Source organism: Comamonas sp. w2-DMI (assembly GCF_040187735.1).
In the GTDB taxonomy this organism is placed as follows: Bacteria; Pseudomonadota; Gammaproteobacteria; order Burkholderiales; family Burkholderiaceae_C; genus Comamonas; species Comamonas terrae.
Map to the genome: position 1 here is coordinate 1 of NZ_JBANEL010000007.1, position 54052 is coordinate 54052.

62 protein-coding genes, 1 tRNA gene and 1 pseudogene (1 of these 64 cut by a window edge) are annotated in these 54052 nt (G+C 64.7%); 26 read left to right on the forward strand and 38 right to left on the reverse strand.

Annotation, left to right across the window (positions count from 1 at the left end):
- Positions 1 to 73: 73 nt before the first annotated feature.
- The 26 genes from V8Z74_RS09090 to V8Z74_RS09215 form a co-directional block, all read right to left on the reverse strand.
- Positions 74 to 394 (reverse strand): hypothetical protein, encoded by a 321-nt coding sequence (locus tag V8Z74_RS09090; RefSeq protein ID WP_349708991.1) that lies wholly within the window; start codon positions 392 to 394, stop codon positions 74 to 76.
- A 117-nt stretch (positions 395 to 511) separates the two neighbouring features.
- Positions 512 to 588: transfer RNA gene (locus V8Z74_RS09095), tRNA-Met, on the reverse strand.
- Between the two features lie 39 nt (positions 589 to 627).
- Positions 628 to 1014 carry a 50S ribosomal protein L17 gene (gene rplQ / locus V8Z74_RS09100; protein WP_066475653.1) on the reverse strand — a complete coding sequence of 129 codons (387 nt, stop codon included), beginning with the start codon at positions 1012 to 1014 and terminating at the stop codon, positions 628 to 630.
- A 125-nt stretch (positions 1015 to 1139) separates the two neighbouring features.
- Positions 1140 to 2138, reverse strand: coding sequence for a DNA-directed RNA polymerase subunit alpha (locus V8Z74_RS09105; protein ID WP_066475651.1), 999 nt, complete (start codon positions 2136 to 2138; stop codon positions 1140 to 1142).
- 112 nt (positions 2139 to 2250) lie between these two features.
- On the reverse strand, positions 2251 to 2874 hold the full coding sequence (rpsD, locus tag V8Z74_RS09110; RefSeq protein ID WP_066475649.1) for a 30S ribosomal protein S4: 624 nt from the start codon (positions 2872 to 2874) through the stop codon (positions 2251 to 2253).
- A gap of 88 nt (positions 2875 to 2962) precedes the next feature.
- On the reverse strand, positions 2963 to 3367 hold the full coding sequence (gene rpsK, locus V8Z74_RS09115; RefSeq protein WP_066475647.1) for a 30S ribosomal protein S11: 405 nt from the start codon (positions 3365 to 3367) through the stop codon (positions 2963 to 2965).
- A 20-nt stretch (positions 3368 to 3387) separates the two neighbouring features.
- Positions 3388 to 3753, reverse strand: a complete 366-nt coding sequence (rpsM, locus tag V8Z74_RS09120) for a 30S ribosomal protein S13 (protein WP_066475646.1) — start codon at positions 3751 to 3753, stop codon at positions 3388 to 3390.
- A 22-nt stretch (positions 3754 to 3775) separates the two neighbouring features.
- Positions 3776 to 3889 carry a 50S ribosomal protein L36 gene (gene rpmJ, locus V8Z74_RS09125; protein ID WP_003050535.1) on the reverse strand — a complete coding sequence of 38 codons (114 nt, stop codon included), beginning with the start codon at positions 3887 to 3889 and terminating at the stop codon, positions 3776 to 3778.
- Between the two features lie 121 nt (positions 3890 to 4010).
- Positions 4011 to 5324 carry a preprotein translocase subunit SecY gene (gene secY, locus V8Z74_RS09130; protein ID WP_066475643.1) on the reverse strand — a complete coding sequence of 438 codons (1314 nt, stop codon included), beginning with the start codon at positions 5322 to 5324 and terminating at the stop codon, positions 4011 to 4013.
- 24 nt (positions 5325 to 5348) lie between these two features.
- Positions 5349 to 5780 carry a 50S ribosomal protein L15 gene (gene rplO, locus V8Z74_RS09135; protein ID WP_066475641.1) on the reverse strand — a complete coding sequence of 144 codons (432 nt, stop codon included), beginning with the start codon at positions 5778 to 5780 and terminating at the stop codon, positions 5349 to 5351.
- An 11-nt stretch (positions 5781 to 5791) separates the two neighbouring features.
- Positions 5792 to 5974 carry a 50S ribosomal protein L30 gene (gene rpmD / locus V8Z74_RS09140; RefSeq protein WP_066475638.1) on the reverse strand — a complete coding sequence of 61 codons (183 nt, stop codon included), beginning with the start codon at positions 5972 to 5974 and terminating at the stop codon, positions 5792 to 5794.
- 14 nt (positions 5975 to 5988) lie between these two features.
- Positions 5989 to 6510, reverse strand: a complete 522-nt coding sequence (gene rpsE, locus V8Z74_RS09145; protein WP_066475637.1) for a 30S ribosomal protein S5 — start codon at positions 6508 to 6510, stop codon at positions 5989 to 5991.
- Positions 6511 to 6525: 15 nt separating this feature from the next.
- A complete protein-coding gene (gene rplR, locus V8Z74_RS09150; protein WP_066476166.1) occupies positions 6526 to 6891 on the reverse strand; it encodes a 50S ribosomal protein L18 in 366 nt (121 codons plus the stop codon).
- 11 nt (positions 6892 to 6902) lie between these two features.
- Positions 6903 to 7436, reverse strand: coding sequence for a 50S ribosomal protein L6 (gene rplF, locus V8Z74_RS09155; RefSeq protein WP_066475634.1), 534 nt, complete (start codon positions 7434 to 7436; stop codon positions 6903 to 6905).
- Between the two features lie 25 nt (positions 7437 to 7461).
- On the reverse strand, positions 7462 to 7857 hold the full coding sequence (rpsH, locus tag V8Z74_RS09160; protein WP_066475631.1) for a 30S ribosomal protein S8: 396 nt from the start codon (positions 7855 to 7857) through the stop codon (positions 7462 to 7464).
- A gap of 20 nt (positions 7858 to 7877) precedes the next feature.
- Positions 7878 to 8183 carry a 30S ribosomal protein S14 gene (gene rpsN, locus V8Z74_RS09165; RefSeq protein WP_066475629.1) on the reverse strand — a complete coding sequence of 102 codons (306 nt, stop codon included), beginning with the start codon at positions 8181 to 8183 and terminating at the stop codon, positions 7878 to 7880.
- 8 nt (positions 8184 to 8191) lie between these two features.
- Positions 8192 to 8731 (reverse strand): 50S ribosomal protein L5, encoded by a 540-nt coding sequence (rplE, locus tag V8Z74_RS09170; RefSeq protein WP_066475627.1) that lies wholly within the window; start codon positions 8729 to 8731, stop codon positions 8192 to 8194.
- A gap of 10 nt (positions 8732 to 8741) precedes the next feature.
- Positions 8742 to 9062, reverse strand: a complete 321-nt coding sequence (gene rplX / locus V8Z74_RS09175) for a 50S ribosomal protein L24 (RefSeq protein ID WP_349708992.1) — start codon at positions 9060 to 9062, stop codon at positions 8742 to 8744.
- 10 nt (positions 9063 to 9072) lie between these two features.
- Positions 9073 to 9441 (reverse strand): 50S ribosomal protein L14, encoded by a 369-nt coding sequence (gene rplN / locus V8Z74_RS09180; protein ID WP_066475621.1) that lies wholly within the window; start codon positions 9439 to 9441, stop codon positions 9073 to 9075.
- A 565-nt stretch (positions 9442 to 10006) separates the two neighbouring features.
- Positions 10007 to 11599, reverse strand: a complete 1593-nt coding sequence (locus tag V8Z74_RS09185; protein ID WP_349708994.1) for a glycerol-3-phosphate dehydrogenase/oxidase — start codon at positions 11597 to 11599, stop codon at positions 10007 to 10009.
- 234 nt (positions 11600 to 11833) lie between these two features.
- On the reverse strand, positions 11834 to 13567 hold the full coding sequence (locus tag V8Z74_RS09190) for an ABC transporter substrate-binding protein (protein ID WP_349708995.1): 1734 nt from the start codon (positions 13565 to 13567) through the stop codon (positions 11834 to 11836).
- Between the two features lie 173 nt (positions 13568 to 13740).
- On the reverse strand, positions 13741 to 14049 hold the full coding sequence (locus V8Z74_RS09195) for a DUF2160 domain-containing protein (protein ID WP_349708997.1): 309 nt from the start codon (positions 14047 to 14049) through the stop codon (positions 13741 to 13743).
- A gap of 1 nt (position 14050) precedes the next feature.
- On the reverse strand, positions 14051 to 14863 hold the full coding sequence (locus V8Z74_RS09200) for a carbohydrate ABC transporter permease (RefSeq protein WP_349708998.1): 813 nt from the start codon (positions 14861 to 14863) through the stop codon (positions 14051 to 14053).
- Positions 14864 to 14938: 75 nt separating this feature from the next.
- Complete coding sequence (locus tag V8Z74_RS09205) at positions 14939 to 15829, reverse strand: carbohydrate ABC transporter permease (protein WP_349708999.1); 891 nt, start codon at positions 15827 to 15829, stop codon at positions 14939 to 14941.
- Positions 15826 to 16908, reverse strand: coding sequence for an ABC transporter ATP-binding protein (locus tag V8Z74_RS09210; RefSeq protein ID WP_349709000.1), 1083 nt, complete (start codon positions 16906 to 16908; stop codon positions 15826 to 15828). Before V8Z74_RS09210 ends, V8Z74_RS09205 begins: the two co-directional genes overlap by 4 nt.
- A 2-nt stretch (positions 16909 to 16910) precedes the next feature.
- The gene (locus V8Z74_RS09215) at positions 16911 to 17987 is read right to left on the reverse strand and encodes an ABC transporter ATP-binding protein (protein WP_349709112.1); all 1077 of its coding nucleotides are present in this window, start codon (positions 17985 to 17987) and stop codon (positions 16911 to 16913) included.
- Positions 17988 to 18219: 232 nt separating this feature from the next.
- On the opposite strand from V8Z74_RS09215, the gene V8Z74_RS09220 reads away from it, so the two are divergent.
- The 3 genes from V8Z74_RS09220 to glpK are packed head-to-tail and all read left to right on the forward strand — an operon-like array spanning position 18220 to position 20986.
- Positions 18220 to 18984, forward strand: coding sequence for a DeoR/GlpR family DNA-binding transcription regulator (locus tag V8Z74_RS09220; RefSeq protein ID WP_066475610.1), 765 nt, complete (start codon positions 18220 to 18222; stop codon positions 18982 to 18984).
- An 11-nt stretch (positions 18985 to 18995) separates the two neighbouring features.
- Complete coding sequence (locus V8Z74_RS09225) at positions 18996 to 19481, forward strand: GNAT family N-acetyltransferase (protein WP_349709002.1); 486 nt, start codon at positions 18996 to 18998, stop codon at positions 19479 to 19481.
- An 8-nt stretch (positions 19482 to 19489) separates the two neighbouring features.
- Positions 19490 to 20986, forward strand: coding sequence for a glycerol kinase GlpK (glpK, locus tag V8Z74_RS09230; RefSeq protein WP_349709003.1), 1497 nt, complete (start codon positions 19490 to 19492; stop codon positions 20984 to 20986).
- A 168-nt stretch (positions 20987 to 21154) separates the two neighbouring features.
- Here the strand turns inward: glpK and aqpZ are convergent, their stop codons facing one another.
- The gene (aqpZ, locus tag V8Z74_RS09235; protein ID WP_066475603.1) at positions 21155 to 21853 is read right to left on the reverse strand and encodes an aquaporin Z; all 699 of its coding nucleotides are present in this window, start codon (positions 21851 to 21853) and stop codon (positions 21155 to 21157) included.
- A 100-nt stretch (positions 21854 to 21953) separates the two neighbouring features.
- Between aqpZ and V8Z74_RS09240 the strand changes: the two genes are divergently transcribed.
- The gene (locus V8Z74_RS09240) at positions 21954 to 23159 is read left to right on the forward strand and encodes an esterase-like activity of phytase family protein (protein ID WP_349709005.1); all 1206 of its coding nucleotides are present in this window, start codon (positions 21954 to 21956) and stop codon (positions 23157 to 23159) included.
- Positions 23160 to 23194: 35 nt separating this feature from the next.
- On the forward strand, positions 23195 to 24034 hold the full coding sequence (gene proC, locus V8Z74_RS09245) for a pyrroline-5-carboxylate reductase (protein WP_349709006.1): 840 nt from the start codon (positions 23195 to 23197) through the stop codon (positions 24032 to 24034).
- 154 nt (positions 24035 to 24188) lie between these two features.
- Here the strand turns inward: proC and ubiA are convergent, their stop codons facing one another.
- The 5 genes from ubiA to recG all read right to left on the reverse strand — a co-directional run bounded on the left by ubiA (position 24189) and on the right by recG (position 30179).
- Entirely contained in the window at positions 24189 to 25070 is an 882-nt protein-coding gene (gene ubiA / locus V8Z74_RS09250) for a 4-hydroxybenzoate octaprenyltransferase (protein WP_349709007.1), read from the reverse strand.
- Between the two features lie 109 nt (positions 25071 to 25179).
- Positions 25180 to 26019, reverse strand: coding sequence for a phosphatase PAP2 family protein (locus tag V8Z74_RS09255; protein WP_349709008.1), 840 nt, complete (start codon positions 26017 to 26019; stop codon positions 25180 to 25182).
- A 111-nt stretch (positions 26020 to 26130) separates the two neighbouring features.
- The gene (locus V8Z74_RS09260; protein WP_349709009.1) at positions 26131 to 26670 is read right to left on the reverse strand and encodes a Dps family protein; all 540 of its coding nucleotides are present in this window, start codon (positions 26668 to 26670) and stop codon (positions 26131 to 26133) included.
- A gap of 83 nt (positions 26671 to 26753) precedes the next feature.
- Complete coding sequence (locus V8Z74_RS09265) at positions 26754 to 27722, reverse strand: LysR substrate-binding domain-containing protein (protein ID WP_066475594.1); 969 nt, start codon at positions 27720 to 27722, stop codon at positions 26754 to 26756.
- A 264-nt stretch (positions 27723 to 27986) separates the two neighbouring features.
- A complete protein-coding gene (recG, locus tag V8Z74_RS09270) occupies positions 27987 to 30179 on the reverse strand; it encodes an ATP-dependent DNA helicase RecG (protein WP_349709114.1) in 2193 nt (730 codons plus the stop codon).
- Positions 30180 to 30497: 318 nt separating this feature from the next.
- Between recG and V8Z74_RS26250 the strand changes: the two are divergent.
- A pseudogene (locus V8Z74_RS26250) lies at positions 30498 to 30569 on the forward strand (hypothetical protein); the annotation flags it as partial.
- 1 nt (position 30570) lies between these two features.
- The gene (gene queA, locus V8Z74_RS09275) at positions 30571 to 31587 is read left to right on the forward strand and encodes a tRNA preQ1(34) S-adenosylmethionine ribosyltransferase-isomerase QueA (RefSeq protein ID WP_502879503.1); all 1017 of its coding nucleotides are present in this window, start codon (positions 30571 to 30573) and stop codon (positions 31585 to 31587) included.
- A 104-nt stretch (positions 31588 to 31691) separates the two neighbouring features.
- On the opposite strand, the gene V8Z74_RS09280 is transcribed toward queA, so the two are convergent.
- From V8Z74_RS09280 to V8Z74_RS09300, 5 genes are all read right to left on the reverse strand, one after another.
- On the reverse strand, positions 31692 to 32435 hold the full coding sequence (locus V8Z74_RS09280; RefSeq protein WP_349709010.1) for a uracil-DNA glycosylase: 744 nt from the start codon (positions 32433 to 32435) through the stop codon (positions 31692 to 31694).
- A gap of 30 nt (positions 32436 to 32465) precedes the next feature.
- A complete protein-coding gene (gene trpC / locus V8Z74_RS09285; protein WP_349709011.1) occupies positions 32466 to 33266 on the reverse strand; it encodes an indole-3-glycerol phosphate synthase TrpC in 801 nt (266 codons plus the stop codon).
- Between the two features lie 23 nt (positions 33267 to 33289).
- Complete coding sequence (locus V8Z74_RS09290; protein ID WP_349709012.1) at positions 33290 to 33892, reverse strand: hypothetical protein; 603 nt, start codon at positions 33890 to 33892, stop codon at positions 33290 to 33292.
- A gap of 30 nt (positions 33893 to 33922) precedes the next feature.
- Complete coding sequence (gene trpD, locus V8Z74_RS09295) at positions 33923 to 34966, reverse strand: anthranilate phosphoribosyltransferase (RefSeq protein ID WP_349709013.1); 1044 nt, start codon at positions 34964 to 34966, stop codon at positions 33923 to 33925.
- 127 nt (positions 34967 to 35093) lie between these two features.
- Positions 35094 to 35678 (reverse strand): anthranilate synthase component II, encoded by a 585-nt coding sequence (locus tag V8Z74_RS09300; RefSeq protein ID WP_349709014.1) that lies wholly within the window; start codon positions 35676 to 35678, stop codon positions 35094 to 35096.
- A gap of 540 nt (positions 35679 to 36218) precedes the next feature.
- Here V8Z74_RS09300 and V8Z74_RS09305 point away from each other — a divergent pair.
- The 13 genes from V8Z74_RS09305 (at position 36219) to V8Z74_RS09365 (ending at position 48585) form a co-directional block, all read left to right on the forward strand.
- The gene (locus V8Z74_RS09305; RefSeq protein WP_128457255.1) at positions 36219 to 36572 is read left to right on the forward strand and encodes a hypothetical protein; all 354 of its coding nucleotides are present in this window, start codon (positions 36219 to 36221) and stop codon (positions 36570 to 36572) included.
- Positions 36573 to 36800: 228 nt separating this feature from the next.
- A complete protein-coding gene (locus tag V8Z74_RS09310) occupies positions 36801 to 37547 on the forward strand; it encodes a hypothetical protein (protein ID WP_003050429.1) in 747 nt (248 codons plus the stop codon).
- Positions 37548 to 37666: 119 nt separating this feature from the next.
- Positions 37667 to 37879, forward strand: coding sequence for an AlpA family transcriptional regulator (locus V8Z74_RS09315; RefSeq protein ID WP_003050427.1), 213 nt, complete (start codon positions 37667 to 37669; stop codon positions 37877 to 37879).
- A 42-nt stretch (positions 37880 to 37921) separates the two neighbouring features.
- A complete protein-coding gene (locus V8Z74_RS09320) occupies positions 37922 to 38797 on the forward strand; it encodes a ParA family protein (RefSeq protein WP_003050424.1) in 876 nt (291 codons plus the stop codon).
- On the forward strand, positions 38781 to 39050 hold the full coding sequence (locus V8Z74_RS09325) for a hypothetical protein (protein WP_003050422.1): 270 nt from the start codon (positions 38781 to 38783) through the stop codon (positions 39048 to 39050). Before V8Z74_RS09320 ends, V8Z74_RS09325 begins: the two co-directional genes overlap by 17 nt.
- Positions 39043 to 40716: a ParB family protein gene (locus tag V8Z74_RS09330; protein ID WP_003050404.1), complete on the forward strand. Its 1674-nt coding sequence runs from the start codon at positions 39043 to 39045 to the stop codon at positions 40714 to 40716. Before V8Z74_RS09325 ends, V8Z74_RS09330 begins: the two co-directional genes overlap by 8 nt.
- 14 nt (positions 40717 to 40730) lie before the next feature.
- On the forward strand, positions 40731 to 41291 hold the full coding sequence (locus tag V8Z74_RS09335; protein WP_003050401.1) for a DUF2857 domain-containing protein: 561 nt from the start codon (positions 40731 to 40733) through the stop codon (positions 41289 to 41291).
- A 3-nt stretch (positions 41292 to 41294) separates the two neighbouring features.
- Positions 41295 to 42527, forward strand: coding sequence for an STY4528 family pathogenicity island replication protein (locus tag V8Z74_RS09340; protein WP_003050398.1), 1233 nt, complete (start codon positions 41295 to 41297; stop codon positions 42525 to 42527).
- Between the two features lie 419 nt (positions 42528 to 42946).
- Positions 42947 to 43741 (forward strand): PFL_4669 family integrating conjugative element protein, encoded by a 795-nt coding sequence (locus tag V8Z74_RS09345; protein WP_003050396.1) that lies wholly within the window; start codon positions 42947 to 42949, stop codon positions 43739 to 43741.
- Entirely contained in the window at positions 43738 to 44265 is a 528-nt protein-coding gene (locus tag V8Z74_RS09350) for a DUF3158 family protein (protein ID WP_003050393.1), read from the forward strand. The genes V8Z74_RS09345 and V8Z74_RS09350 overlap by 4 nt, the downstream gene beginning before the upstream one ends.
- 73 nt (positions 44266 to 44338) lie before the next feature.
- On the forward strand, positions 44339 to 44791 hold the full coding sequence (locus tag V8Z74_RS09355; protein WP_003050391.1) for a single-stranded DNA-binding protein: 453 nt from the start codon (positions 44339 to 44341) through the stop codon (positions 44789 to 44791).
- Positions 44792 to 45064: 273 nt separating this feature from the next.
- Positions 45065 to 47098, forward strand: a complete 2034-nt coding sequence (locus V8Z74_RS09360; protein ID WP_349709016.1) for a DNA topoisomerase III — start codon at positions 45065 to 45067, stop codon at positions 47096 to 47098.
- 929 nt (positions 47099 to 48027) lie between these two features.
- Positions 48028 to 48585 (forward strand): hypothetical protein, encoded by a 558-nt coding sequence (locus tag V8Z74_RS09365; protein WP_003050381.1) that lies wholly within the window; start codon positions 48028 to 48030, stop codon positions 48583 to 48585.
- Between the two features lie 64 nt (positions 48586 to 48649).
- On the opposite strand, the gene V8Z74_RS09370 is transcribed toward V8Z74_RS09365, so the two are convergent.
- Positions 48650 to 50608: a hypothetical protein gene (locus V8Z74_RS09370; protein ID WP_157020115.1), complete on the reverse strand. Its 1959-nt coding sequence runs from the start codon at positions 50606 to 50608 to the stop codon at positions 48650 to 48652.
- A 381-nt stretch (positions 50609 to 50989) separates the two neighbouring features.
- Between V8Z74_RS09370 and V8Z74_RS09375 the strand changes: the two genes are divergently transcribed.
- The 6 genes from V8Z74_RS09375 to V8Z74_RS09400 all read left to right on the forward strand — a co-directional run.
- Positions 50990 to 51211, forward strand: a complete 222-nt coding sequence (locus V8Z74_RS09375) for a hypothetical protein (RefSeq protein ID WP_003050378.1) — start codon at positions 50990 to 50992, stop codon at positions 51209 to 51211.
- 21 nt (positions 51212 to 51232) lie between these two features.
- A complete protein-coding gene (locus tag V8Z74_RS09380; protein ID WP_003050375.1) occupies positions 51233 to 51625 on the forward strand; it encodes a hypothetical protein in 393 nt (130 codons plus the stop codon).
- A gap of 180 nt (positions 51626 to 51805) precedes the next feature.
- Complete coding sequence (locus V8Z74_RS09385; RefSeq protein ID WP_003050366.1) at positions 51806 to 52492, forward strand: hypothetical protein; 687 nt, start codon at positions 51806 to 51808, stop codon at positions 52490 to 52492.
- Between the two features lie 83 nt (positions 52493 to 52575).
- Entirely contained in the window at positions 52576 to 53307 is a 732-nt protein-coding gene (locus V8Z74_RS09390; protein ID WP_003050363.1) for a DUF5983 family protein, read from the forward strand.
- 96 nt (positions 53308 to 53403) lie between these two features.
- A complete protein-coding gene (locus tag V8Z74_RS09395) occupies positions 53404 to 53682 on the forward strand; it encodes a hypothetical protein (RefSeq protein ID WP_003050361.1) in 279 nt (92 codons plus the stop codon).
- A gap of 288 nt (positions 53683 to 53970) precedes the next feature.
- A protein-coding gene (locus V8Z74_RS09400; RefSeq protein WP_003050359.1) for a hypothetical protein crosses the window boundary here: on the forward strand, positions 53971 to 54052 show its start. The gene runs 743 nt beyond the window's last position; the window shows 82 of its 825 coding nt (coding positions 1–82); the start codon lies at positions 53971 to 53973; its stop codon lies beyond the right edge, outside the window.

Consider the following 54052-nt stretch of genomic DNA (forward strand, 5'->3'; position numbering starts at 1 on the left):
ATCCGCAGACATTCGTCTGCGGATGGCCTGTCTCCGATAGAGTTCGAGAGGCGCAATTCCGAGAGGCTTGCTGCTATCTAGGAAACCCTGGTCGATTCAGCCGACGCATCGCGAGCGGATGCCCGAGAAGCCGCTTCATCCGCGATAGCTCTGGGCCTTTTCCTCGCTTCGTGGGTGTTACCCGATCGCGGTAGCGTTCAAGCAGCTCGCCGAGCGTCATCTGCTTGGCTTGCTCACGATCAACGAACGTTCCGTCCGTCATCTGGACTTCGACTTTAGACGCCCAGTTTTTCGCTTCTTGCTTGCTCACAAACGTCTCTGTTTGTGAGGGGTATCCGACTTTGCGGACGATTGCCTGGTACTGATACGGGCCGCGCTTTGTGATTGTTGCCATTCCTTGCTCCTGGTTGGTGGGGGCAAGGCGTATAGAGAAAAGTGCAGCAAAAATGCAGCAAAAACTCTGGCCACAACGAAAAAAGGCTTACGACGTATCGTAAGCCTTTGATTTTATTGGTTGCGCGAGAAGGATTTGAACCTCCGACCTTTGGGTTATGAGCCCAACGAGCTACCAGACTGCTCCATCGCGCGGTAATTCCAAATTATAGCAGGCTTTGGGCCTGCTGCAGCTTATTCAGCCTTGGCTTCAGCTGCTTCTTCAGCGCGCTCGACCAGTTCCACATAGGCCATGGGAGCGTTGTCGCCCACGCGGAAGCCCATCTTCAGGATACGGGTGTAGCCGCCGGGACGCTTGGCGTTGCGGGGACCCAGCACATTGAACAGCTTGGTCACGCTGTCGCGGTCGCGCAGGCGGTCGAAAGCCAGGCGGCGGTTGGCAACGGTGTCAACCTTGGCCAGGGTGATCATGGGCTCGATGACCTTGCGCAGTTCCTTGGCCTTGGGGACCGTGGTCTTGATCGCTTCGTGTTCGATCAGCGAGTTCATCATGTTCTGCAGCATCGCCTTGCGATGCGAAGAAGTGCGGTTCAGTTTGCGGAGGCCGTGACCGTGACGCATGGTGCTTTTCCTTTGATCTTTCGATCTTTTCTAAATTAAATCGGGCAGCCGTATCAGGTACTGCCCGAGGCACTTGGGCTTCCCGCCAAGACCAAGGATCTCGGCAGAGCCCGCTATTGTAGCAATTAACGCTTTTCCAGGCCAGCAGGCGGCCAGTTCTCGAGCTTCATGCCCAGCGTCAGACCGCGGGAAGCCAGGACTTCCTTGATCTCGTTGAGCGACTTGCGACCCAGATTCGGGGTCTTGAGCAGCTCGTTTTCGGTACGCTGGATAAGGTCGCCGATGTAGTAGATGTTTTCTGCCTTGAGGCAGTTGGCCGAACGCACGGTGAGTTCCAGCTCGTCCACGGGACGCAGCAGGATGGGGTCGAACGAGGTCGCGGCACCGCGGCCACCGGCCGGAGCGTCGAACACGCTGGCGATGTCGCCGCCGTCCAGCTGGGCGAAGACTGCCAGCTGTTCCACCAGGATCTTGGCGGAGGCGCGCACGGCATCTTCAGCGGTGATGGCGCCGTTGGTCTCGATTTCCAGGACCAGCTTGTCCAGGTCGGTACGCTGTTCCACGCGGGCGGATTCGACGGCGTAGCTCACGCGCTTGACGGGCGAGAACGACGCGTCCAGCACGATGCGGCCGATCGACTTGGTCGACTCGTCGCCGTAGCGGCGCACGTTGCCGGGCACATAGCCACGGCCCTTTTCCACCTTGATCTGCATGTCCAGCTTGCCGCCTTGCGACAGGTTGGCGATCACATGATCAGGGTTGACGATTTCCACGTCGTGGGGCGTCTGGATGTCGCGTGCCGTGACAACGCCTTCGCCGTCCTTGCGCAGGCTCAGCGTGACTTCGTCGCGGTTGTGCAGCTTGAACACCACACCCTTGAGGTTCAGCAGGATGTTGACCACATCTTCCTGGACACCGTCGATCGAGGAATACTCGTGCAGCACTCCGGCAATCGTTACTTCCGTCGCTGCGTAACCCACCATGGACGAGAGCAGGACACGGCGCAGGGCATTGCCCAGCGTATGGCCGTAGCCGCGCTCAAACGGCTCCAGAACCACCTTGGCACGGTTGTGGCCAAGCTGTTCGACATTGATTGTCTTGGGCTTCAGCAAATTCGTTTGCATGCAGACTTCCTCTCAATACCCCCGGCTCGTTACACCGGTAAGGCTGGTGAAGCACCCACGGCGCGATGCCTCGCGCCGTGGGGACGGTTTACAGAAATGTCGCTGCTAAGGATTAACGCGAGTACAACTCAACGATCAGGGATTCGTTGATGTCAGAGCCGAATTCGTCGCGGTCAGGAGCCTTCTTGAAAGTGCCTTCTGCCTTGTCGGCAGCCACTTCCACCCATGCGGGGAAGCCCACTTGGGAAGCCAGTTGCAGGGCTTCGACCACGCGAGCCTGCTTCTTGGACTTTTCGCGCACGGCAACCACGTCACCCACCTTCACGGAGTAGGAGGGGATGTTCACGGCCTGGCCGTTCACGGTGATGGCCTTGTGCGACACCAGCTGGCGGGCTTCCGAGCGGGTGGAGCCGAAGCCCATGCGGTACACGACGTTGTCCAGGCGCGATTCCAGCAGCGTCAGCAGGTTGGCGCCGGTGTTGCCGCGCTTGCGCTCGGCAGCTTCGAAGTAGCGGCGGAATTGCTTTTCCAGCACGCCGTACATGCGCTTGACCTTCTGCTTTTCACGCAGTTGCAGGCCGTAGTCGGAAGTGCGCTGGCCGGAAGTGCGGCCATGCTGACCGGGCTTGGTGTCGAACTTTGCCTTGTCAGCGATGGAGCGACGGGCGCTCTTCAGGAACAGATCGGTGCCTTCGCGGCGGGAGAGCTTGGCCTTGGGGCCGATATAACGTGCCACTTGATTTCCTTTGTTTCATCTGCCGTGCACAAACACGGGAGCCGCCCGCGATGCTGATGCACCTGGGCGGCGGTGGGCTTGGTTGGGATTAGATACGACGACGCTTTTGGGGGCGGCAGCCGTTGTGGGGAACCGGCGTCACGTCCGAGATGGAGGTGATGCGGATGCCCAGGGCGCCCAGGGCGCGGACCGAGGATTCACGGCCGGGGCCGGGACCCTTGATTTCGACGTCCAGGTTCTTGATGCCCTGTTCGATAGCAGCACGACCGGCCACTTCCGAAGCCACCTGGGCAGCAAAGGGAGTCGACTTGCGCGAACCCTTGAAGCCCTGGCCACCCGACGAGGCCCACGACAGAGCGTTGCCTTGGCGGTCGGTGATGGTGATGATCGTGTTGTTGAACGAAGCGTGCACGTGTGCAATGCCGTCCGAAATGTTCTTGCGGACCTTCTTGCGAACGCGGGCTGCTGCGTTGTTAGCGGGAGACTTAGCCATAGTGATCTCTCAATCTCTCTTTATTTCTTCAAAGCCGCAGCGCCCTTGCGCGGACCCTTGCGGGTACGGGCATTCGTGCGGGTACGCTGACCGCGCATGGGCAGGCCACGACGATGACGGAAACCGCGGTAGCAGCCGATGTCCATCAGACGCTTGATGTTCATCGTGGTTTCACGACGCAGATCGCCTTCCAGCGTCAGAGGAGCCAGTTGGTCGCGGATCTTTTCCAGATCGGCGTCCGTCAGATCCTTGATCTTCTTGGAATATTCGATGCCGCAGGCTTCGCAGATCTTGCGAGCTGTTGTACGACCGATGCCATAGATGGCGGTCAGGCCGATTTCAGCATGCTTGTGCGGCGGGATGTTAATGCCAGCAATACGTGCCATATTAGTCCTCTAATGCTTTCAATCAACCTTGGCGCTGCTTGTGGCGCTGGTCCGTGCAGATCACGCGCACAACACCTTTGCGACGGATGATCTTGCAGTTACGGCAGATTTTCTTGACCGAAGCCGAAACTCTCATTTCATTCTCCTAAAACTTTCCATCCACTATCGGCCTATCGACCGGGGACTCATTGCCCGCGATAGATCTCGATGGGCGTCTACTAACTTTTGGCAGGCTGCCCACCCGGGCAGCCTTGTCATCAAATACCAGCCTTGAAGTTCGCTTTTTTCAGGAGCGACTCGTATTGCTGCGACATCACGTAGTTCTGAACCTGCGCCATGAAGTCCATGGTCACCACCACAATAATCAGCAGCGATGTACCGCCGAAGTAGAACGGGACGTTGTACTTCAGGATCAGGAATTCGGGCAACAGGCACACGAAGGTAATGTAGATCGCGCCAGCCAGTGTCAGGCGAACCAGAATCTTGTCAATGTAGCGTGCTGTCTGGTCGCCAGGACGGATCCCGGGGATGAAAGCGCCACTCTTCTTCAGGTTGTCGGCTGTTTCCCGGCTGTTGAAGACCAGGGCCGTGTAGAAGAAGCAGAAGAAAATGATCGCGGCAGCATAGAGGATGACATAGATCGGCTGACCAGGGGTCAACGTGCTCGCAATATCCTTCAGCCAGCGCATGGATTCTCCCGCACTGAACCAATTCACCACCGTCGCGGGCAGCAAGATGATCGAGGAAGCGAAGATGGGAGGAATGACTCCGGCCATGTTCAGCTTCAGCGGCAAGTGCGAAGACTGTCCGCCATACACCTTGTTGCCGACCTGACGGCGTGCGTAATTCACCAGGATCTTGCGTTGGCCTCGCTCGACAAACACGACGAAGTACGTCACGCCTGCCACCACGAGAACAATGAAGATCGCAGCCAGGATGCTCATGGCACCGGTGCGCACCAGTTCCAGCAGACCACCGATGGAGTTCGGCAGACCTGCGGCGATACCTGCAAAGATCAGGATCGAGATACCGTTGCCCAGACCACGTTCTGTAATCTGTTCACCGAGCCACATCAGGAACATGGTGCCGGCCGTGAGGCTGACCACCGCCGTGAGGCGGAAGCCGAAGCCCGGGCTCAGAACCAGTCCTGCGGAGCTTTCCAGGGCGACGGCAATACCCAGGGACTGAAAAATCGCCAGGCCCAGAGTGCCGTAGCGGGTGTACTGGGTGATCTTGCGACGACCCGATTCACCTTCCTTTTTCAGCTGTTCGAATGTCGGGACCACATAGGTCATGAGCTGCATGATGATCGATGCCGAGATGTACGGCATGATCCCCAGTGCGAACACCGTGAAGCGCGAGAGCGCTCCACCCGAGAACATGTTGAACAGATTGAGAATGCCGCCCTGCTGGCCATTGAACAGCTGCTGAAGCTGCGCCGGATCGATGCCCGGCACCGGGATATGTGCCCCGATGCGGTAGACGATCAGCGCGAGCAACAGAAAAACCAGTCGACGCTTGAGATCGCCGAATTTTCCGGTTTTTGCAATTTGAGCTGCGCTAGTAGCCACGGATGTCTTCTTTCAGAACTTTAATCAGGCGATGCTGCCGCCGGCAGCTTCGATGGCAGCCTTGGCACCGGCGGTAGCGCCGATGCCATTGAGCTTGACAGCCTTGGTGATTTCACCGCTCTTGATGACCTTGACCACCTTGGCGATTGCACCGACCAGACCGGCTTGCTTCAGGGCAGCCAGATCGACTTCGGCCAGGCCGAGCTGTTCCAGCTCGGACAGCGTCACTTCTGCGTTGAACTTCAGCAGATGCGACTTGAAGCCACGCTTGGGCAGACGGCGCTGCAGAGGCATCTGACCGCCTTCGAAGCCCACCTTGTGGTAGCCACCCGAACGGGACTTCTGGCCCTTGTGGCCACGGCCGGCGGTCTTACCCAGACCCGAACCGATACCACGGCCGACACGGCGCTTGGCGTGCTTGGCACCTGCTGCAGGCTTGATGCTATTGAGTTCCATCATCAATCCTTTCAGAGAACCTTCACCAGATAGGCGATCTTGTTGATCATGCCGCGCACTTCGGGAGTGTCCTTCAGTTCGCTGATGCTGTTCAGCTTGCGCAGACCCAGACCGCGCACGGTAGCGCGGTGATCTTGCTTGGTGCCGATGGGGCTACGCACCAGCTGCACCTTGACGGTTTGTTGCGTTGTCATGTGCTTGACTCCGATCAGGCCGCGAAGAGATCTTCAACGGACTTGCCACGCTTTGCAGCCACTTCCGCGGGGGTCGTGGAGTTCTTCAGAGCGTCGAAAGTCGCGCGGACCATGTTGTAGGGGTTCGACGAGCCATGGCTCTTGGCCACGATGTCGGTGATGCCCAGCACTTCGAAGACGGCGCGCATCGGGCCGCCAGCGATGATGCCGGTACCCTTGGGGGCGGGGTTCAGCATCACGGATGCTGCACCATGGTGACCCATCACGGTGTGATGGATCGTGCCGTCCTTCAGGGACACCTTGATCATGTTGCGACGGGATTCTTCCATCGCCTTTTGCACGGCAGCAGGCACTTCCTTGGACTTGCCCTTGCCCATGCCAACGCGGCCATCGCCGTCGCCGACCACGGTCAGTGCAGCGAAGCCGAGGATACGACCGCCCTTCACGACCTTGGTGACGCGGTTCACCGCGATCATTTTTTCGCGCAGACCGTCGTCACGACCTTCGTCTTGCACCTTGGGGGAAAACTTTGCCATTTCTATCCGCTCCGCTTAGAACTGCAGGCCCGCTTCACGGGCGGCTTCTGCCAAAGCCTTCACGCGGCCGTGGTATGCGAAACCGGCGCGGTCGAAAGCCACTTTCTCAACGCCAGCAGCCTTAGCCTTCTCGGCAATGCGCTTGCCGATCAGCGTGGCGGCAGCCACGTTGCCACCCTTGCCTGCGCCGCCGAGCTGCGAACGCACTTCGGCTTCTGCAGTGGAGGCCGAAGCCAGCACCTTGGTGCCGTCTTCCGAAACCACGGAGGCGTAGATATGGAGGTTGGTACGGTTCACGCTCAGACGCGCCACGCCTTGCTGGGCAATGCGGATGCGAGTCTGACGGGCACGGCGCAGACGCTGCTCTTTCTTGTTCAACATCATGCAGCTCCTTACTTCTTCTTGGTCTCTTTGATCACGACCTTCTCATCCGCATAGCGGATGCCCTTGCCCTTGTAAGGCTCGGGAGGACGAACGGCACGGATCTCAGCAGCCAATTGACCCACCACTTGGCGGTCAGCACCCTTGATCACGATTTCGGTCGGAGTGGGGGTAGCGACGGTGATGCCGGCAGGCATCTCGAAGTTGACGGGGTGCGAGAAGCCCACGGCCAGGTTCAGCTTGGAACCTTGGGCAGCAGCCTTGTAGCCCACGCCGATCAGCGTCAGCTTCTTCTCGAAGCCCTCGGTCACGCCCTTGACCATGTTGTTGACCAGCTGGCGGAAGGTACCGGCCAGAGCGTCAGCTTCACGGGTTTCGTTGGCGGGCGCGAACGACAGCTTGCCGTCGTTGTTGCTGATGACCACTTGGCTGTTCAGGGCCAGCGACAGGTTGCCGCCCTTGCCCTTGACAGAGATGGTTTCAGCATTGAGGGACACATCCACGCCTGCGGGGATGGTCACGTTTGCTTTTGCTACGCGAGACATTTCAGTATTTCTCCTTCAATGTCCGTTAGGCCACATAGCACAGCACTTCGCCGCCGACACCGGTAGCACGTGCTTTGCGATCGGTCATCACGCCCTTGGGAGTGGTGACGATGGCCACGCCCAGGCCGTTCATGACCTGGGGGATTGCGTTACGGCCCTTGTACACGCGCAGGCCGGGACGGCTGACGCGCTCGATACGCTCGATCACGGGGCGACCGGCGTAGTACTTCAGGGTAATTTCGAGTTCGGACTTGCCGCCTTCGGTCTTCACTTCGAAGCCGTCGATGTAGCCTTCATCCTTCAGCACTTGTGCGATGGCAACCTTCACCTTGGAGGAAGGAGCCGACACGGTGGCCTTGGAGACCATTTGTGCGTTGCGGATACGGGTCAGCAAGTCAGCGATGGGATCACTCATGCTCATGTTTAATCTCTCCTGCTTGCTTACCAGCTGGCCTTGGTCACGCCGGGGATGTCACCAGCGAAGGCCATTTCACGGATCTTGGCGCGACCCAGACCGAATTGACGGAAGGTGCCGCGAGGACGACCGGTGATTTCGCAACGGTTGCGCTGGCGGGTGGGGTTCGCGTTACGGGGCAGCTTTTGCAGGCCCAGGCGAGCGGCTTCGCGCTCTTCGTCGGAACGCTTGGCGTCGCCGGCGATTGCCTTCAGTTCAGCATACTTGGCAGCGTACTTGGCAGCCAGTTTTTCGCGCTTCAGTTCGCGCTCGATCAAAGCTTTCTTAGCCATGCGCCACCTCAGTTCTTGAAGGGGAAACGGAAAGCGGCGAGCAGTGCCTTGCACTCGTCGTCGGTCTTAGCCGTAGTCGTGATGCTGATGTTCAGACCACGCAGAGCGTCCACCTTGTCGTATTCGATTTCGGGGAAGATGATCTGTTCCTTGACGCCGACGTTGTAGTTGCCGCGACCGTCGAACGAACGGCCGGAGATACCACGGAAGTCGCGCACGCGGGGCAGTGCCACGGTGACGAAGCGGTCCAGGAATTCATACATCTGAACGCCGCGCAGGGTCACCATGCAGCCGATAGCCTGGCCTTCGCGGATCTTGAAACCGGCGATAGCCTTCTTGGCCTTGGTCACCACGGGCTTCTGACCAGCGATCTTGGTCAGGTCAGCCACGGCGTTGTCCATTACCTTCTTGTCGGCCACGGCTTCGCTCACACCCATGTTCAGGGTGATCTTGGTCAGGCGCGGAACCTCCATGACGGACTTGTAGCCGAACTTTTCCTTCAGTTCAGCCGCGATCTTTTCGCGATAGAGTTTTTGCAGTCGTGCCATGTGTTACTCCTTAGGCGGCCTTGATTTCAGCGCCATTGGACTTGAACACGCGAACACGTGTGCCGTCGGCGTTCACCTTGATGCCCACGCGGTCAGCCTTGCCCGTAGCGGCGTTGAAGATCGCCACGTTGGACTGGTGGATAGGCATGGCCTTTTCCACGATACCGCCGGTCGTGCCCTTCATGGGGTTCGGCTTGGTGTGCTTCTTCACCAGGTTGACGCCTTCGATCAACAGGTGGGAATCGTCCGTGCGAGCCGAGACCACGCCTTGCTTGCCCTTGTCACGGCCGGTCAGCACGATGACTTGGTCGCCCTTGCGAATCTTGTTCATGGTGCTTCCTTTAGAGAACTTCAGGTGCCAGGGACACGATCTTCATGAACTTTTCGGTACGCAGTTCACGAGTCACGGGGCCAAAGATGCGGGTGCCGATAGGCTCCAGCTTGGCGTTCAGCAGCACGGCGGCATTGCCGTCGAACTTCACGAGCGAACCGTCTGCACGACGGATGCCCTTAGCGGTACGCACCACCACAGCACTGTAGACCTCGCCTTTTTTGACGCGGCCACGGGGAGCTGCTTCCTTGATGCTGACCTTGATGATGTCGCCAACACTCGCGTAGCGACGATGAGAGCCGCCCAGCACCTTGATGCACTGAACAGTCTTCGCGCCGGTGTTGTCGGCAACCTCTAACCGAGATTCTGTTTGGATCATTTCAATATTCCCAACTTGCTCCAGCAACGCTCGACAGCCCCAGAGTCTTCTCAAGGGCCGAGCGAGCAGCCAGTCAGTCTTGGGCCCGTCGTCCACGCCACGAACCATTTCGCGGCGCTTCCACTGGGCAGAACACTTCACGCTTTTTACACGTGAAGCAGGGGATTGTCGCAGGAATTCCTTTGCGCGTCAAGCGCTTAGCTGTGCAGAAACGAAGTTTTCCCCAGGCGCCGACGCATGCGCACCCAAGTGGCCTGGGCTTTTCCAAAAACCATGGCAAAAAACGCAAGCAAGTCTTTGTCACCAAAGGAAAATATCCGAATTGCAAGGCACAACAAGCGCCCAATGCTCCGGCATTCATGACTCCGCCCAGCCATGCGCCGGTGTCGTGTTTTCCACACGCAGCCCTCCCCTGCCCCAGGCCGGCACAGGCGCCGCCGTTTTCCACCCAGGCCATCCCGTGGCCTCGATCCTGCCATGGGAAACGCCCGGTCATGGACATGCCATGCACCGAGCGTTCGGGGGCGGAAGCGCTGCCGCGCCCCCTCCGGACCAGGCCGGCCGCTCAGACGGCGGGGAGATACTGCCTGGCCAGCGCCAGGAAGTCGTCGAGATGCACGTCGCGGCCCAGCTCTTCCGCAAGAACGGCCGCCACCCGCGGCGCGATCTCGGCGGCCTTGCGCGCATCGAGGAACAGCAGGCGGCTGCGGCGCGCCAGCACGTCTTCCACGCTGCGCGCATATTCGAAGCGCGCCGCAAAGCGCACCATGGCTTCGGACAGGCCGTCGGCCAGCCAGCTGTCGGCGCCCGGCAACGCAGCGACGGCTGCGGCTTCGGTGCCGTAGGAGTGCAGGCCCTGGGTCTGGTTCATGCGGTGCTGCACGGCCGCTTCGGCAGGCGCGCCCACCAGCGGCAGGTGCACGGTCACGCCCGCCGGACGGCGCGGCAGGCAGCCGGCTTCGAAGCATTCGGCCAGCACGTCCTCGGCCATGGCGCGGTAGGTGGTCCACTTGCCGCCGGTCACGGTGATCAGGCCCGTGCGGCTGGCCATGACCGTGTGTTCGCGGCTGATCTTCTTGGTGTTGGCGCCGTCGTCGTCCTGGGGCTTGACCAGTGGGCGCAGGCCCACCCACATGCTGCGCACATCGGCCAGCGTGGGCTTGCGGCTCAGGTACTTGCCGGCCTCGGAAAGGATGAAGTCCAGCTCCTGCTGGAACGGCAGCGGCTCGCGTGCCAGATCGTGGCGCGGCGTGTCGGTCGTGCCCAGGATGACCTTGCCCAGCCAGGGCACGGCGAACAGCACGCGGCCGTCGGCGGTCTTGGGCACCAGCAGCGCATGGTCGGAGGGCAGGAAGTCGCGGTCCACCACCACGTGCACGCCCTGGCTGGGCGCCACCATGGGCTTGACGGGCTTGCCCTGGGCCTCGGCATCCTGCTGGCGAAACAGGTCCACCCAGGGGCCGGTGGCATTGACCACGCATTTGGCGCGCACGTTGAAGCTCTGGCCGGATTCCTCGTCCCTGCAGATCAGGCCGGACACCTTGCCATCCTCGTACAGCAGCTTCTCGGCCGGGCAGTAGTTGACCAGCAGCGCGCCCTTGGCAGCCGCCGTGCGGGCCAGCGCCAGCGCCAGGCGCGCATCGTCGAACTGGCCGTCCCAGTATTTGACGCCGCCCTTGAGGCCGCGCTGCTGCACGGTGGGCAGGTATTGCACGGTCTTGCCGCGCGAGAGGAATTCCGTGGCGCCCAGGCCGGCCTTGCCGGCCAGCGCGTCGTACATCTTGAGGCCGACGCCGTAGAAAGGCGTGTCCAGCAGCCGGTAGGACGGCATGACAAAGGCCAGCGGCTGCGCCAGGTGCGGCGCGTTGTGCAGCAGCGTGGTGCGCTCGTGCAGCGCCTCGCGCACCAGCGAGATATTGCCCTGGGCCAGGTAACGCACGCCGCCATGCACCAGCTTGGTGGCGCGCGAGGACGTTCCCTTGGCGAAGTCCATGGACTCCAGCAGCACCACCTTGAAGCCGCGCGCCACGGCATCCACGGCCACGCCCAGGCCCGTGGCGCCGCCGCCGATGATGGCCAGGTCATAGGTTTCGGGCTGGGCCAGACGCGCAAGCAGGGCGGCACGGTCGGTAGTCAGGGGAGTGGCGACTTGGGACATTGATCTTCAACAAAAGAACCGAGGGCGGCATGGCAAGGGCCATACCCGGCCCCTGCGGCGGCGGATACACCACCCATGTTGTGTTCATGGTGGACGCAGGAGATCAATATTTTCACTCGTTTTTGTATTTTTTAATTCGACATTTTTCGTTTTCAAGCGCGAAATGGGGACATTCAGTGTTTTGCAGCAACGGGCAGAGCGTTTGCCGCGCCCTGCCCGCCGTTTCAGGCGCGGTCAGCGGACCTTGCCGTCCTTCCAGGCCTGCAGCAGGCGGTCGTAGGCAATGGTTTCGCCCTTGGGCTTTTCATTGCCCAGCTTCTTCCAGGGAGCGTGCTGGTCGCTGAGCCACTTGGCCGGGTCGCCCTTGGGGTTGAGCTTGGGCGCGCAGCGCTCCATGCCGGCGCGCTGCAGGCGGGCCATCACCTGGTCCATTTCCTCGGCCAGCGTGTCCATCGCGCCCTGGGGCGTCTTCTCCCCGGTCACGGCCTGTGCCACGTTCTTCCACCACAGCTGGGCCAGCTTGGGGTAGTCGGGCACGTTGGTGCCGGTGGGCGTCCAGGCCACGCGCGCGGGGCTGCGGTAGAACTCGATCAGGCCGCCGTACTTGTTGGCGTTCTTGGTGAAGAAGTCGCTGCGGATGTCGCTGTCGCGGATGAAGGTCAGGCCCTGGATGGACTTCTTGAGCGAGGTGGTCTTGGCCGTCACGAACTGGGCGTAGAGCCAGGCCGCTGCCGTGCGGTTGGCGTCATGGTCCTTGAAGAAGGTCCACGAGCCCACGTCCTGGTAGCCGTTCTGCATGCCGTCCTTCCAGTACGGGCCGTGCGGGCCGGGGGCCATGCGCCACTTGGGCGTGCCGTCGGCATTCACCACGGGCAGGCCGGCCTTGGTCATGTCGGCGGTGAAGGCCGTGTACCAGAAGATCTGCTGCGCGATCTGCCCTTGCGCGGGCACGGGGCCGGATTCGCCGAAGGTCATGCCCATGGCGTCCTTGGGCGCGTACTTCTTCATCCAGTCCACATACTTGGTGAGCGCGTAGACGGCCGCTGGCGAGTTGGTGGCGCCGCCGCGCGACACGCTGGCGCCCACGGGCGTGCACTTGTCGTCGGCCACGCGGATGCCCCATTCATCGACCGGCATGCCGTTGGGGATGCCCTTGTCGGCGCTGCCCGCCATGGACAGCCACGCGTCGGTGAAGCGCCAGCCCAGCGACGGGTCCTTCTTGCCGTAGTCCATGTGGCCGTAGATGGGCTTGCCGTCGATGGTCTTCACGTCGTTGGTGAAGAACTCGGCGATGTCCTCGTAGGCGCTCCAGTTCTGCGGCACGCCCAGGTCGTAGCCGTACTTGGCCTTGAACTTGTCCTGCAGATCCTTGCGCGCGAACAGGTCGGCGCGGAACCAGTAGAGGTTGGCGAACTGCTGGTCGGGCAGCTGGTAGAGCTTGCCGTCGGGCGCGGTGGTGAAGCTGGTGCCGATGAAGTCCTTGAGGTCGATGCCGGGGTTGGTGAATTCCTTGCCTGCGCCGGCCATGTAGTCGGTCAGGTTCATGATCTTGCCGTAGCGGTAGTGCGTGCCGATCAGGTCGGAGTCGCTGATCCAGCCGTCGTAGATGGACTTGCCCGACTGCATCGAGGTCTGCAGCTTCTCGACCACGTCGCCTTCCTGGATCAGGTCGTGCTTGACCTGGATGCCGGTGATCTCGCTGAAGGCCTTGGCCAGCACCTTGCTTTCGTATTCGTGCGTGGTGATGGTTTCGGAGACCACCGAGATCTCCTTCACGCCCTTGGCCTGCAGCTTCTTGGCGGCGTCGATGAACCATTTCATCTCGGCGGCCTGCTGGTCCTTGGAAAGCGTGGAAGGCTGGAACTCGCTGTCGATCCACTTCTTGGCCTCGGCCTCGCCGGCCCACGTGGCCTGCCCCAAAGCCAGGGCCGCGGCGGCGAATGCGATCGCCTTGAACTGCATCTTCATTGCTGTCTCCTCATACGGAACTCCCCGTCTGCTTGGGAGCGCCGGCCTCGGGGGAGGATCGGGCCGGCGCATCGACTCTCAAAAACCATAGCGGCTTGCGCTTGTCACACAATGTTTTTCAATACATTTCACATTGAAATCCTTGTGCATCAAGCGCCAGCTGCTCTCTTTTTTCAACCCTTGCGCATCACCAGCGCCAGCACCAGCATGGACAGCACGAAGCTGATCCACACCGAGGGCTCGGCCGAAAGCGAGAACCACTGCGCCATCTTCTCGCCCAGGCCCACCCAGGCCAGGTTGATGTAGGCCGCCGTGAGCAGGCCGATGAAGAGCCGGTCGCCGCGCGTGGTGGCGATCGGCAGGAAGCCCTTGCGCAGCGCAGTGGGCGACTTGATCTCCCACACCGTCATGCCGGCGAGCATCAACACGATGCAACTGAAGAACACCGCCACCGGCGTGGTCCAGGCCATCCAATCGAACATGTCACACCCTCCCCATCGCGAAGCCCTTCGCGATGTAGTGCCGCACAAACCAGATCACGATCGCGCCGGGCACGATGGTCAGCACGCCGGCCGCGGCCAGCGTCGCCCAGTCCATGCCGGATGCGCTCACCGTGCGCGTCATCGTCGCCACGATGGGCTTGGCGTTCACGCTGGTCAGCGTGCGCGCCAAGAGCAGCTCGACCCAGCTGAACATGAAGCAGAAGAACGCCGCCACGCCCACGCCGGCCTTGATCAGCGGCAGGAAGATGGTGAGAAAGAAACGCGGGAAGGAGTAGCCGTCGATGTACGCCGTCTCGTCGATCTCGCGCGGGATGCCGCTCATGAAGCCTTCCAGGATCCACACCGCCAGCGGCACGTTGAACAGCAGGTGCGCCAGCGCCACGGCGATGTGCGTGTCCATCAGCCCCACGGTGGTGTAGAGCTGGAAGAACGGCAGCAGGAACACGGCCGGCGGCGTCATGCGGTTGGTCAGCAGCCAGAAGAACACATGCTTGTCGCCCAGGAACTGGTAGCGGCTGAACGCATAGGCCGCCGGCAGCGCCACGGTGAGCGAGATCACCGTGTTGATGGCCACGTAGATCAGGCTGTTGATGTAGCCCGAGTACCAGCTCGCGTCGGTGAAGATGGTCTTGTAGTTGTCCCAGGTGAAGTGCTGGGGCCACAGCGAGAAGCTGGACAGGATCTCCTCGTTGGTCTTGAAGCTCATGTTGACCATCCAGTAGATGGGCAGCACGGCAAAGACCAGGTAGGCGATCAGGAACAGCGTGCGCTTCTGGAAGCGGGGTTCATTCATGGCTGGCCTCCCGCCGGGCCGCCCCAAGGGAGACCAAGGCCCCTCGGGGGACAGCGAACACAGTGAGCGTGGGGGTCATTGTTCACCTTCTTTGTCGGCCGTGCCCACGCGCTGCATCCAGTTGTAGAGGATGAAGCACAGCAGCAGGATGATGAGGAAATAGATCAGCGAGAACGCCGCGGCCGGCCCCAGGTCGAACTGGCCCACGGCCTTCTGCGTCAGGTACTGGCTCAGGAAGGTGGTCGCGTTGCCCGGCCCGCCGCCGGTCAGCACGAAGGGCTCGGTGTAGATCATGAAGCTGTCCATGAAGCGCAGCAGCACCGCGATCATCAGCACGCCGCGCATCTTGGGCAGCTGGATGTAGCGGAACACCGCGAACTTGCTCGCGCCGTCGATGCGCGCGGCCTGGTAGTAGGCATCGGGAATGCTGCGCAGCCCGGCAAAGCACAGCAGCGCGACCAGCGGAGTCCAGTGCCATACGTCCATGGCCAGCACCGTGAGCCAGGCATGCGTGGCATCGCCGGTGTAGCTGTAGTCCACGCCCAGCCTGTTGAGCGCCGCGCCCAGCAGCCCGATGTCGGCCCGGCCGTAGATCTGCCAGATGGTGCCCACCACGTTCCACGGGATCAGCAGCGACAGCGCCACCACCACCAGCACGGCCGACGACTTCCAGCCCTTGGCGGGCATGGCGAGGGCCAGCAGGATGCCCAGCGGGATCTCCACCGCCAGCACCGCCAGCGAGAAGCCGATCTGGCGCAAGAGCGCGCCGTGCAGCTCCTCGTCTCGCATCACCGCGGCGAACCACTCGGTGCCGACGAAGACGCGGCGCTCGGGCGAGATGATGTCCTGTACCGAGTAGTTCACCACCGTCATCAGCGGCAGGATGGCCGAGAAGGCCACGCACAGGATCACCGGCAGGATCAGGAACCAGGCCTTCTGGTTGACCGGTTTGGTCGTTGCACTCATGGCAGGAGCTCCTCGTTCCGGTAGAAGCAGGTGTGCTCGCCCAGCACCTGCAGCCATACGGTCTCGCCCACGGCGGGCAGGCGCTGCTCGCTGGCGCAGCGCGCCTTGAGCAGTTGGCTCTGGACATCGCCGGCCACCTCGGCGGTCAGCATCTGGTAGGTGCCCACGTCCTGCACGCGCAGCACGCGGCAGGGCAAGGCGCCCGGCGCGCCCTCGCCCGCCAGCGCCAGGTACTCGGGCCGCACGCCCACCTGCAGCGCGCCCGGCGGCAGCGCCCGCGGCACGGCCAGGCGCTGGCCGGCGATGTCGAGCGCATCGCCCTGCGCCTGCGCCGGCAAAAAATTCATGCCCGGCGAGCCGATGAAGTGGCCCACGAAGGCATGCTGCGGGCGCTCGAACAGCGCCCCCGGCGTGCCCACCTGCACGGCGCGGCCGCGCGTCATCACCACCACCTGGTCGGCGAAGGTCAGCGCCTCGACCTGGTCGTGCGTCACGTAGATCAGCGTGAGCTTGAGCTCATGGTGGATCTGCTTGAGCTTGCGCCGCAGCTGCCACTTGAGGTGCGGGTCGATCACGGTGAGCGGCTCGTCGAACAGCACGGCCGCCACGTCTTCGCGCACCAGGCCGCGGCCCAGCGAGATCTTCTGCTTGGCGTCGGCCGACAGGCCCGCGGCGCGCTGGTTCAGCTGGCCGCTCATCTCCAGCATCTCGGCGATCTGGCCCACGCGCTGGCGGATGCGCTCCTCGGGCAGCCCGCGGTTCTTCAGCGGAAAGGCCAGGTTCTCGGCCACGGTCATGGTGTCGTAGATCACCGGGAACTGGAACACCTGGGCGATGTTGCGCTGCTGCGGCGTGGCGCGCGTCACGTCGCGGCCGTCGAACAGCACCTTGCCCTGCGACGGCACCAGCAGGCCCGACATGATGTTCAGCATGGTGGACTTGCCGCAGCCCGAGGGCCCGAGCAGCGCATAGGCGCCGCCGTCGTCGAAAGTCATCTTCAGCGGCAGCAGCGCGTAGTCGCTGTCCTGCCGCGGGTTGGGCTGGTAGGAATGCGCGAGGTCGAGTTCTATGCGTGCCATGCTCAGCCCCTCCGGTTGCGCGCGGGCGCCAGCGCCAGGGCGCCGTCGGCGCCGAAGACATAGACCTGCGCCGGGTTCAGGTACAGCGTCAGCGCGCTGCCCAGCGCGATGTAGTGCACGCCGGTGACCTGCGCCACCAGCTCGCCCCAGGGCGTGTCCGCGTGCACGAAGGTGTCCGAGCCCGAGATCTCGGCCAGCTCGACCCGGCCGGGCACGGCCACATCACCCGGCTGCTCCTGCAGGCGCAGCGCGCTGGCGCGCAGGCCCAGGGTCAGCGCGCTGCCCTGCACTGCGCCGGGCAATGCCAGCGGCAGCAGCGCGCCGTCGGGCAGGCGCAGGCCGCCTTCCACGGCCTGCGCGGCCAGCAGGTTCATCGGCGGATCGCTGAAGGCGCGCGCAACGCGCAACGAGCTCGGCGCGTGGAAGACGTCGGCCGTGGGCCCGTACTGCAGCAGCTCGCCGCCATCGAGCACGGCCGTGTAGCCGCCCAGCAGCAGGGCCTCGCCGGGCTCGGTGGTGGCGTAGACCACGGTGGAGTCGCCCACCGCGAACAATTGCGAAAGCTCTTCGCGCAGCTCCTCGCGCAGCTTGTAGTCGAGGTTGACCAGGGGCTCGTCCAGCAGCATCAGCGGCGCGCCCTTGGCCAGGGCCCGCGCCAGCGCCACGCGCTGCTGCTGGCCGCCCGACAGCTCGGCCGGGTAGCGGTCGAGGAACATCTCGATGTGCAGCCGCCCGGCGAGTTCGCGCACGCGCTGCTCCAGGTTTTTTTCGCCGCGCAGCTTGAGCGGCGAGGCGATGTTGTCGGCCACCGTGAGCGAGGGGTAGTTGATGAACTGCTGGTAGACCATGGCCACGTTGCGCTCGCGCACGGGCATGCCGGTCACGTCCCGGCCATCGACGCGCACCCGGCCGGTGCTGGGCGCATCGAGCCCCGCCATGATGCGCATCAGGCTGGTCTTGCCGGCCTGCGTGGCGCCCAGCAGCACGGTCACGGCGCCGCTGTGCAGCGCCATGTCCATGCCGTGCAGCCACGTCTCGGCCCCCACCCGCTTGCCAATTCCTTCGAGCACCAGTTCCACTGCAGGCCTTTTCTGCGCGCCGTCCGCAGCGCGCGGCATTCCGGAAAACCGCCCCCACACAGCGCACTCGAAAGGGCGAGATGCTGCATTCTTTGTTCTCTTTTGATCGGAACTAATCGATATATTCCCTAGTTCCTATTCTTTTTTATTCGTTTAGATGTTTCCGCCTGATGCCCCGGGGGCAAATACGCTATAACCGGGCACAGCCATCTGCCTCTCCCATGGAATTGCTGTGAATACCAATCCCCGCCAATTGCAACTCGTCGAAGAAGTCCGCGCCCGCCAGTCCACCTCGGTCGAGCAGTTGGCCGAAAGCCTGGGCGTGACGCTGCAAACGATACGGCGCGACATCCAGAAGCTGGCCGATGCAGGCTTGCTGGTGCGTTTCCACGGTGGCGTGCGCGTGCCCAGCGCGACCGTGGAAAACCTGGCCCACCCGCAGCGCCAGGTGCTGCATGCCGAAGGCAAGACGCGCATTGCGCGCGCCGTGGCCGAGGCCATTCCCAACGGCTGCTCGCTGATCCTGAACATCGGCACCACCACCGAGGCCGTGGCCCAGGCCCTGCTCAAGCACCGCGGCCTGCGCGTGATCACCAACAACCTCAACGTGGCCGCCATTCTCAGCAGCAATGCCGACTGCGAAGTCATCGTGGCCGGCGGCGTGGTGCGCACGCGCGACCGCGGCATCGTGGGCGAGGCGGCCGTGGACTTCATCCGCCAGTTCAAGGTGGACATCGCGCTGATCGGCATCTCGGCCATCGAGCCCGACGGCACGCTGCGCGACTTCGACCTGCGCGAGGTCAAGGTGGCGCAGACCATCATCGGCCAGTCGCGCGAGGTCTGGCTGGCCGCCGACCACAGCAAGTTCCGCCGCCAGGCCATGGTGGAGCTGGCGCGCCTGAACCAGATCGACCGCCTGTTCACCGATGCGCCACCGCCCGCGCCTTTCGATGCGCTGCTGCGCGACGCCGAGGTGCAGTGCACGATTGCCCAGTAGGGCTCGGCCCCATGAGCGCAAGCGACATGCAGATCCGCGCGGCGCGCACCGACGATGCCGCCGGCATTGCCGCCCTGCTGCAGGCCATGGGCTGGTTCAAGGCCTATGAAAACCGCACGCCCGCGCAGAACACCGAGGCCGTGCGGACCTTGCTGGCCGGCGCCGAGGCAGCGCCCGAACGCAGCCTGCTGCTGGTGGCCGAGGACGCGCAGCAGCGCCTGATCGGCTACTGCGCCGTGCACTGGCTGCCCGTGGCCGTGCTGCAGGCCTGGGAAGGCTATGTCAGCGAGCTGTTCGTAGCCGGGCAGGCACGCGGCGCCGGTGCCGGGAGCCTGCTGCTCAACGCGGCCACCGAAGCCGCGCGCCAGCGTGGCTGCTGCCGCATCTGGCTGGTGAACAACCGCGAGCGCCCGTCCTATGTGCGGGGCTTTTATTCACAGCAGGGCTGGGCCGAGCAAGCCGAGATGGCGCGCTTCGTCCTGCCGCTGAACACCTGACAAGATCCATGACCACCTATCTGCTCGCCCTGGACCAGGGCACTTCCAGTTCCCGCAGCATTGTCTTCGACGCCCAGGGCCGCCTCGTGGCCTCGGCCCAGATGGAGCTGCCGCAGATCTACCCGCGCCCGGGCTGGGTGGAGCACGACCCGCGCGAGATCTGGCGCACCCAGCTGGCCACGGCCAGGCAAGCGCTGGCCAAGGCGGGCCTGGCGGCACGCGACATCCGCGCCGTGGGCATCACCAACCAGCGCGAGACCACCGTGGTCTGGAACCGCAAGACCGGCGCCCCCATCCACCACGCCATCGTCTGGCAGGACCGCCGCGCCGAACCCATCTGCTCGGCGCTGCGCGACGCCGGCATGGCCGACACCATCCAGCAAAAGACCGGCCTGCTGATCGACGCCTATTTCTCGGGCAGCAAGCTGCAATGGATGCTGGACCATGTGGCCGGTGCGCGCGAGGCCGCCGAGCGCGGCGAGCTGGCCTTCGGCACCGTGGACAGCTGGCTGGTCTGGCAGCTCACGGGCGGCAAGCGCCACGTGACGGACGTGTCCAACGCCAGCCGCACCATGCTGTTCAATGTCCACACCAACCAGTGGGACGACGAGCTGCTGGCAGCACTCAACATCCCCCTCAGCCTGCTGCCCGAGGTGCTGCCGTCCGCAGCCGATTTCGGCAGAACCGATGCCGAGGTGCTGGGCGGCGAGATCGCCATCGGCGGCGTGGCCGGAGACCAGCAGGCCGCGCTGTTCGGCCAGGGGTGCTTCGGCGCCGGCATGGCCAAGAACACCTACGGCACGGGCTGCTTCATGCTCATGCACACGGGCGGCCGGTTCCAGACCTCGACCAACGGCCTGCTCACCACGGCGGCGGCACAGCCCGATGCCAGGGCCCGGTACGCACTCGAAGGCAGCGTCTTCGTGGGCGGCGCCGTGGTGCAGTGGCTGCGCGACGGCCTGCGCGCCATCGAGCACAGCGGCCAGGTGCAGCAGTTGGCCGAGAGCGTGCCCGATTCGGGCGGCGTGATGATGGTGCCGGCCTTCACGGGCCTGGGCGCGCCCTACTGGAAGCCCGATGCGCGCGGCACCATCACGGGCCTGACGCGCGGCACCACGCTGGCGCACATCGCGCGGGCCGCGCTGGAATCCATCGCCTACCAGAGCGCCGCGCTGCTGCTGGCCATGAGCCGCGACGCGGTGGCCAGCGGCGGCACGCCGGTCAGCGAGCTGCGCGTGGACGGCGGTGCCTGCGTGAACAACCTGCTCATGCAGTTCCAGGCCGATCTGCTGGGCATTCCCGTGGTGCGCCCCGCCTGCGTGGAAACCACGGCGCTGGGCGCCGCCTATCTGGCCGGCCTGGCCACCGGCATCTATGGCAGTACCGACGAGCTGTCGGCGCTGTGGAAGGCCGAGCGCCGCTTTGTTCCCACGCTGGGCCAGGACCGCGCGCACGCGCTCATGCAGCGCTGGGAACAGGCGGTGCGCCAGACCACGGCCGAATAGAAAAGCGGTACCAGACCCAAAAAACCATAGCTGCCGGCGCTTGTTGCATGGGCGCCAGCGGCCCAAAAGGCCTTTGGCGGCAGCAAGGCCCGCCATGAAAAAAAAAGCGGGATGCGCCACCAGCACGCACCCCGCTTTGACGTCCCGGCGCTGCCGGGACGGCTGCGCTTATTCCTCGTCGGCCAGCAGTAGCTTGTAGATCACGGCGCCCAGGATGGCACCGGCAATCGGCGCGGCCCAGAACAGCCACAGCTGCTCCAGCGCGATATGCGGGCCGAACAGTGCCGGGCCCGTGCTGCGCGCAGGGTTGACCGAGGTGTTGGTCACGGGAATCGAGATCAGGTGGATCAGCGTCAGGCACAGGCCTATGGCCAGGCCGCCGAAGCCCGCGGCCGCGCGCCTGGCCGTCGCGCCCAGGATCACGATCAGGAACACGGCAGTGAGCACGACTTCCGTCAGCAGCGCCGCGGTCAGCGAATACTTGCCCGGCGAATGCTCGCCATAGCCGTTGGTGGCGAGGTCGGTGATGTTGGCGTCGGCCTTGCCCGTGGCAATCAGGTACAGGATCCAGGCCGCCACAATGGCGCCAAAAACCTGGGCAATGATGTAGCCCGGCAGTTCGGAGGCCTTCATGCGCCCGCCCACGGCCAGGCCCACGGACACCGCCGGGTTGAAATGCCCTCCGGATACCGGGCCCAGCGCATAGGCGCCGGTCAGCACGGTCAGGCCGAAGGCCAGCGACACGCCCAGCAGGCCTATGCCCACGTTGGGAAAGGCCGCGGCCAGCACGGCGCTGCCGCAGCCGCCGAAGGTCAGCCAGAAGGTCCCGAGAAATTCCGCCGACCACTTCTTCAGATTGGACGCCATGATGCAGCTCTCCGCAGATGGAACAAAAAACAGGCCGCTCCTGGATACCGGAGCTGGCGGCATCTTAAGAACCGCAGATGTCAGCTCGCAAGGCGCAAATGTGAACAATGTTCGGCGCCCGGGCCTTTGCCGGCTCCTCTGGTCGCTGCCGGCGCTGCTGCTGGCCGCCTGCGCGGCGCCGCCTGCGGACCGGACAGGCGGGAAAGCGCTGGATGCCTGCCTGCAGACGCTGGGCGAGATCCGCTGGCCGCACGACACGCAGTACGCGGGCACCACGGTGGGCGGGCTGTCCTCCATCGACTACGACGCGCGCAGCGGCCTGTACTACCTGGCCAGCGACGACCGCTCCTCCTTCGACCCGGCGCGCCTGTACACGGCGCGCATCCGCTATGACGCGAGCGGCCTGCTCGAGGTGGTGCTGCAGGACCGCATCTGGCTGCTCAACGCCCGCCAGCAGCGCTTTGCCGGCATCCGTGCGCCCGAGCCCGGCACGGCCGTACCCGACCCCGAGGCCTTGCGCCTGCTGCCGAATCTGTCAAATGGCCAGGGGCAAACCATGCTGTGGAGCAGCGAAGGCGACTTCAGGCGCGGCTTCGGTCCGCAGCTGGTCGAGGCTGCCACCGACGGCCGCTGGCTGCGCGAATGGCCGCTGCCGCCGCAGCTGGCCTTGCCCGCCCCGGCAGACCGCTCCACGCAAGGCCCGCGCAGCAACTTCACGCTCGAAGGCATGAGCCTGAGCGCCGACGGCAAGATCCTGTGGCTGTCCATGGAGGGCGCGCTCAGGCAGGACGGTCCCATGCCGGGCCCGGGCCGCGCCGGCGCGCCGGTACGCATCACCGCCTATGACATGGCAACGCGCCAGCCTCTGCGCCAGCTGGCCTATGTACCCGATGCCCTGCCCGAGCACCTGGGGCTGCTGTCGCGCCATGCGGTCAACGGCGTCAGCGACATCCTGGCCGACGGCCCCGACCACATGCTGGTGCTGGAGCGCTCCTATGCCCCCGCGCGCGGCTTCGGTGCGCGCATCTACCGCATCCGCACGGACCGCGCAGCCGGCACGGACACCTTGCCCCTGCAGCAGTTGACGCCCGACAACCACCGCCCCGTGGACAAGGCGCTGCTGCTGGACCTGAGCCAGGCCGGCCTCAGGAGCGTGGACAACCTCGAAGGCATGAGCTGGGGACCGCCGCTGCCGGATGGACGCCGGGTGCTGCTGCTGGTCAGCGACAACAACTTCAATCCCGCCGAGGTCACGCAATTCGTCGCGCTGCTCGAACGCGCCGGCGGCTGCGGCCGGGGTTTATAGTCCCCGTCGAACCCTATTCCTGCCTTCGCACGACCATGACCACTTCCAGCTCCTCGCCCTCCACCCTTCCTCCTGTTGCCTTCATCGGCGGCGGCAACATGGCCAGCGCCATCATCGGCGGCCTGCTCCGCCAGGGCATGCCGGCCTCGGACATCATCGTGGTCGAACCCTATGAAGCGGCCCGCGAGGCCCTGCAGGCCAATTTCGGCATCGCCGCCCTGCCCGAAGCCGGCCCCGCGCTGCAGCGCGCCGCGCTGGTGGTCTGGGCCGTCAAGCCCCAGACCTTCAAGGATGCCGCTGCCGTTGCAGCCGCCCATACGCGCCACGCCCTGCACCTGAGCGTGGCGGCGGGCATCACCACCGACAGCATTGCCGCCTGGCTGGGCACGGCCCGCCTGGTGCGCGCCATGCCCAACACCCCGGCCCTCGTGGGCAAGGGCATGACCGGCTTGTACGCGCGCCCCGAGGTCGACGCCGACGGCAAGGCGCTGATCGCCCGCGTCATGGGCAGCACCGGCCAGCTGCTGTGGGTGGACCAGGAACAGAAGCTCGATGCCGTGACCGCCATCTCGGGTTCGGGTCCGGCCTATGTGTTCCTGTTCCTCGAAGCCATGACCCGGGCCGGCGTGGACATGGGCCTGACGGCCGAGCAGGCCCACCAGCTGGCCGTGGCCACCTTCCAGGGCGGCGCGGAACTGGCCGCGCGCTCGGACGAAAGCCCCGAGGTCCTTCGCCAGCGCGTGACCAGCAAGGGGGGCACCACCCATGCCGCGATCACCCACATGCAGGAGCAGCAGGTGCCCGAGCACTTCATCGCCGCCATGCGCAAGGCCGAGGCCCGGGCTCAGGAGCTGGCCGACGAGTTCGGCCGCTGAGCGGCTCCCCGGAGCGACTAGTCGCCTCTCCCAGGGGGGCGGCATTTTCGCTGCGGGGCGGCGCGGCCGGCGCAGGCCCTTGCTGGATGTCTCCGGTTCGGGCCAGGCGGTGTGGCGCCGCCGAATTCGGCAAAACGCCATCACCGATGGAGCTTCAGCGCAGCGCAAACCCCAGCGCCACGCCGGCAAAGATGGCAGCGCCTATCCAGTGGCTCTTGCTGAAGGCGACAAAGCAGCCTTCGCGCGTACGGTGACGGATCAGGGTGAAATGCCACAGCATCTGCGCCGCAGCCACCACCATGCCCGTCCAGAATGGCCAGCCCAGGCGATAGGGCGCCAGCGCCCAGGCCGTGAGCAGCCAGCACAGCGCGAAAAAGCCCATCACGCCGGCCACGTCGAAGCGGCCCAGCGTGATGGCCGAGGTCTTCATGCCGATCTTGAGGTCGTCGTCGCGGTCCACCATCGCGTATTCGGTGTCATAGGCCAGCACCAGGAACATATTGGCCAGCCACAGCGTCCAGGCCGTGGCAGGCACTTCGCCGGTCACGGCCGCGAACGCGATCACGATGCCGAAGTTGAAGGCAATGCCCAGAAAGGCCTGGGGCATGGCGAAAAAGCGCTTGGTGAACGGATAGAGGATGGTGAACAGCACGGCCGGCACCGACCAGGCCACGGCCTCCCAGCGCGTGGACAACACCAGGCCGAACGCGACCAGCGTGAGCACCAGCCCCACCATGGCCGCTTCCCTGACCGAGATCTGGCCGCTGGTGACGGGGCGCTGGGTGGTGCGCTTCACATGCCGGTCGAAATCGCGGTCGGCAATGTCGTTGATGGTGCAGCCGGCGCTGCGCATCAGCACCGTGCCCAGCACGAAGACCGCCAGCAGATGCCAGCCGGGAAAGCCCCGGCCGGCCACCCACAAGGCCGACAGCGTGGGCCAGACCAGCACCAGCCAGCCGGCCGGGCGGTCGAAGCGGATCAGATCCAGGTAGAGCGACAGCTTGGAGCGCTGCGGAGCGGGAAAGGAAGCAGGCATGGCGGAAACAACCGGAACAGGCCGGAGACAGGGCCCCGGCGGCAATCATCAGAAGACCCATCGCAAGCAGGGGGGCGGGCGGCAAATGCCGCGCCCTCTGCATGCAGCGTCACACCGGCGATTGTGCACTGCCCGGCAGCGAGCCGCCTGGGCCGCCCCCATGCTCTGCACGGTCTGCCGCCCATAGCACCAAAGCCGTCCAGCCGCCTCCCAGCGCCAGGCCGGCCAGCACATCGCTGGCATAGTGGGCGGACAGCAATACCCGGCTCAGCGCGGTGCCCAGCGCCAGAACCGCCGCGGCGGCCAGCACCGGGCCCTGCCGGCCCGGCGGCAGGCGGCGAGCCGCCTGCCAGGCCAGCATGCCGAAGATGGCCGCGGTTCCCGCACTATGGCCGCTGGGAAAGCTGAAGCCGCTCTCATGCACCAGCCCGCCCAGCGGGCGTACCCTCTCCATCCAGCCCTTGGTGCAGCGCACCCACAGCCCGGTGCCGGCCACGGCCGCCACCCAGGCCAGCAGCTGCAGGCCCTGGCGCTGCCATAGCAACCATAGCGCCACGGCCACTCCCAGCAGCCCCATGGCGCGCAGGTCGCCTAGCAGGGTCCAGCCTCTGGCCAAGGACTCCCATGCCGACGGCAGCCCCCCGGTCAACGCGCGCTGCACCGCCAGGTCCAGCGCCGCCAGGCCATGCGGCGCGGACGACGCATGCGACTGATGGATGCCGGCCGCCAGCAGGCCGAAAACCGCTGCGGCCAGCCCTGCCGCCCACAGCAGGCGGCCGCCGGGCAGGCGGTACGGGGCCGTCCGGTCATGCCACAGCCATGCCGGCTTTTGGCGCATGCGCAGGTACAGCAGGCCGGCCACGGCCAGCAGCAACAGCAGCTGCAACCAGAGCGCACGACGGTCCAGCCAGTGGGCCATGGAGACCAAGGGTGCAGCCGCAGCAAGCACGCGTTTTTCCTTTCCGAATCAGGACAAAAAAACAAAAGCCCTGGCGGGCTTCATGAAAGATACCTGCCAGGGCTTGAACAAGGCTGAAAGCGCCGCAGGCGGCGCTTCTCATCAGTCTTCCAGCAGCGAGCGCAGCATCCAGGCCGTCTGCTCGTGCACGGTCAGGCGCTGGGTCAGCAGATCGGCCGTGGGCTCGTCGTTGGCCTTGTCGGCCAGCGGAAAGAGCTGGCGCGCGGTGCGTGCCACGGCTTCATGGCCCTGCACCAGGATGCGCACCATCTCCATGGCCTTGGGCGGCTCGGGCGGCACATCGGGCAGGCTGGTGAGCTTGCCGAATTGCGCATACGAGCCCGGCGCGTGGTGGCCCAGCGCGCGGATACGCTCGGCCACCGGGTCGACCGCATTCCACAGCTCCGTGTACTGCCCCATGAACATGGTGTGCAGCGTGTTGAACATGGGGCCCGTGACGTTCCAGTGGAAGTTGTGCGTGGTCAGGTACAGCGTATAGGTGTCGGCCAGCAGGGCCGACAGGCCCTTGGCGATGGCGGCGCGGTCCTCGTCGCTGATGCCGATATTGATGCCGGCGCTGCGCGGCGCTGCGGCCTCCTGCTTGCGCTTGTCCGATTTGTCCTTGCCTGCTTGCTTGGCCATGGTGTCACCTTTCATGGGTTAACGGGAATCGGGATCCATCCGGTCGGGCTCCGCCCACGGAGCCGGGCCGCGTGCCGCTGCAATCACTCCGAGAGGCGCTGCACGCCCGGCAGCGGGCAGGCATAGACGGCGTTGCGCAGCGCGGCAATCGCTTCGTAGCGCGTGAAGCTGCGGCGCCAGGCCAGCACCACGCGGCGCGAGGGCGGAGCAATGCCGTCTTCGGCATGGATGGGCAGATAGCGGATATGGGGTTCGTCGGTCTTGCGGCGGCGTTCGGTGCTGGCCAGAGCATCCTCGGGCACGGAAAGGCGCGGCACCAGGGTCACGCCCATGCCGGCGGCCACCATGTGCTTGATGGTCTCGAGCGACGAGCCTTCGAAGGTGCGGCGTATGCCTTCGGCGTTGCTCGCATAGCGCGCGAATTCGGGGCAGACCTCCAGCACATGGTCGCGGAAGCAGTGGCCCGCGCCCAGCAGCAGCATGGTCTCGTTCTTGAGGTCGGTGGTGGACAGGCTTTCCTTCTGCGCCAGCGGATGGCCGCTGGGCACGGCGGCCATGAAGGGTTCGTCGTACAGCGGTGCCAGCGCCAGGCCCGTATCGGGGAAGGGCTCGGCCATGATGGCGCAGTCGATCTCGCCCATGCGCAGCATCTCCAGCAGCTTGATGGTGAAGTTCTCCTGCAGCATCAGCGGCATCTGGGGCGTCATGCGGATGGAATTGCGCACCAGCTCTGGCAACAGGTAGGGGCCGATGGTGTAGATCACGCCCAGCGTCAGCACGCCGGACAGCGGGTCCTTGCCGCGCTTGGCGATTTCCTTGATCTCGTTGGCCTGCTCGAGCACGCTTTGCGCCTGGCGCACGATCTCCTCGCCCAGCGAGGTGACGGAAACCTCTCCGGCGCTGCGCTCGAAAAGCTTGACATCCAGTTCTTCTTCCAGCTTCTTGATGGCAACGGACAACGTGGGCTGGGAGACATAGCAGGCTTCGGCGGCACGCCCGAAGTGCTTTTCTCGCGCGACGGCCACGATGTACTTCAGTTCGGTGAGGGTCATGGAGATTGTTGTTTTATCCGTCAGACAGGCCCGCCCTTGCAATTGGCGAATTGCCAGCTAGCCCGCCTGTAATAGTCAAAAAAAAATGAACAGATACGCGCTGATTCAATCACAGATTTTTCACGCGTCAACTACGAAAACATGATTAGCGCAAAACGGCCCAGCGGAAAGCTTATGTCTTGCCGGCCTTCTTGTGCATATGTCCTCAAAAAAATTCCGGCCGATGCCCTGCCGCCTCCTGCCCGGACCGCATCCCGGCAGGCTTCAGGCCTTCAGGTATTCCGCCTTTCCGCCCAGCCAGCGGCTCACATGGCGGGCCGCCAGCGCAGGATATCGCTCCAGCATGCGCGGCGCCAGCTCGCGTGCCCAGTCCAGCAGCAGCACATCCTGCTCCAGGTCGGCAAAGCGCAGCATGGGCGCGCCCGACTGGCGCGAACCCAGGAATTCGCCGGGACCGCGGATCTCCAGGTCGCGCCGTGCGATCTCGAAGCCGTCATTGGTCTCCGCCATGGCGCGCAGGCGCTCCTTGCCGGTGTCCGACAACCGGCCGTTGTCGTTGACCGAATACAGCAGCACGCAGGCCGAAGCCGCCGCGCCGCGCCCCACGCGGCCGCGCAGCTGGTGCAGCTGGGACAGGCCGAAACGCTCCGAATGCTCGATGACCATGAGCGAGGCATTGGGCACATCCACGCCCACCTCGATCACCGTGGTCGACACCAGCACGCCCATGATGCCGGCGGAGAACAGCTCCATCACGGCCTTTTTCTCGGCCGTGGGCATGCGCGAATGCAGCAACCCCACCATGACGCCGGGCAGCATCTCGCTCAGGTATTCATGCGTGGCCGTGGCATTGGACAGGTCCAGCGCCTCGCTTTCCTCGATCAGCGGGCAGACCCAGTAGACCTGCCGCCCGCTGGCGACCTGGGCGCCTATGCGCTCGATCACCTCGTCCTTGCGGCTGTCCGAGATCAGCTTGGTGACGATGGGCGTGCGCCCCGGCGGCAGCTCGTCGATGGTGGAAACGTCCAGGTCGGCGTAGTAGCTCATGGCCAGCGTGCGCGGAATCGGCGTGGCGCTCATCATCAGGAGATGCGGCTCCATTCCAGTGGCAGCCAGTTTCTGCCGCAAGGCCAGCCGCTGGGCCACGCCGAAGCGATGCTGCTCGTCGATCACGGCCAGCGCCAAATTCCTGAACTGCACCTGCTCCTGGATCACGGCGTGGGTGCCCACGACCAGCGCGGCCTCGCCGCTTTCGACCAGGGCCAGCATCTCGGCACGCTCTTTCTTCTTCTGCGCACCCGCCAGCCAGGCCACGCGCTTGCCCAGGGGCGCGAGCAAGGGTTCGAGCCAGCCGACCAGCTTGCCGAAGTGCTGCTCGGCCAGGATTTCGGTGGGCGCCATCAGCGCGCACTGCCAGCCTGCCGCGATGCAGGCCACGGCCGACAGCGCCGCCACCACGGTCTTGCCCGAGCCCACATCGCCCTGCAGCAGCCGGTGCATGGGAATGCTGCGCTCCATGTCGGCGCGGATTTCGCCGACCACGCGCTGCTGGGCCCCGGTCAGGCCGAACGGCAGCTGGCCCAGAAACTGTTGCGTGAGTTCGTCATGGGCCGCCCGCAGCACCGGTGCCTTCAGGCGCGTACGCTCGCGCTTGGCTTCGTATTGCGACAGCTGCTGGGCCAACAGCTCCTCGGCCTTGAGCCGCTGCCAGGCCGGGTGGCTATGGTCTTCGAGCGTGGCCAGGGCTACATCGGGCGCAGGGTGATGCAAAAAGGTGAGCGCACTGCGCAGGTCATACAAAGGCTGCAGGCCATTTGAGCCATAGTGCTGTGCCACCGGAGGCGGCTCGCCGGGTGGCAGGGTCTCGGACAGGTCCGCGCGCAGCAGCGCCGTGGCGATGGCCCGGCGCAGATAGGGCTGGGGCAGGCTGGCCACCGTGGGATAGACAGGCGTGAGGGCCGTGGGCAGCTCGCCGCCTGCGGCGCGAAAGGCCGGATGCATCATCTGCCGGCCCCAGAAGCCGCCCTTGACCTCGCCGCGGATGCGCAGCCGCGCGCCCACGGCCATGGCCTTCTGCTGCGAGGGGTAGAAGCTGAAGAAGGTCAGCACGCAGCTGCCCGTGCCATCCTCCACCGTCACCTTGAGCATGCGCCGGGGCCGCAGCTGCACCTCGCTGTGCGTGACCGTGGCTTCGATCTGCACGGTATCGCCGTCGCGTGCGTTCTTGAGCGGCGTGATGCGCGTCTCGTCCTCATAGCGCAGCGGCAGATGCAGGGCCAGGTCGATGTCGCGCCGCAAGCCCAGCTTGAGCAAGGCCTGCTGAGCCGGGCTGAGGGTCTTTTTTGCTTCGCCGGGCTTCGGCTTGGCTTCCTCGGTCTTGGCAGGCTTGCGTGCACTCTTCTTGTCGGAAGCCCTGCCGCCCCTGGCCTTGGCACCGGCAGAAGCGCCCGCCCCCATGCCACCGGCCTCATCCAGAGAAGGAGCCGGTGCGCAAGATGCGGCGAAGGAGTGGTTGGACATGCGTACGGAATTCCTGGCTGGGCCTCTCGGCCGGGCCATCGAGATGGCCGCGGCACACAGGGCCTCACGGATGCAAGTGCAATAGTGTATGAATATACAGCTCTTGCCATACCATTGCCTGGATCAAGCTTCCCGCCACGGCGCCAATGCCCATGATGCGCATGGCCAGCCGGCAATGACCGTGGCGATTTGCGACAATGGCGGGCTTGTGTTCATTGAACTTGGAACGGGCCCGGTACGGCCCTCAAGCCCTGCATGTCTTCCAGCACCCGTGTTTTCTCGCTCAGCGATTTCGACTTTGAACTGCCCGAATCCCTGATTGCCCAGCATCCCACCGCCGTGCGCAGCGCCTCGCGCCTGCTCGACGGCCGCCAGCTCCCCCCCCACCGATCGCATCTTCCGCGAACTGCCCGACCAGCTGCAAGCCGGCGACCTGCTGGTGTTCAACGACACCAAGGTGCTCAAGGCCCGGATCTTCGGCGAGAAGGCCAGCGGCGGCAAGCTGGAACTGCTGGTGGAGCGCGTGCTCACTGGCAACGAGGTCGTGGCCCATATGCGGGTGAGCAAGAAGCCCCTGCCCGGTGCCAGAATCCATCTGTGCGGCGGCCTCCGGAATGGCGGCTTCGACGCCGAACTGCTGGGCCGCTGGCCGGATGCAGACGGCCCGCTGTTCCATCTGGCACTGACCGGTGCGCATGGCGAGACGCCGTACGAGCTGATGGAGAAGTTCGGCCATCTGCCGCTGCCGCCCTATATCGAGCGCCACCAGGACGGCGAAGTCGACCCCGATGAAAAGGAAGACAGCGAACGCTACCAGACCGTGTTCGCCGCCCAGCCCGGTGCCGTGGCCGCCCCGACGGCCGCCCTGCACTTCGACGAAACCGTGCTCGCGGCCCTGCAGGCCAGGGGCGTGGAGCGTGCCAGCGTCACCCTGCATGTGGGCGCCGGAACTTTCCAGCCCGTGAAGACGGAGAACCTCGCCGAGCATCAGATGCACAGCGAGTGGTACGACATACCGCTGCCCACGCTGGCCGCCCTGGAGCGCTGCCGCCAGCGCGGCGGCCGCGTCGTGGCCGTGGGCACCACCACCGTGCGCACGCTGGAATCCTGGGCCCAATACGGCAACATCACGGGCGACACCAGCATCTTCATCACGCCCGGCTTCGAGTTTCAGGTCGTCGACATGCTGGTGACCAACTTCCACCTGCCCAAGAGCACGCTCATGATGCTGGTCAGCGCCTTCTCGGGCTACGATCACATCATGGCGCTGTACCGCCATGCGATCGCCCAGCACTACCGCTTCTTCAGCTATGGGGACTCGATGCTGCTGGAGCGCAAAAACTAGCTTGTAATGAATAGCCATGCCGCTTTCCCTGGAGGAGCGGCCGTCGCGCTAGTTCAGACGGGCTGGGGTTTGCCTCCGAATGCACCCGGCAGGCAAAGTAGGCCTCAATACCCGTGCTGCTGCCGGAATTCCCTGGCCTTGCCGAAGTGGCCGTTGCCGATGAAGGGCACCGGCGGGCGCAGCGCAGACAGCGGCGAGGGATGGTTGCTCGTCAATACCAGATGGCCCTTGTCGCGGGGAATCAGGGCCCGCTTGGACTGGGCATGCGAGCCCCAGAGCATGAAGACCACGGGTCGCTCGCCTTCGGCCACATGGCGGATCACGGCGTCGGTCAGCACTTCCCAGCCCTTGCCCGAATGGCTGGCGGCCTGGCCCTCTTCCACCGTGAGGCAGGTGTTGAGCAGCAGCACGCCGTTCTTTGCCCATTTGACCAGGCTGCCGCCGGGATTCGGGAAGGGGGGAAAGGGCACGCCCAGGTCGCGCTGCATTTCCTTGAAGATGTTCTGCAGCGAAGGCGGCAGGCGCACGCCGGGCGCCACCGAGAATGCCAGGCCTTCGGCCTGTCCGCGCCCATGGTAGGGGTCCTGGCCCAGGATGACCACCCGCACATCTTCGGGCGGCGTGAGATCCAGCGCGCGCAGCGGCTGGGGAGGGAAGATCACGGCGCCGGCATCCAGGCGCTGCCGCAGAAAGGCCAGCAGACGCTGACCGGCAGGCCCTGCAAAGAATTCATCGATCAACGGTTTCCAGCCCGGCGCCACCGGCCAATCGGCCGGATCGGCCGACATCAGCTGCGTTGCGGCAGGTGTCGAGGAAGGCGAAGGCTGGGAATCGTTGGCGGTGTTCATGCGGCAATTTTCGCGCGTTCTGGAGCAGGATCAGCGAAATAGCCGCGCCAGCGCCTCGCCCGGTTCCTCGGCGCGCATGAAGGCCTCGCCCACGAGGAAGGCGTTGACGCCCGCGTCGCGCAGGGTCTTGACGTCGTCCCGGGTCAGGATGCCCGACTCGGTGACCAGCAGGCGGTCGGCGGGCACGCTCTTTTGCAGCTCCAGCGTGGTCTCGATGCGGACCTCGAAGTTGCGCAAATTGCGGTTGTTGATGCCCACCAGCGGCGTCTTGAGCTTCAATGCACGCTCCAGTTCCTGGGCGTCATGCACTTCCACCAGCACGGCCATGTCCAGGCTCATCGCGATCTGCTCCATCTCGGCCATCTGCGCGTCCTCCAGGCAGGCGGCGATCAGCAGCACGCAGTCGGCTCCGATGGCACGCGACTCGTAGATCTGGTAGGGGTCGACCATGAAGTCCTTGCGCAGCACGGGCAGCAGGCAGCTGGCGCGCGCCTGCTTGAGGTAGTCGATGCTGCCCTGGAAGAACTGCTTGTCGGTGAGCACGGACAGGCAAGCGGCGCTGACCTCGCCATCGCCCATGGCATAGCTCTGGGCGATGTCGGCGGGAATGAAGTCGGCGCGGATCACGCCCTTGCTGGGGCTGGCCTTCTTCACCTCGGCGATCACGCCGGCCTGGCCGGCCGCGATCCTGGCGCGCAGCGCGCCCACGAAGTCGCGCGTGAGCACGCGGCTTTCCGCGTCCCGGCGCATGTCCTCCAGGGGCATGCGCTTCTTGGCGGCCGCCACTTCCTGGACCTTGACGTCGCAGATTTTTTTCAGAATGTCAGACATACGGTTTCTTTCTCTTGAATTCTTCAACGGCGTGCAGGCACGCAGCGCTCGCCGCTCTGGCGGATCTCCAGCCGCTGCGCCATCTCGTCCACCAGCGCATCCAGCGCCAGCAGATCAGGCTCGGCACGGCTCATGTGCAGCACCGTGCACAGCACGGCCACGGGTCCCTTGCGCGCATGGCGCAGCTCGATGCGCCAGCCATGCCACTGGCGCGGACGATCCTCGAAGGCCACGCGGCCCAGGCTCCATTCGGCCGCAGGCTCCAGCAGCCACTGTACCGAAGGCTCCAGGCCCGTGCTGCGGATGCGGCGCTGCGCGACCTCGACGACGCAGCCGCGCCCGCCATCCGGGCGCCCCTCGCCCAGGGGCGCGCTGCGCCGCCCGCGCCACCGGCGCAGGCCCAGCCATGCGGCAAGCACGATGGCCGAGGCCGCCAAGGCCTCGGCCGGTCCGGCCGACGCGATGAACGACAGCATGATCACCGCCCCCGTGCCCCAGGCCATCCCCCGCATTGCATCGCCCCAGGCCGGGCGGCCCAGTTCCACGAATTCGGGCAGCCGCCACTGCGGCTGCGTGCGCACCGCCTGCAGCAGGGGTTCCAGGGCTTGCCGTGCGGGAACCGTCATGGCATCTCGGGGCTGCGACGCCGTGCGCCCTCAGACACCGGGCTTTTGCAGGTTCTGGGTATACGCCACCAGCTCCTGCAGCTTGGCCAGGGCCGCGCCGCTGTCCAGCGCCTTTTGCGCACGCTCCAGGCCGTCCTCGATGGAGGCGGCCACATTGGCCGCGTACAGGGCCGCGCCCGCATTCAGGCAGACGATGTCGCGCGCCGGGCCCTGCTCGCCGCCGAGCACGCCCAGCAGCATGGCCTTGGATTCCTCGGGGTTCTCGACCTTGAAGGCCCGGGTGCCCACCATGCGCAGGCCGAAGTCCTCGGGATGGATTTCGTATTCGCGCACCACGCCGTCCTTGAGCTCGCCCACCAGCGTGCCCGCGCCCAGGCTGATCTCGTCCAGGCCGTCGCGGCCGTAGACCACGATGGCATGCTCGGCGCCCAGGCGCTGCAGCGCACGCACCTGGATGCCGACCAGGTCCTCGTGGAACACGCCCATGAGGATGTTGGGCGCGCCGGCCGGATTGGTCAGCGGGCCCAGGATGTTGAAGATGGTGCGCACGCCCAGTTCCTTGCGCACGGGCGCCACGTTCTTCATGGCCGGATGGTGGTTGGGCGCGAACATGAAGCCTATGCCCACGTCGCGTATGCAGTCGGCGATGTGGGCGGGGCCGAGGTTGATGTTCACGCCCAGCGCCTCCATGGCGTCGGCGCTGCCGCTCTTGCTGCTGACGCTGCGCCCGCCGTGCTTGCTGACCTTGCCGCCCGCCGCCGCGATCACGAAGGTGGAGCAGGTGGAGATGTTGAAGGTGTTGGCGCCGTCGCCGCCCGTGCCCACGATGTCCACCAGATGGGATTTGTCGTGCACGTTGACCTTGTTGGAGAACTCGCGCATCACCTGGGCTGCGGCCGAGATCTCGCCGATGGTCTCCTTCTTCACGCGCAGGCCCGTGAGGATGGCCGCCGTCATCACGGGCGAGAGCTCGCCGCGCATGATCATGCGCATCAGGTGCAGCATCTCGTCGTGGAAGATTTCGCGGTGCTCGATGGTGCGTTGCAGCGCTTCCTGGGGAGTGATCTGGGTCATGGCAATCTCTCTTTATTCAGGAGCAGCTTGCGCTTGAATCTTCTTGGTTTCAGCATGGATCGATGCTGAAGATCAGAAATATCCAGCGCCAGCCGCTATATATTCATGAGTATCGGCACCGGGCCGTTCAGGCCTTCTGCTCCAGGAAGTTTCGGAGCATGGCATGGCCGTGCTCGGTCAGGATGCTTTCGGGGTGGAACTGCACGCCCTCGATGGCCAGTTCACGATGGCGCACGCCCTGGATCTCGCCATCCTCGCTGGTGGCCGTGACTGCAAGGCACTCGGGCAAGGTATGGCGGTCGATCACCAGCGAGTGGTAGCGGTTGACCGTGAATTCCTTGGGCAGCCCGGCGAACACGCCGCGCTGGTCGGTGCTGATCACGCTGGTCTTGCCATGCATCTGCTGGCCCGCGCGGATGATGTCGCCGCCAAAGGCCGCGCCGATGCTCTGGTGGCCCAGGCAGACACCCAGGATGGGCAGCTTGCCCGCGAAGTGCCGGATCGCGGCCACCGAGATGCCGGCCTCGGCCGGCGAGCACGGGCCCGGAGAGATCACCAGGCGCTCCATGCCTTCGCGCGCGATCAGCGCCTGCACCTCGGCCACCGTGGTCTCGTCGTTGCGCACCACGGTCACGTCGGCGCCCAGTTCGCCGAAGTACTGGACGATGTTGTAGGTAAAGCTGTCGTAGTTGTCGATCATCAGGAGTCTCATGATTCTAAGTCCTTGATTTCATTAATGTTTTCCATTACACACAACCTCCATTACCCACTTTATTACACACATCGACAGTTGATTGCGATGGACGAAGCGCGAGCATGTGCTGGCTCAAGGTAGCAAGGGCTCCTGAGAGATGTCTTGGCGTGCGCCAGTGCGGTGTACTGACGCAGCGACGGCGCCCGCATGCCAGGGCCAAGTGCTGAGACTGGGCGGACAGACCTACCCCTCGCGGCGACACAGCGCGCGGGGCATCAGTTCTACGACGGGGCTGGGGTGCCAAGGGCATCGGGCAATCTCCTCAAATCTTGGAGCCGCCGTGCCGGGGAGCCTTCTTGAAACCTTGCCTGCCGGTACGGCGGCAAGGTGCGGTCAAGACCGCAACGACATGCCGCTTCCTATTGGAAGCGCCACCACAGAGCGATGTTGGTCGAAGCGGTACGGGTCATGGACAGACCAAAGTGTTGAATTTAAAAGCCAGAACTCGGCCCGAGTACACCCGAACGGAATTCCAAAGTAAGCCTGGGGAATTTTACCATGAGCATGTTAGGCAAAGCCACTTCCTGGAATGCCAGGGCATTCATCACCCCGCCCATCTACCTCGGACCGGACGACAACACTTCCAGTCTCGAAACCAGAGAGCAAGTAGACCAACTGCTACGGACTTGTGAGCATCGAATCTCAGGTTGGCAGTCATCTGGACCTGCGCGGGTGATGCTATATCGCTATATCAGCATCCGGGGCAGATATGACACCGCCGGATTTTCTCTGCCGACCCTAGGTCCCGGAGAACAGAAGCCGTTGATCGCAGCTTCTGAAACCATCGCCGTATCAGACCATACCAAATCGGTTTTGCGGGGAACAGCGCAGCGCATGACGCTGGTACCGTGAGCGCCAATATCGAGCTTTCGTCCTCATCGCTCGATGGGCCGGCAACCGATCGATTCTTGCACAACGAGCAAGACGAGGCCACCTACAGCGGACGCCAAACCAATCACCTCGCCCGTCTACGTTCAGGGCATCTTCCCAGGCACCCGCGGAAGGTCATAACGACACAGCAGCCCTTGGCAGGGCAAGAAAGGAGCCGGTGATGTAGCGCTTCCGAAAGGAGACGAAGACATGCACAAGGACATTCCAACATCGAAGGTGTTCTATCGTCCCATCGAGGCTGCCATACGGTGGGCCGGGTTGCTGCGGTACCTGCCGATGATCCTGGCTGCGATCGCGTCACCGCGCTTCCTGCCTCCATCGTTGAATTGCCCGCGATGGAATGAGTGCCGGCTGTACTCGGAGCGTATCTATGACGGCATCCTCAACGGGGAGCTGCCCTACGGCCAGAACGGCATCACGCTCAATGATCCGAAGCTGCTGCAGTCGCCGGATCTGACCGTTCGCCATGTCGATCTGAAGCGCTGGATGCGCAACCACTATCCCGAGCACCGGCCAGGATTCCTGTTCAGCCGTGGCGAACGCATGGCGCATCCTTTTATCACCTTGGAAACAGGACAGGCGATCCTGATCGAGCGACTGGCCCTTCAGGCGGCCCTGGAGCATGCGCGTCGCCAGATGCAGGAATTGCAGGAGCAGCGCGACACCTTGCTCAAGCAGTCCACCGCGCTGCTGGCTTCCAAGCAATGCGAGATCAGCGAGCGAGCGGAGACGACGTATCTCAACATCATCGGCGGGATGCTGACGCTGATGCTGGGCCAGTCCCCTTCGGGTGTGCCCTATTCCAGCTTCAAAACACAGGAGGCACTCGTCTCGGCATTGGTCGCCCACTTCGGCGGCACCATGGGCATCACGGAGCGAACCTTGAACGGCAAGTTCGCCAACGCCAGGAAGTACGTCCGTAGCGCAAGCGCATGAGGTTTTTCCAGCTTGTATGTGCAACCGCGGAGATTGCATTTGCAATGTCTTTCCGCAGCCAGGTCTATTGAATAAAGGTCACGCCAACAAACGCCACCGAGCGTTCAGGAGTGACCGCCATGTCGCAGCCCCCTGTACTCCCGCCGAACGAGCGCCGCATCCTGCGGCTCGATGAAGTCGAAGCCAAGTCCGGCTTCAAACGCGCCCACATTTACAACCTGATGAAGAAGCGCCAGTTTCCCCAGGCGCTGCGCCTGGGCGTGCGCGCCGTCGGCTGGGATTCGATCGAAATCGACCAGTGGATCGCCGAGCGCCTCAACCACCGGACCTGACCCGTTCTCCCGCGGACTTCCCATTCCCAGCCGGAGAGCGCCATGCAGGTCGTATCCATCATTTCAACGAAGGGCGGCGTCGGCAAGACCACGACGGCCGCCAACCTGGGCGGGCTCGCCGCGGACGCGGGCCTGCGCGTGCTGCTGCTCGATCTCGACGTGCAGCCCACCTTGTCCTCCTACTACGAACTGACCCAGCGCGCGCCGGGCGGCATCTATGAGCTGTTGGCCTTCAACGAGCGCGACCTTGGCCAGCTCGTGTCCCGCACGATCATCGCGGGCCTGGACCTGGTGCTGTCCAACGACCACCGGGGCGAGCTGAACACCTTATTGCTGCATGCGCCGGATGGCCGCCTGCGGCTGCGGCATCTGCTGCCAGCACTTGCTCCCCTCTACGACCTGGTGCTGATCGACACCCAGGGCGCGCGTTCCGTGCTGCTGGAGATGGCGGTGCTCGCCTCCGACCTTGCGCTGTCGCCCGTCACGCCGGAAATCCTCGCGGCCCGGGAGCTTCGACGCGGCACCATGCAGTTGCTCGAAGACATCGCGCCGTACCGGCACCTGGGCATCGAACCGCCGCCGCTGCACCTGCTCATCAACCGCGTCCACCCGGTGTCGGCGAACGCCCGACTGATCCAGCAGGCCCTGCGCGACCTGTTCCAAGACCATGCCGGCATCCGCGTGCTCGCCACCGACGTGCCAGCCATCGAAGCCTATCCGCGCGCCGCGACGCGCGGCCTGCCGGTGCATCGGGTCGAGCACCGCCAGCCGCCCGGCAGGGTCGCGCCGGCCTCGCTCGACACGATGCGCGCGCTCGCAAGCGAGCTGTTCCCGCAATGGCAGGACAGATTTGCCGCAATGTCCGGTCGCCCGCCACGTCCTCTTGATGCCGGGAGGTCCCATGGCGAACGCACATGAACTGGCCCGCGGCCACAAGCGGCTGCGCGCGCTGATCGAGTTCGCGGTCGGTGAAGGCTGGCACGTCAAGCGCACGCCGGGCGGGCACCTCAAGTTCACCAAGGCCGGCTGCGCGGCGATCTACACCAGTTCGACCGCGAGCGACCACCGGGCCGAATTGAACGCCCGTGCGCAGATCCGCCGCGCCGAGCGAGAGGCCCGCATGGCGCCGGCCGGCGGTCGTGGGGACTGCGAGGGGTGCGGCCATGGCTGACATGACCTCGCAGGACATGGCCGGCAAGCTGCTCGCGGCCGGCTTCGAGCGCAGCGGCCCAGCGGCTACGGCCTTGAGCGACCCGATCGCGGACACGCCCATGGTCGTGACGCTGGACCAGCTGCGGCCCTACGACCATGACCCGCGCATGAAGCGCAACCCCGCCTACGAGGAAATCAAGGCGTCCATCCGCGAGCGCGGCCTGGACGCGGCGCCAGCCATCACCCGCCGGCCCGGCGAGGACCACTACATCATCCGCAACGGCGGCAACACGCGGCTGGCGATCCTGCGCGAACTCTGGTCGGAGACCAAGGACGAACGCTTCTTCCGCATATCGTGCCTGTTTCGGCCATGGCCGGAGCGCGGTGAAATCGTCGCGCTGACCGGGCATCTTGCCGAGAACGAACTGCGCGGTGGCCTCACGTTCATCGAGCGCGCGCTCGGCGTCGAGAAAGCACGCGAGTTCTACGAGCAGGAGAGTAGCGCCGCCCTGAGCCAGTCGGAACTGGCCCGCCGCCTGGCGGCCGATGGGTTCCCCGTCCAGCGGTCGCACATCACCCGCATGGCCGACGCGGTGCGCTACCTGCTGCCCGCCATTCCCACTGTGCTCTATGGCGGCCTGGGGCGCCACCAGGTCGAGCGGCTGTCGGTCATGCGGACGGCCTGCAAGCGCACCTGGGAGCACTATGCCAAGGACCGCACGCTGCCGCTGGACTTCGACAGCTTCTTTCAGGAGGTGCTGGCGCAGTTCGACACGCAGGGCGACGAGTTCGCGCCGCAGCGCGTGCAGGACGAGCTGATCGGCCAGATGTCCGAGCTGCTGGGCATCGGCTACGACGTGTTGGCGCTGGACCTGACCGAATCGGAAAGCCGCCACCGGGCGCTGGTCAGTGACCCGACGCCACCTGCGGCGCCGCCGGCGTTGCCTTCGCCCACCGCCGGCACGCCGCCTCCCCCGGGCGTAGCATCGTCCATCGCCAAGCCTGCAGCGGCGGCCAGTCCTCCACCCGCCAGCCCTCCGGCGTCCGAGCCCACCTTGCGCGAGGATACGGCCCGAGAGACGACAACGGAAAGCCCCACGGCCGCACCAGGCGATCTGCTTCTCGAGCACATCGTCTCGCCGGCACCGACGACCGAACGGCTGCAGTCGATCCAGCGCATGGTTGCCGACCAGTTGGGCGATGCGCTGCCGCCCGACTTCTCGGCGAGCGTGCTGCAGTCCATCCCGGTGCAAGCCGGCGGGCTCTATCCGATCTCCGACGTCTGGTACATCGACGCCGGCCTGGACACGCCCGATCGGCTGCGCATCCACATCGCGCAGTTCGCGCGCGAGATCGCCGGGGAGGCAGCCCTGGACGAGTGCATCGAGGATCGCTCCGATGGCATCGGCTTCGTTTGCTGCGCGCCCGCCCATGCACCATCGCCGCTCGGCCGGGCGGTGCTGGCGCTGCTCATCACTCTGACGGGTCAGCCCACTGCTGAAGCGGGCGTGGATGGCGCGCAGCTCGCCGCCGACTTGCCAGCACTGCTGCACGGCCAGGGTCAACACCACGGCGACTGCACAAGGCGCTTGAGCGACACGGCGTTGGTCAAGCTATTTCGGCTGCTCCGCCTGGCCCGGCGTCTGCTGGACCTGGAAGCCGGCACCACGGCGCCCGGGACGTGAGCGAGGGAGGCCGCATGTCCACATCGCATCCGCTCAACCAGGCCGTGATTGCCCAGGCGCTGTATGACCTTCGCAACGGCCAACTGCGCCGCTGCAAGGCCATGGGCTTCGGCGAGGCCGAGCTGGATGCGCTCAAGCACCCCGCGCTGATCAGCGTGCTGGCCAACGCCAGCGTCTCGTGGTGCTCGGTCACGGTCAACCGCGAAGTGCTGCAGCGCCTGCTCAACCAGGCACAGGACGTGGAGAAGGAAATCGCCACGGTCGATCGCATGCTGCGGCTGGGGGCCAGCACGGAGATGGTCAGCCGCTTCTATGGCCTGACCCATCAGGAAGTCGCCCTGCGGCGGGAGATCCTCGGCCTGCCCAAGCGCAAGGGGCGCCACCCCGTCCTGGACGAGACCCAGGACACCGAACTTTGGCGGCAATGGAAAGCCGTGACCAGCAGCAGGAACGTCGATCTGGAGGATGAGACCTCGATTCTCGATGCGGCCATGGACCTGGCCGAGGGCATGTCACTGCCGCTCTCGGTGGTCTGGGCCGCGATCAGGAACTGGGTCGATCAGGGATTGGACTAGGCCATGGCCGTGGACGACACCGCCCCACGAGCCCCGCGTCAAGGCCCCATCGCACTCGCCGACCTGTTCGACGCTGCGCTGAAGGACCTCACGCCCAATCCAAATCCCCGCGCGCCAGCGCCCATGGCAGTGCCCACGCCTGCGGCGTCCGGCGACGCCTTCCTATTCAGTGGCAATCGGCACGAGAGCGTGCCGCGGCGGCTGTTCGTCGACCGCCGCCTGACACCGCTGGAGCGCAACGCCTGGCAGGTGTTCCGGCTGATGCTCAACGACGACGGCGTCACGACGTTCCCGACCTATGAGCAGTTGCGCCCATGGCTGGCGTCCATGCCCTGCGCGGGACAAGCCTCCCACGAGACCGTCGCGCGGGCGCTGACGCTGCTGCGCCTGACGCGCTGGCTGAGCCTCGTGCGACGACGGCGCGACCCCAAGACCGGCCGCATCCTCGGAAACCTCTACGTCCTGCACGACGAACCCCTGACACTGTTCGAGGCCATGCAGCTCGACGCCGACTACCTGGCCCTGGTCAGCCAGTCGCTGGGGCATTCCGCCAAGGCCGTCCAGGTGGTGGGACTCAACACCCTCCAGGAGATCGCGGACGACCCGATGTTGTCCGGACGCACCTTGCCGTCGCGGCTGCAAGTGCTCGCCGAGCGCCTGGCCGACCAGGGCATCACCGCCACCGCAAGTTATCCACAGGAGGATGCGATCCACGATTCCGAAGAAGGGCCCGCCAGCCTTCTTCGGAATGGCGAACGCCCTTCTTCGGAATCCGAAGCAGGGCCGAAACCCGCGCCAGACGGCGCTCTTCGGAATCCGAAGCAGGACCGTACAGTACGTAGTAGTCGTATTGATGAAGTACGTACTACCGCGCAGGCGCGCGCGCTGGGCGACCTGCAATGGCCCAAGCGTTTCGCGGAACTGAAGGCGGAACAGCAAGCCGGCGCCAGGATGGCGTTGCAGCAAGTGGACGCTGCCCTGCGGCAGGCTGTGCTGGACGAGTGGGCCGCACGGTGCGGCAAGCATGGCATCCGCAACCCCGCCGGGTACCTGTTCGGCATCATCCAGCGCGCCATGCGCGGCGAGTTCAATGCGTGGGCCAAGCAGACCAGCCCGGCAGCGCCAACACCATCGGCGGCGCGAGCGCCACCGCCCGAGCCGCCGCGCAACGTCGTGCCGCCCGCGGTGGCCCGGCAGCACATCGAGCGCCTGCGCGATCTGCTGCGCAAATCCTGAGCGCAGGGCCTGGCAAGGCCATGAAGCAGACCTCCTTGGCGGTCGGCAGAAACGGTCCCCAGGGGACGGCTGTGTGGTGAAACGCCGGACGACGGCGCGACATGCTGCGCAAAACCTGAGTAGAGCGCCTGCAAGACCATGAAGCAGACCTCCATGGCGCTCAACGGAACGGTCCACTGGGGACGGCTGCGCGGCGAAGGATCGTGTCGAACGGCAGCGCGACGTGCGGTGCAGTACGCATACCGTCAACGACCGAGGCACGGAGCGCCAACGTGAATGCTCCGGCCTCCAAGGGACCGTTGCGCGCTGCGCCGCCAGCGCGCATAGAACCGGGGGCCGGCTCATTTCGGTTTGTTGACTGACTGCCTTCCGCTGCATGCGGATGCTGGCGGCTCCCTGTCCAACTGCGAGCGCTCACCATGGCAACCAGCAACGAACCATTGCAACTCAACCTCGGCTCCCTGCGCAGCGCGATGTCGCTGACGCTGCACACGCATCACGCTTCCCGCATCTGGCACGGCCGCGCCGCCGCCGAAGGGCGACCCGGCATTGTCGGCCTGAACGGCTACATCGCGGTGATGAATAAGATGAAGCGCGGCTCGGAGCAGGACGACCCCTACAGCGACTGGTGGATGCTGCGCATCGAGGACAAGCTCGACCAGACCAGGACCACGCTGCAGACCTTGCGCAAACAAGTGGACCAGGCACTGGCGGGCGTGCCTGCGGCATTGAGCCTGGGCGAGAACCTCAACGTGCAGCCCGTCAAGCTGCCGCTGTTCGTCAATGCGCAGTTGGGCTTTGCCGCCGTCTATCTCCTGGCCGACTACGACGACATCGCGCGCAAGCTGATCCTCGCCCACCACACCGCGCTGATCGACCGCAGCACTTTGGAGCGCTGGCTCAACGAGGGCGCGCACGCGCTGCGCAGCCTGTTCTCGCTGGCCCAGCAGTACCGCTACTCGGGCTGCACCCGCGACGATTTCGCGGCGAAGAATGCCGCAGCGCGGGTCGCGCTGGAGAAGTTCGGCGAGTTGCCGCAGGACGTCCTCGAAGGCACGCGCCGCTCGACGTTTGCGCCACCCATGGTGCGCCGTGGTCTGCAACAGCGCGGTGAGAATCCTGCCGCAGCCGCTACCAGCGTCGATGGTGATGCGGCCGCTGCTGCCGACCCGTCCGAAGGCGCAGCCACTGCCGGCGAGGACGAATCCGCATGAGCGATCTGAACCAGCCGACCCGCTACTTCCGGGGCCTGCAACAGGGAGCCTTCATGCGCCTGGAACACGCGGCCTCTCTAAAAGGCCTTTTAAAGCCTTTTAAAGGTAAAGGGGACTTGGAGGCCTGGGCCAGCCAGTGCTTCGCCATGCGCGACGAGTTGATCGGCCTGGCGCAGCGACAAGTGCTGCAACAGGCCGGTGGGCATCCCTTCCATCTGCTGCCCGTGGAACTGGCCCAGCAGACCACTGGCGCGGGAACGACGTTCCTGCGCTGGCGCAGGAACGACCGCTCGGCCATGGGCGTGGCCCTGTGGCAGGAGCTGATGGCGAGCACCAGCACGCCGGTCAACCTGCTGGCCGACCTGCACGCGATCGAGCTGCAGCGCATCACGCTGAACATGCAGATCAGCCTGTTGCACACCCTGGGTAGGCAGGCCCAGGAGTGCGCCAGCAAGGCCGCCGAGGCGGAAGACGCCTACCTGCGCCGGCTCGCGTCCATACCCCCCGGAGTGCGCGATCGGTGATCGCGTCGGGCACCCCAGCACGCGCCCGACGCCGACATGGCACGGGTATTTCAACCACCAAGGAGATTGCACCATGAGCACGCATTTTTCGGGCGAAGGCAACATCGGCTCGCCCCCCGAGTACCGGGAGTTCCCCAACGGCAACGACGAACCGCGGCGCTTGTTGCGGCTGAACGTGTATTTCGACAACCCCGTTCCCACCAAGGGCGGTGACTTCGAGGACCGCGGCGGCTTCTGGGCGCCGGTGGAAATCTGGCACCGCGACGCCGCACACTGGAAGGACCTTTACCAGAAGGGCATGCGCGTGCTGGTCGTCGGCCGCATGGAGCGCGAACCCTGGACCGACAACGAGGATCAGCCGCGCGAGACCTGGCAGATCAACGCGCGCAGCGTCGGCATCCTGCCGTTCCGCATCGAGTCCGTCGTTCTGAGCCCCAAATCGCAGGAGACCGCACAGGACGCGCAGCCCAAGCCCCAGGCCGCCCAGGAACCGGCAGCGTCGAAGGAGCCCAAGCGCAGGAAGTGATCCGGCATGGGGCGGCGGCGGTCGTCCGTCGCCCCATGCCCTTGCGAGCTATCCCCAGGGGATAGCTCCATCAACGTCCACCGGCTTCCACGCGCTCCCGAAAATCGCGGCTCCCGGCCCGCACATCCCCGGCCAAACGCCACTCCCGTCCCCGCCATCCCATCCCGTGAAAGTGGTCGCCACCGCATGCGGCTTGTTTGCTGCTGCCCCTGGTGGTGCTCGGCATCCTCGATTCCAGCAACTCAATGAACCACGGAAATCGGATGGACGGACATGCGGCTGTTCTTGTGCGAGAAGCCCTCCCAGGGCAAAGACATTGGCCGGATTCTCGGCGCGACACAGCGCGGTGAAGGCTGTTTCAGCGGCTCCGGCGTCACCGTCACCTGGTGCATCGGCCATCTCGTAGAAGCGGCAGCCCCCGAGGTCTATGACGCGGCGCTCAAACGCTGGTCACTGGAGCAGTTGCCCATCATTCCCCAGCAGTGGCGGGTCGAGGTCAAACCGAAGACCGCCACGCAATTCAAGGTCGTCAAGGCGCTTCTGGCGAAGGCGACCCATCTGGTCATCGCCACCGATGCCGACCGCGAGGGCGAGTTGATCGCCCGCGAAATCATCGACCTGTGCGGCTACCGCGGCCCCGTCGAGCGGTTATGGCTGTCGGCGCTTAACGATGCGTCGATCCGCACCGCGCTCGGCAAGCTGCGGCCGTCGGCCGACACGCTGCCGATGTACTACTCGGCGCTGGCGCGCTCGCGCGCCGACTGGCTCGTGGGTATGAACCTCAGCCGGTTGTTCACGGTGCTCGGGCGTCAGGCCGGCTACGACGGCGTGCTGTCCGTCGGCCGCGTCCAGACGCCGACCCTGAAGCTCGTCGTGGACCGCGACCGCGAGATCACGGCCTTCAAGTCGGTGCCGTTCTGGGCCATCGACGTGTCCCTGTCCGCGAGCGGCCAGCCTTTCAGCGCGCAATGGGTTCCGCCCGATGGCTGCACCGACGATGCCGGCCGCTGCCTGCAGCAGCCCATCGCCCAGCAGGCCGCGCAGCAGATCCGCGCTGCGGGTGCCGCGCAGGTGCTGTCGGTCGAGACCGAGCGCGTGCGCGAAGGCCCACCACTGCTGTTCGACCTGGGCACCTTGCAGGAGGTTTGTTCCAAGCAGCTTGGGCTGGACGTGCAAGAAGCCCTGGAGATCGCCCAGGCCCTGTACGAGACGCACAAGGCTACGACGTACCCACGCTCCGACTCGGGCTACCTGCCCGAAAGCATGTTCGCGGAAGTGCCGACTGTCCTGGACAGCTTGCTCAAGACCGATCCCTCGCTGCGCCCGATCATGGGCCAGCTCGACCGCTCGCAGCGCTCTCGCGCCTGGAACGATGGCAAGGTCACGGCGCACCACGGCATCATCCCGACGCTCGAACCCGCGAACCTCTCCGCCATGAGCGAGAAGGAACGGGCGTTGTACCGGCTGATCCGGGCACATTACCTGGCCCAGTTCCTCCCGCACCACGAGTTCGACCGCACCGTGGCGGATCTCTCCTGCGGCCAGCAGAAGCTGGTGGCTACGGGCAAGCAGGTCGTCGCCCGCGGCTGGCGCCTGGTGCTGGCCGAGTCCGAACGTGAAGGCAGCGCCGATGAGGATGGCGACGCCCCCGTGCGCACCCAGGTGCTGCCTGCGCTGCGTGACGGGATGGCATGCCAGGTCGCCGGGGCCGACATCAAGGCCCTCAAGACGATGCCGCCCAAGCCCTATACCCAGGGCGAACTGGTCAAGGCGATGAAGGGCGTTGCGCGTTTCGTGACCGACCCGCGCCTGAAGCAGAAGCTCAAGGACACGACGGGCATCGGCACCGAGGCGACGCGGGCCAACATCATCAGCGGGCTGATCGCCCGCGGCTATATCGTGAAGAAGGGGCGCTCCATCCGCGCATCGGATGCGGCGTTCACGCTGATCGACGCCGTGCCCGCGGCGATTGCCGACCCCGGCACCACCGCCGTCTGGGAACAGGCGCTGGACATGATCGAGGGCGGACAACTCACCCTGGATGTGTTCATCGGCAAGCAGGCCGCCTGGATTTCGCAGTTGATCGCGCAATACGGCAGCACGTCCCTGTCCATCAAGGTTCCCCAAGGACCGGCTTGTCCGCAGTGCGGCGCACCCACGCGCCAGCGAACCGGCAAGAGCGGCCCGTTCTGGTCGTGCAGTCGCTACCCCGACTGCAAAGGCACGCTGCCGGTGGCAACCGGCACGTCCAGGCGTGGTGCCTCGCGTCCACGCCGTACCAGTGGCGGTGGCCGCAAAGGCGCCTGACCGCCCCCGTTCCCCGTGAGCCATGCCCGCCATCGGCGGCGTGGCCCGTGTCCCGCATGCCCTGCGGGACGCCCCAGCGCGCAACGCCTTCTTGCTCCGTGTGCGCGTCCCGTCCGGCCGGCCCCGGCCGCGGGACCTGAAGGTGGCTTCTCCGCGAACCGCACCCCGCGCGTTCTCCTCGTCTGCATTCCTTCCGCCGCTGCGAAGGGTCCCCCGATGGCTTGCCTGTGCGAGCCATCCGGAGACCCTTCGCGGTCAGCGGTATTCGGTGCCGGTGCCCGCCGGCGCAAAAACGGGCTCCCTTTGTGCGCGGATGTGCGCCAGACGATGCCGGCCCCAGCCACGACATGGGCCGGGTGTGATTGCTGGATGAGCAGACGGTTCTAGCGACGACCGGGCCTGCCAATCAGCCCACGGGTGGTTCTTCTTTCCTCCCGAGCCGAAGGCCCCTGGGGCCTTCGGCGCCTTTCTCCTGCCTTTCAACGCCCCGGCCAGGGCGATGGCCCTGCGCCACACGAACGGGAGACCCACATGACCGCCAACATTGCAATCCGCCTCACTACGCACCGCCGATGCACCGAACTGCAAGGCGATCGGCAATTCCATGGCCGTGCTGTGCGTCGCGTGGCTGGGGACGCCGGCTGGTGCAGTACCTGCACAAGACGGGATCGATCGCTTCGGATTGATGCAAGACGCGGCCGGCGGGTCGCGCGATCCTCCCTCCTGCATTGCCGACGCATCGGCAACAGCCAGCAGCCAGGGTGTCCAGACTGCCGTGGGTTCCGCCCACGCCACCCGCCAGTTCGCCCCGGCATCTCTCCGGCGAACGCTGCCCACCGGGCATCGATGCCACCTTCCTCCAACCCACGGGATGTATGCCGCGTCCCGTCAGGGGCGTGTCGTCAACCCGGTCGATATCAGGACTTCCCATGGACACCATCACCCGACAAGACCGCATCACCCTCAAGAACCTCAAGGTCGCGGATTTCGCGAGCGAGGAAACGCTGTGCTTCACCGCCACCGTCATGTTCGACGGCAGGCCCATCGCCGAAGCCCGCAACGACGGACACGGCGGCTCGACGTTCGTGCGCGCGTTGCAAGGCCAGGCCGCGCTGCTGGCCCAGGCCGAGGAATTCGCCAAGAGCCTGCCGCCGGCATCGCTCGACGTCGAACGCGAAGACGACGAGCCGCTTCTCATCGACATGACGCTCGACTTCCTAGTGGACCAATTGGCCGATGCCATGCACGCGGAGCGCAAGCTGCGCACCGCGTTCAACCGCGACATCGGCAACAAGGTGCTGTTCATCAAGGACGGCAGGCTGCTGTTCCTCAAGGGCATCAAGCTCAAGGCCATTGCCGACCGCGCAGCGTATTTCGCAAAGCTGCGCAGCCGACAGGACCAGCCCATCGTCATCCTGGCCGAGCTGCCAGCGGACGAGGCATTCGCCATCTGGAAGCAGCATGTCCTGGGCGACAAGCCCCGCTGATCCAGCCTCACCGCACCGTCATGACCGCCCCGCACTTGCTGCTAGCCGTTCCGTTAAGGAGTTGCTAAGCGCCCGCCGGGACCTCATTGATTGCCCCTCCAGCCTCGTGCTGTGAGGGGCTTTCTTCTGGGGCTCGACGAGCTGCCGGCGCCCGCTGCCGAGGCGGTTCGCCGGGCACGAAGTAGAGGATGTCTTCCTCGGCCACGGGGCCTCGGGCAAGGCCCATTCGCATGGCGGGAGTTCGCTTGTCTTCGCCAACCTCGCAGTAATTGAAGTAGGTTCGGAATATCTCCACCAGCTTCGCAAGAACGCTGGGGTTGTAGGCGTTCTTGCCAAACCAAAGGCGCCGGTCAGCAGATGCACTGACAACGCCACGTTCCGCCATTGTCAATGCACGACGCAGCTGCATGAAGAATCGGTCTATTTCGTTCAACGAAGCTCGACGATACAGCTTCGCAGCGCGTTGAAGTTGTGTCTCTCGTTCGACTCTGTCTTCTGAGGGCTTTTCAATGTCCGTGAGCCAGCAAATCATCTTGATGGGCTCACGCATGTCACTAATCGGGTGCACCAGCCACCTGTCATTCCACTTGCCGAGTTCACGTACGCGTTCCATTTCGGCGCGAATCATCAGCAGCTCTACTTCCTCTTCGGTGAGGTCCGGATGCATTTCGCACATTCGGCGGAATGCCTTGATGCTTTTCCCGACCAGCCCTCGCTTTTGGTCGACTGTTCCGTCCTTCGTCACCTTGACGTAGAAAGCATCAGCGGTCCGATTGAGCACGCGGTCCACGTGCGCCGCCATAAAGGCCGCTCTCAATCCAGGCTCTTGGTCCAGATAGAAGCGAATCTTTGTCGCACGCTGAAGCAATCGGCTAACGAATTGGACGTGCGCGTGCATTACTGATTGCTCATGCAGCAGCATGCCTTTGGCCGGTGTGCGCGAATTGAGGGAGGGCTCATCCCCGTCATCGATGACGTCCCGCTCGACGACGTCGTCGTAGCGCGCCGCAACCTCGCTTACCAGGCGCTGCTCAAGCGATGGCTCGACCAGGTCGGCCGCTTCCTTCTTGGTCTTTCGTCGGCCTTCAGCTCGCTTGGCGGCCCGCTCGTAATCCCGCTCCAACCAAACACGGGCATATCTCCGGAAGGGCTCAGCCAATTGATGGTCACCGAATCGCACCATGTCTTCGCTGACCTCCGCATCGTCCATCGATTCATCGAAGTTCAAATGCGCACCGTAGATGTAGCCGGTATCTTGGTCAGCGCTCGCGATTGAAAGAATCGTCGTATTGCGTCGCTGCTTTTTCGAGGACCAGTTCACCATCAGCTTTTGACGGTCAATCGAGATTCGGCGCCGACCCAGGTCCGTTTTGTCAATCAGGGTGCGCTCACGTTCCCCCGCAAATAGTCGGCACTGCTCGTAGATGAAATCGATGCGGTCGTAGAGGACGGAAGTCGATATCCCGAGCAACTTGATGATTCGACGGATGGGAACGGTATTGACTAGGTGCCGAAACACGTCACGGTTGACATGGGTTTCGCGCTGACGCTTGGTCGATTTGCCGCCGAAAGTGAAGGTCTTGCCGCAGTTCGCGCATTTGTACCGGGGCGTGCCATGGCGGTTGACTCCGAATCGCGTCGGAGGCTTTGTGCTGTGCCCTGTTGAGGCGGTGCAATCCTCATTCGTGCACCAGGGAAGGCGCGGCTCCAGATAGGCGCTGATTCTCAGCAATTCCTCGGCGATTGCGAGGTTGCTTTGCATGGGGAAGATTTCCCCGCAAAGCAGGCATTTGAGGCCTGGCGCACCTTTCCCAATGCCAGTCGCGATGTAGTCCCCGGGGGACGGTTCCAGCGCGCCGTCGGCCGGGCGACCTCGCTTCCGGTCATGCAGCGGCGCCACCCCAAAGTTCAGGCAGCAGGGGTTCTTGCAATGGTTGACCTGGATGCCGGCGGCCGTCGGCGGATACCGCCACGGCCACTTCTTCAGCCTCCCAGACCCTGAAGGAGATTTTTCCTCAGACAAAAAAGGGCTCCAGTCCAAGACTGGAGCCCATTCTGTAACAATCAGCAGGGTCTTAGCAACCCCTTAACGGAACGGCTAGCACTTGCTGCGGGGCTTTTCTTTGTCTCTGCGTACATCAATCGGGGCTGGACCAGATGCCGATTTCCAACTGACGTGGCGCGCCCCCCCCCACGAAGCTGCCCGCATGCTCGCTGATTCGTCAGCACATGCCAGCAGCCAGGGTTTCAGGCTGCCGCGGGGTTCTCCCCGCGCAACCCACCAGTCCGCATCGCATCCATTGCGCGGACGCGCGTCGCCAAGACGCTGATGCTTTTTTTCAACCGCGTGCGGGAGCTGCCATCCCGTGAGGGACAGGGCCCCGCTTTTCCAAGGAGCCCATCCATGTCCCAGCAAGCCTCTTTCGGCCGATTCGGTCAATTGGCCTTGACCTACTGCGGCAAGTTCCTGCCGCTCGAAGTCCTGCACAGCGCCGCCGGCCACTACATCGGCACGCGCGATACCGAAGGTCCCGTTTCGCGGGAATCTCGTGAGTACTTCCGCAGCCATGCCGCGGCTCAACGTGCCCTCGAAAGAGGCGGCTGGTCCCAGCTCGCCGTTCCCTGATCCAACTGGAGGAATCACGTCATGAACCAGCTACTGCCGCAGGAAGTCGTCGATCAGATCGTTCGGGAAGAACGGCATTTCAGCGCCGCGCCCCAAGCCTTTTTCGAGGCATGGAAGCGTGGTGTCGAGATCGCCGGCCCGCAATGGTTTGGCGATGGCACCCGTGAAGGTCTGAACCAGGCCAAGAGCAAGTGGGATCTGCGCCCCGACATGCTGCGCCTCAACGACGCCCTCGGCGTCCTGAGCAGCGGGGAACGCATGTTCCTGTCCGCGATGGTCAGCTTCTACAACGCGCGCGAGGGCGGTGCCATGCTCAAGCGCTGCCACTTCAACGGGTTGTCGGACTTCGACGGCCTCGATCTGCCTCGTCGCCAGGTGATCGCCGACCTCCTGCTGAACTACAGCGGTTGGTGAGCCGGTCCCCGGCACACCTTCATCACTGCGTTCACGCGACCCCATGAGGGACATGCGCCTCGCCCGAGGCCATGTCCCTCGCGTTTCTCCCCGCCCAGTGCCATCCGGCATCAGGCGGTTCCCCTGCGGATGCCATCGTCCGCAAGGGCTGGCTCCGTTCATTCATCGAAAGGAGCCTTCATGGCCAACAATTACTACGAAGCCACCGGCGTTCTCGTGCTCGACCGTGTGACGCCCGTCATCCAGGCGCTGTTCGGCGCCTTCGCGCTGGACGAGAGCCATCCCGGCAACGGGCAGGCCTACATCGCCCAGATCGCCGAGACCACCAATCCGCAATGGCCGGACGTGCTCGATGGCCTGGAAGACCTGGCCACGCAACTCGGCATTCCGATGCCGGACGACGAAGGGCTTTCGATCCCGCCGCTGCTCGAACTGCTCGCCGTGCACTTCGGTGCCGATGAGGACGAAGAGCTGGGGAACTTGATCGAGCGTCATTCGTTCGAGGACACCGCCGATCTCGACGCATTGTTTCTGATCGCCACCCGATTCGATGACGGCCACCACCTGACCGCCATCCAGTTCGAGGGATGCTGGTATTGCAGCAAGCCGCGGCTGTTCGAGTTCGGCGGCAACGGCTGCTACCTGAGCCGCGAGGTCCGCGTCATCAGTTCCTCCTCGCAGGCCCTCCAGCTCGGCGACCAACTGCGCAAGGCCATTGTGGCCGCCGACATCGAAGAGGCCTCGGCCCTGATTGCGCTGGAGACCATCAATCTGCTGGCGGGCGTCAGCGACGAGCCATTCCGCATGAATTTGCGCCGACGCGTCGCCGAGCGATTGGCCCAAACGCCAACGATCAGCGTCACCTGACGCTGTTTCCTTTCTTTCCACCCACCGGGGTCAATTCCCGGTGGCGGGGATTGGCTCCATCATTATTCTGTTGGAGAAATCCCATGTCCCAGAATCCCAATCCCTTTCTACGCGGCTACTGGAATCTGAAAATCGTCCGCACGCTGTCCATCAGCCACGAGGACGGAAGCCCGCATGTCTGGCGAAACATCCACCAGAGCCAAGAACACCTCTCCGATGAGGAGCTGGTTTCAGCATCCTGCATCGTCACCAGCGATTTCGCCGTAGTCAGCAATGGCCCAGACTCCGTGAGTGCCGAGGTGCTGGCCGAACGCGATGCCGGTGAAGGCGCCTACGGCGTGGTGGGTGCCGTGGTGTACGCGATCCACGGCGACGACTTCGACGGCCTCCCCGTCCACATTGGCGACACTTATTCGGCCGAGGCCGCACGGGAAGTCGTGCAGCGGTTGAGCTTCGAGACCGGCTACTACAGCCGGTGCTGGGAAATCAGCAGCGCGCACATCAGCCACGAAACCGGCCAGTACCTGGCCAACCTGGCTGACCTCGCGACGCCGGAAGCCTTTTTGTTCATTGCGTTCCGGGTTCCCTACAGCCCGGCGATCGGCGTCAAGCTGATTTCCACGCCCTGGACGGGCCAGCACCTGCAGGACGTCGAGGAGATCTCCGCCGAGCAGCTTCGGCAGGAGCACTGCAGCAAGGGCATGCCGGACGACCTGGCACAGATCCTTGCACTGGCCGGCCAGGCCGATGTGCGCATCCTCATTCTCGATGCCGACGCACCCGTGTTGCCGGGCCTGCCGTTGGCCGGCGAATAACTGCCAGACACATCCCCAGCCTACCTTTTCCTCACCGCATGCCGGCCCGTCTCCCGCCAGGGAGCCGGGCCGGTTCACTTTCATAGGAGCGATCCCATGTTCCCCGATCTCATCTCGCCCGTATCGGACTTCGAGCACCAGCTTGGAGCCTGCTTCAATGCCATGAGCCAGGACGATGCCATCGGCCAGATCCTGGTAGTCGAGCGCATGAGCGGCATGCTGCACATGCGCCATATCGCCAGCGCCGACCTGATGGACACCGACGTGGACGACTACGAAATGGTCATCTTCGACGGTGGCAACACAAGCGGGGACACGTGGAAGCACGTGTTCTTTCCGCGTCAGCGCGAGCACTACTTCGTGTACCAAGCCTGACCCCTCCGGCCCCTTTCGAGGGGCTTTTTCTTGTACGCAGCACAGGAATGCGGGCATGTTGCGGTGCCGTTTCCTGCGGGCAGGCCGACCACCCCGGGGCCATGCTTACCCCATGTCCGTCGGCGCTGCCGACACATGCCCAGGCAGTCGAGACCTTCGAGGCTGCAAGCACGGGAAACCGTGCTGGTCGTTTCTTCCTACGGACCTACCGCGTCCATCCACGCCACCCACAAGGGACCTCTCCCTTGCGGGCGGGGAATCCCTTGTTATTTCTCAAGGAGTTTCCCCATGGACCGTTCCCTCATCAAATCCATGATGCCTTCGCTGGTCGCAGGCCATGTGCCCCGTAACGTGCGATCGTTCAAGTACC

Excerpts from the sequence above, each read along its gene's own strand:
- V8Z74_RS09350 (WP_003050393.1), top strand. The coding sequence starts at position 43,738 with ATGAGCGATCTGAACCAGCCGACCCGCTACTTCCGGGGCCTGCAACAG.
- rpmD (WP_066475638.1), bottom strand. The coding sequence starts at position 5,974 with ATGACAACGCAACAAACCGTCAAGGTGCAGCTGGTGCGTAGCCCCATC.
- V8Z74_RS09365 (WP_003050381.1), top strand. The coding sequence starts at position 48,028 with ATGGACACCATCACCCGACAAGACCGCATCACCCTCAAGAACCTCAAG.
- rplE (WP_066475627.1), bottom strand. The coding sequence starts at position 8,731 with ATGGCACGACTGCAAAAACTCTATCGCGAAAAGATCGCGGCTGAACTG.
- V8Z74_RS09375 (WP_003050378.1), top strand. The coding sequence starts at position 50,990 with ATGTCCCAGCAAGCCTCTTTCGGCCGATTCGGTCAATTGGCCTTGACC.
- V8Z74_RS09340 (WP_003050398.1), top strand. The coding sequence starts at position 41,295 with ATGGCCGTGGACGACACCGCCCCACGAGCCCCGCGTCAAGGCCCCATC.
- rpmJ (WP_003050535.1), bottom strand. The coding sequence starts at position 3,889 with ATGAGAGTTTCGGCTTCGGTCAAGAAAATCTGCCGTAACTGCAAGATC.
- V8Z74_RS09325 (WP_003050422.1), top strand. The coding sequence starts at position 38,781 with ATGGCGAACGCACATGAACTGGCCCGCGGCCACAAGCGGCTGCGCGCG.
- V8Z74_RS09330 (WP_003050404.1), top strand. The coding sequence starts at position 39,043 with ATGGCTGACATGACCTCGCAGGACATGGCCGGCAAGCTGCTCGCGGCC.
- aqpZ (WP_066475603.1), bottom strand. The coding sequence starts at position 21,853 with ATGGCGTCCAATCTGAAGAAGTGGTCGGCGGAATTTCTCGGGACCTTC.
- V8Z74_RS09265 (WP_066475594.1), bottom strand. The coding sequence starts at position 27,722 with ATGACCCTCACCGAACTGAAGTACATCGTGGCCGTCGCGCGAGAAAAG.
- V8Z74_RS09315 (WP_003050427.1), top strand. The coding sequence starts at position 37,667 with ATGTCGCAGCCCCCTGTACTCCCGCCGAACGAGCGCCGCATCCTGCGG.
- rplF (WP_066475634.1), bottom strand. The coding sequence starts at position 7,436 with ATGTCTCGCGTAGCAAAAGCAAACGTGACCATCCCCGCAGGCGTGGAT.
- V8Z74_RS09320 (WP_003050424.1), top strand. The coding sequence starts at position 37,922 with ATGCAGGTCGTATCCATCATTTCAACGAAGGGCGGCGTCGGCAAGACC.
- trpC (WP_349709011.1), bottom strand. The coding sequence starts at position 33,266 with ATGTCTGACATTCTGAAAAAAATCTGCGACGTCAAGGTCCAGGAAGTG.
- V8Z74_RS09380 (WP_003050375.1), top strand. The coding sequence starts at position 51,233 with ATGAACCAGCTACTGCCGCAGGAAGTCGTCGATCAGATCGTTCGGGAA.
- V8Z74_RS09195 (WP_349708997.1), bottom strand. The coding sequence starts at position 14,049 with ATGTTCGATTGGATGGCCTGGACCACGCCGGTGGCGGTGTTCTTCAGT.
- rplO (WP_066475641.1), bottom strand. The coding sequence starts at position 5,780 with ATGGAACTCAATAGCATCAAGCCTGCAGCAGGTGCCAAGCACGCCAAG.
- V8Z74_RS09105 (WP_066475651.1), bottom strand. The coding sequence starts at position 2,138 with ATGCAAACGAATTTGCTGAAGCCCAAGACAATCAATGTCGAACAGCTT.
- proC (WP_349709006.1), top strand. The coding sequence starts at position 23,195 with ATGACCACTTCCAGCTCCTCGCCCTCCACCCTTCCTCCTGTTGCCTTC.
- rplQ (WP_066475653.1), bottom strand. The coding sequence starts at position 1,014 with ATGCGTCACGGTCACGGCCTCCGCAAACTGAACCGCACTTCTTCGCAT.
- V8Z74_RS09310 (WP_003050429.1), top strand. The coding sequence starts at position 36,801 with ATGCACAAGGACATTCCAACATCGAAGGTGTTCTATCGTCCCATCGAG.
- glpK (WP_349709003.1), top strand. The coding sequence starts at position 19,490 with ATGACCACCTATCTGCTCGCCCTGGACCAGGGCACTTCCAGTTCCCGC.
- V8Z74_RS09305 (WP_128457255.1), top strand. The coding sequence starts at position 36,219 with ATGAGCATGTTAGGCAAAGCCACTTCCTGGAATGCCAGGGCATTCATC.
- V8Z74_RS09390 (WP_003050363.1), top strand. The coding sequence starts at position 52,576 with ATGTCCCAGAATCCCAATCCCTTTCTACGCGGCTACTGGAATCTGAAA.
- V8Z74_RS09205 (WP_349708999.1), bottom strand. The coding sequence starts at position 15,829 with ATGAGTGCAACGACCAAACCGGTCAACCAGAAGGCCTGGTTCCTGATC.
- V8Z74_RS09260 (WP_349709009.1), bottom strand. The coding sequence starts at position 26,670 with ATGGCCAAGCAAGCAGGCAAGGACAAATCGGACAAGCGCAAGCAGGAG.
- V8Z74_RS09280 (WP_349709010.1), bottom strand. The coding sequence starts at position 32,435 with ATGAACACCGCCAACGATTCCCAGCCTTCGCCTTCCTCGACACCTGCC.
- V8Z74_RS09185 (WP_349708994.1), bottom strand. The coding sequence starts at position 11,599 with ATGTCCCAAGTCGCCACTCCCCTGACTACCGACCGTGCCGCCCTGCTT.
- recG (WP_349709114.1), bottom strand. The coding sequence starts at position 30,179 with ATGGGGGCGGGCGCTTCTGCCGGTGCCAAGGCCAGGGGCGGCAGGGCT.
- rplN (WP_066475621.1), bottom strand. The coding sequence starts at position 9,441 with ATGATCCAAACAGAATCTCGGTTAGAGGTTGCCGACAACACCGGCGCG.
- rplR (WP_066476166.1), bottom strand. The coding sequence starts at position 6,891 with ATGTTGAACAAGAAAGAGCAGCGTCTGCGCCGTGCCCGTCAGACTCGC.
- V8Z74_RS09300 (WP_349709014.1), bottom strand. The coding sequence starts at position 35,678 with ATGAGACTCCTGATGATCGACAACTACGACAGCTTTACCTACAACATC.
- rpsM (WP_066475646.1), bottom strand. The coding sequence starts at position 3,753 with ATGGCACGTATTGCTGGCATTAACATCCCGCCGCACAAGCATGCTGAA.
- rpsE (WP_066475637.1), bottom strand. The coding sequence starts at position 6,510 with ATGGCAAAGTTTTCCCCCAAGGTGCAAGACGAAGGTCGTGACGACGGT.
- V8Z74_RS09360 (WP_349709016.1), top strand. The coding sequence starts at position 45,065 with ATGCGGCTGTTCTTGTGCGAGAAGCCCTCCCAGGGCAAAGACATTGGC.
- V8Z74_RS09290 (WP_349709012.1), bottom strand. The coding sequence starts at position 33,892 with ATGACGGTTCCCGCACGGCAAGCCCTGGAACCCCTGCTGCAGGCGGTG.
- rpsK (WP_066475647.1), bottom strand. The coding sequence starts at position 3,367 with ATGGCTAAGTCTCCCGCTAACAACGCAGCAGCCCGCGTTCGCAAGAAG.
- ubiA (WP_349709007.1), bottom strand. The coding sequence starts at position 25,070 with ATGCCTGCTTCCTTTCCCGCTCCGCAGCGCTCCAAGCTGTCGCTCTAC.
- V8Z74_RS09385 (WP_003050366.1), top strand. The coding sequence starts at position 51,806 with ATGGCCAACAATTACTACGAAGCCACCGGCGTTCTCGTGCTCGACCGT.
- rplX (WP_349708992.1), bottom strand. The coding sequence starts at position 9,062 with ATGAACAAGATTCGCAAGGGCGACCAAGTCATCGTGCTGACCGGCCGT.
- V8Z74_RS09210 (WP_349709000.1), bottom strand. The coding sequence starts at position 16,908 with ATGGCACGCATAGAACTCGACCTCGCGCATTCCTACCAGCCCAACCCG.
- trpD (WP_349709013.1), bottom strand. The coding sequence starts at position 34,966 with ATGACCCAGATCACTCCCCAGGAAGCGCTGCAACGCACCATCGAGCAC.
- V8Z74_RS09190 (WP_349708995.1), bottom strand. The coding sequence starts at position 13,567 with ATGAAGATGCAGTTCAAGGCGATCGCATTCGCCGCCGCGGCCCTGGCT.
- rpsH (WP_066475631.1), bottom strand. The coding sequence starts at position 7,857 with ATGAGCATGAGTGATCCCATCGCTGACTTGCTGACCCGTATCCGCAAC.
- V8Z74_RS09335 (WP_003050401.1), top strand. The coding sequence starts at position 40,731 with ATGTCCACATCGCATCCGCTCAACCAGGCCGTGATTGCCCAGGCGCTG.
- V8Z74_RS09355 (WP_003050391.1), top strand. The coding sequence starts at position 44,339 with ATGAGCACGCATTTTTCGGGCGAAGGCAACATCGGCTCGCCCCCCGAG.
- rpsN (WP_066475629.1), bottom strand. The coding sequence starts at position 8,183 with ATGGCTAAGAAAGCTTTGATCGAGCGCGAACTGAAGCGCGAAAAACTG.
- V8Z74_RS09200 (WP_349708998.1), bottom strand. The coding sequence starts at position 14,863 with ATGAATGAACCCCGCTTCCAGAAGCGCACGCTGTTCCTGATCGCCTAC.
- V8Z74_RS09090 (WP_349708991.1), bottom strand. The coding sequence starts at position 394 with ATGGCAACAATCACAAAGCGCGGCCCGTATCAGTACCAGGCAATCGTC.
- V8Z74_RS09345 (WP_003050396.1), top strand. The coding sequence starts at position 42,947 with ATGGCAACCAGCAACGAACCATTGCAACTCAACCTCGGCTCCCTGCGC.
- V8Z74_RS09395 (WP_003050361.1), top strand. The coding sequence starts at position 53,404 with ATGTTCCCCGATCTCATCTCGCCCGTATCGGACTTCGAGCACCAGCTT.
- V8Z74_RS09225 (WP_349709002.1), top strand. The coding sequence starts at position 18,996 with ATGAGCGCAAGCGACATGCAGATCCGCGCGGCGCGCACCGACGATGCC.